This window comes from Pantoea sp. nfd-35, from assembly GCF_056892255.1.
Genome location: NZ_CP122405.1, coordinates 1 through 55,932 on the forward strand (window position 1 = coordinate 1; position 55,932 = coordinate 55,932).

The 55,932-nt window shown below is 52.4% G+C and carries 60 protein-coding genes, 4 pseudogenes and 1 riboswitch (1 of these 65 only partly in view); of the genes and pseudogenes, 48 read left to right on the forward strand and 16 right to left on the reverse strand.

Annotated elements, in window-relative coordinates; all coding sequences use genetic code 11:
• Both P9J57_RS21850 and P9J57_RS21855 read left to right on the forward strand, forming a co-directional pair.
• Entirely contained in the window at positions 1-864 is an 864-nt protein-coding gene (locus tag P9J57_RS21850; protein WP_483279579.1) for a restriction endonuclease, read from the forward strand.
• Positions 865-1,049: 185 nt separating this feature from the next.
• On the forward strand, positions 1,050-2,429 hold the full coding sequence (locus tag P9J57_RS21855) for a hypothetical protein (protein WP_483279580.1): 1,380 nt from the start codon (positions 1,050-1,052) through the stop codon (positions 2,427-2,429).
• 130 nt (positions 2,430-2,559) lie between these two features.
• On the opposite strand, the gene P9J57_RS21860 is transcribed toward P9J57_RS21855, so the two are convergent.
• The gene (locus P9J57_RS21860; protein ID WP_483279581.1) at positions 2,560-2,877 is read right to left on the reverse strand and encodes a hypothetical protein; all 318 of its coding nucleotides are present in this window, start codon (positions 2,875-2,877) and stop codon (positions 2,560-2,562) included.
• A gap of 968 nt (positions 2,878-3,845) precedes the next feature.
• Here P9J57_RS21860 and P9J57_RS21865 point away from each other — a divergent pair.
• The 6 genes from P9J57_RS21865 (at position 3,846) to P9J57_RS21890 (ending at position 9,351) form a co-directional block, all read left to right on the forward strand.
• On the forward strand, positions 3,846-4,598 hold the full coding sequence (locus P9J57_RS21865; protein WP_483279582.1) for a tyrosine-type recombinase/integrase: 753 nt from the start codon (positions 3,846-3,848) through the stop codon (positions 4,596-4,598).
• Positions 4,599-4,615: 17 nt separating this feature from the next.
• Complete coding sequence (locus P9J57_RS21870; RefSeq protein ID WP_483279583.1) at positions 4,616-5,659, forward strand: hsdR; 1,044 nt, start codon at positions 4,616-4,618, stop codon at positions 5,657-5,659.
• An 81-nt stretch (positions 5,660-5,740) separates the two neighbouring features.
• On the forward strand, positions 5,741-6,994 hold the full coding sequence (locus tag P9J57_RS21875) for a HEPN/Toprim-associated domain-containing protein (RefSeq protein WP_483279584.1): 1,254 nt from the start codon (positions 5,741-5,743) through the stop codon (positions 6,992-6,994).
• 424 nt (positions 6,995-7,418) lie between these two features.
• Positions 7,419-8,336, forward strand: coding sequence for a hypothetical protein (locus tag P9J57_RS21880; protein ID WP_483279585.1), 918 nt, complete (start codon positions 7,419-7,421; stop codon positions 8,334-8,336).
• 155 nt (positions 8,337-8,491) lie between these two features.
• Positions 8,492-9,118 carry a ParA family partition ATPase gene (gene parA / locus P9J57_RS21885; protein ID WP_483279594.1) on the forward strand — a complete coding sequence of 209 codons (627 nt, stop codon included), beginning with the start codon at positions 8,492-8,494 and terminating at the stop codon, positions 9,116-9,118.
• Complete coding sequence (locus P9J57_RS21890) at positions 9,115-9,351, forward strand: plasmid partition protein ParG (protein WP_029571223.1); 237 nt, start codon at positions 9,115-9,117, stop codon at positions 9,349-9,351. The genes parA and P9J57_RS21890 overlap by 4 nt, the downstream gene beginning before the upstream one ends.
• Positions 9,352-9,523: 172 nt before the next feature.
• Here P9J57_RS21890 and P9J57_RS21895 read toward each other — a convergent pair whose 3' ends face one another.
• Positions 9,524-10,597: a hypothetical protein gene (locus tag P9J57_RS21895; protein WP_164483446.1), complete on the reverse strand. Its 1,074-nt coding sequence runs from the start codon at positions 10,595-10,597 to the stop codon at positions 9,524-9,526.
• Positions 10,598-10,985: 388 nt separating this feature from the next.
• Positions 10,986-12,041: pseudogene (gene umuC / locus P9J57_RS21900) on the reverse strand (translesion error-prone DNA polymerase V subunit UmuC); the annotation flags it as partial.
• 234 nt (positions 12,042-12,275) lie between these two features.
• On the opposite strand from umuC, the gene P9J57_RS21905 reads away from it, so the two are divergent.
• The 8 genes from P9J57_RS21905 to crcB all read left to right on the forward strand — a co-directional run bounded on the left by P9J57_RS21905 (position 12,276) and on the right by crcB (position 19,143).
• Positions 12,276-13,274, forward strand: coding sequence for a YncE family protein (locus P9J57_RS21905; protein WP_014606787.1), 999 nt, complete (start codon positions 12,276-12,278; stop codon positions 13,272-13,274).
• A gap of 151 nt (positions 13,275-13,425) precedes the next feature.
• Complete coding sequence (locus P9J57_RS21910; RefSeq protein WP_014606788.1) at positions 13,426-14,586, forward strand: TDT family transporter; 1,161 nt, start codon at positions 13,426-13,428, stop codon at positions 14,584-14,586.
• Positions 14,583-15,182 (forward strand): uracil-DNA glycosylase family protein, encoded by a 600-nt coding sequence (locus P9J57_RS21915; protein ID WP_014606789.1) that lies wholly within the window; start codon positions 14,583-14,585, stop codon positions 15,180-15,182. The genes P9J57_RS21910 and P9J57_RS21915 overlap by 4 nt, the downstream gene beginning before the upstream one ends.
• 49 nt (positions 15,183-15,231) lie before the next feature.
• Positions 15,232-15,301: riboswitch (Fluoride riboswitch) on the forward strand.
• A gap of 78 nt (positions 15,302-15,379) precedes the next feature.
• Positions 15,380-16,288, forward strand: coding sequence for a DHHA2 domain-containing protein (locus tag P9J57_RS21920; RefSeq protein WP_028722240.1), 909 nt, complete (start codon positions 15,380-15,382; stop codon positions 16,286-16,288).
• Positions 16,285-16,710: a universal stress protein gene (locus P9J57_RS21925; protein ID WP_014606791.1), complete on the forward strand. Its 426-nt coding sequence runs from the start codon at positions 16,285-16,287 to the stop codon at positions 16,708-16,710. The genes P9J57_RS21920 and P9J57_RS21925 overlap by 4 nt, the downstream gene beginning before the upstream one ends.
• Before the next feature lie 15 nt (positions 16,711-16,725).
• Positions 16,726-18,015 (forward strand): phosphopyruvate hydratase, encoded by a 1,290-nt coding sequence (eno, locus tag P9J57_RS21930; protein ID WP_014606792.1) that lies wholly within the window; start codon positions 16,726-16,728, stop codon positions 18,013-18,015.
• A 43-nt stretch (positions 18,016-18,058) separates the two neighbouring features.
• Positions 18,059-18,766, forward strand: a complete 708-nt coding sequence (locus tag P9J57_RS21935; protein ID WP_028722238.1) for a 2,3-bisphosphoglycerate-dependent phosphoglycerate mutase — start codon at positions 18,059-18,061, stop codon at positions 18,764-18,766.
• Between the two features lie 2 nt (positions 18,767-18,768).
• Positions 18,769-19,143, forward strand: coding sequence for a fluoride efflux transporter CrcB (crcB, locus tag P9J57_RS21940; protein ID WP_010260804.1), 375 nt, complete (start codon positions 18,769-18,771; stop codon positions 19,141-19,143).
• Positions 19,144-19,309: 166 nt separating this feature from the next.
• On the opposite strand, the gene P9J57_RS21945 is transcribed toward crcB, so the two are convergent.
• The 6 genes and pseudogenes from P9J57_RS21945 to P9J57_RS21970 all read right to left on the reverse strand — a co-directional run bounded on the left by P9J57_RS21945 (position 19,310) and on the right by P9J57_RS21970 (position 25,610).
• Positions 19,310-19,711 carry a VOC family protein gene (locus tag P9J57_RS21945; RefSeq protein WP_014606795.1) on the reverse strand — a complete coding sequence of 134 codons (402 nt, stop codon included), beginning with the start codon at positions 19,709-19,711 and terminating at the stop codon, positions 19,310-19,312.
• Positions 19,712-19,836: 125 nt separating this feature from the next.
• The gene (locus tag P9J57_RS21950; RefSeq protein WP_014606796.1) at positions 19,837-21,954 is read right to left on the reverse strand and encodes a tyrosine-type recombinase/integrase; all 2,118 of its coding nucleotides are present in this window, start codon (positions 21,952-21,954) and stop codon (positions 19,837-19,839) included.
• Position 21,955: 1 nt separating this feature from the next.
• Positions 21,956-22,939, reverse strand: a complete 984-nt coding sequence (locus P9J57_RS21955; RefSeq protein ID WP_014594566.1) for a tyrosine-type recombinase/integrase — start codon at positions 22,937-22,939, stop codon at positions 21,956-21,958.
• 73 nt (positions 22,940-23,012) lie between these two features.
• A pseudogene (locus P9J57_RS21960) lies at positions 23,013-23,240 on the reverse strand (Y-family DNA polymerase); the annotation flags it as partial.
• Between the two features lie 8 nt (positions 23,241-23,248).
• Positions 23,249-23,698 (reverse strand): translesion error-prone DNA polymerase V autoproteolytic subunit, encoded by a 450-nt coding sequence (gene umuD / locus P9J57_RS21965; protein ID WP_483279595.1) that lies wholly within the window; start codon positions 23,696-23,698, stop codon positions 23,249-23,251.
• A gap of 337 nt (positions 23,699-24,035) precedes the next feature.
• Entirely contained in the window at positions 24,036-25,610 is a 1,575-nt protein-coding gene (locus tag P9J57_RS21970; RefSeq protein WP_483279586.1) for a hypothetical protein, read from the reverse strand.
• A 197-nt stretch (positions 25,611-25,807) separates the two neighbouring features.
• Here P9J57_RS21970 and P9J57_RS21975 point away from each other — a divergent pair, with 197 nt between their 5' ends.
• Both P9J57_RS21975 and P9J57_RS21980 read left to right on the forward strand, forming a co-directional pair.
• Positions 25,808-26,161, forward strand: a complete 354-nt coding sequence (locus P9J57_RS21975) for a hypothetical protein (RefSeq protein WP_483279587.1) — start codon at positions 25,808-25,810, stop codon at positions 26,159-26,161.
• 18 nt (positions 26,162-26,179) lie between these two features.
• Positions 26,180-26,443 (forward strand): molecular chaperone DnaJ, encoded by a 264-nt coding sequence (locus P9J57_RS21980; protein WP_483279588.1) that lies wholly within the window; start codon positions 26,180-26,182, stop codon positions 26,441-26,443.
• 418 nt (positions 26,444-26,861) lie between these two features.
• On the opposite strand, the gene P9J57_RS21985 is transcribed toward P9J57_RS21980, so the two are convergent.
• Together P9J57_RS21985 and P9J57_RS21990 are read right to left on the reverse strand one after the other, a co-directional pair.
• Positions 26,862-27,101 carry an IS66 family transposase gene (locus tag P9J57_RS21985; RefSeq protein WP_483279589.1) on the reverse strand — a complete coding sequence of 80 codons (240 nt, stop codon included), beginning with the start codon at positions 27,099-27,101 and terminating at the stop codon, positions 26,862-26,864.
• 289 nt (positions 27,102-27,390) lie between these two features.
• Positions 27,391-28,308, reverse strand: coding sequence for a hypothetical protein (locus tag P9J57_RS21990; RefSeq protein WP_483279590.1), 918 nt, complete (start codon positions 28,306-28,308; stop codon positions 27,391-27,393).
• Positions 28,309-28,746: 438 nt separating this feature from the next.
• Between P9J57_RS21990 and P9J57_RS21995 the strand changes: the two genes are divergently transcribed.
• From P9J57_RS21995 to P9J57_RS22015, 5 genes are all read left to right on the forward strand, one after another.
• A complete protein-coding gene (locus P9J57_RS21995) occupies positions 28,747-29,391 on the forward strand; it encodes a DNA methyltransferase (protein WP_483279591.1) in 645 nt (214 codons plus the stop codon).
• Positions 29,392-29,425: 34 nt separating this feature from the next.
• Positions 29,426-29,656, forward strand: coding sequence for a hypothetical protein (locus P9J57_RS22000; protein WP_308538930.1), 231 nt, complete (start codon positions 29,426-29,428; stop codon positions 29,654-29,656).
• A gap of 460 nt (positions 29,657-30,116) precedes the next feature.
• Entirely contained in the window at positions 30,117-30,563 is a 447-nt protein-coding gene (locus P9J57_RS22005) for an antirestriction protein (RefSeq protein ID WP_483279592.1), read from the forward strand.
• 44 nt (positions 30,564-30,607) lie between these two features.
• Positions 30,608-31,030 (forward strand): DUF1380 family protein, encoded by a 423-nt coding sequence (locus P9J57_RS22010; RefSeq protein WP_483279593.1) that lies wholly within the window; start codon positions 30,608-30,610, stop codon positions 31,028-31,030.
• Between the two features lie 54 nt (positions 31,031-31,084).
• Positions 31,085-31,480: a DUF1380 family protein gene (locus tag P9J57_RS22015; RefSeq protein WP_128392512.1), complete on the forward strand. Its 396-nt coding sequence runs from the start codon at positions 31,085-31,087 to the stop codon at positions 31,478-31,480.
• Between the two features lie 140 nt (positions 31,481-31,620).
• Here P9J57_RS22015 and P9J57_RS22020 read toward each other — a convergent pair whose 3' ends face one another.
• Positions 31,621-31,956 (reverse strand): nuclear transport factor 2 family protein, encoded by a 336-nt coding sequence (locus tag P9J57_RS22020; protein WP_128392511.1) that lies wholly within the window; start codon positions 31,954-31,956, stop codon positions 31,621-31,623.
• A 643-nt stretch (positions 31,957-32,599) separates the two neighbouring features.
• On the opposite strand from P9J57_RS22020, the gene P9J57_RS22025 reads away from it, so the two are divergent.
• The 10 genes from P9J57_RS22025 (at position 32,600) to P9J57_RS22070 (ending at position 40,026) form a co-directional block, all read left to right on the forward strand.
• A complete protein-coding gene (locus tag P9J57_RS22025) occupies positions 32,600-34,588 on the forward strand; it encodes a ParB/RepB/Spo0J family partition protein (protein ID WP_483279557.1) in 1,989 nt (662 codons plus the stop codon).
• A 744-nt stretch (positions 34,589-35,332) separates the two neighbouring features.
• Positions 35,333-35,596: a DUF905 family protein gene (locus P9J57_RS22030; protein ID WP_240678584.1), complete on the forward strand. Its 264-nt coding sequence runs from the start codon at positions 35,333-35,335 to the stop codon at positions 35,594-35,596.
• 67 nt (positions 35,597-35,663) lie between these two features.
• Positions 35,664-36,263, forward strand: a complete 600-nt coding sequence (locus tag P9J57_RS22035; protein ID WP_240678583.1) for a hypothetical protein — start codon at positions 35,664-35,666, stop codon at positions 36,261-36,263.
• Between the two features lie 53 nt (positions 36,264-36,316).
• Positions 36,317-36,637 carry a hypothetical protein gene (locus tag P9J57_RS22040; RefSeq protein ID WP_128392509.1) on the forward strand — a complete coding sequence of 107 codons (321 nt, stop codon included), beginning with the start codon at positions 36,317-36,319 and terminating at the stop codon, positions 36,635-36,637.
• A gap of 73 nt (positions 36,638-36,710) precedes the next feature.
• Positions 36,711-37,028, forward strand: coding sequence for a hypothetical protein (locus P9J57_RS22045; protein WP_483279558.1), 318 nt, complete (start codon positions 36,711-36,713; stop codon positions 37,026-37,028).
• 139 nt (positions 37,029-37,167) lie between these two features.
• Positions 37,168-37,440 carry an AbrB/MazE/SpoVT family DNA-binding domain-containing protein gene (locus P9J57_RS22050; protein WP_483279559.1) on the forward strand — a complete coding sequence of 91 codons (273 nt, stop codon included), beginning with the start codon at positions 37,168-37,170 and terminating at the stop codon, positions 37,438-37,440.
• Positions 37,440-37,805, forward strand: coding sequence for a type II toxin-antitoxin system PemK/MazF family toxin (locus tag P9J57_RS22055; RefSeq protein ID WP_164483429.1), 366 nt, complete (start codon positions 37,440-37,442; stop codon positions 37,803-37,805). Before P9J57_RS22050 ends, P9J57_RS22055 begins: the two co-directional genes overlap by 1 nt.
• Positions 37,806-38,527: 722 nt before the next feature.
• Positions 38,528-38,791 (forward strand): hypothetical protein, encoded by a 264-nt coding sequence (locus tag P9J57_RS22060; RefSeq protein WP_483279560.1) that lies wholly within the window; start codon positions 38,528-38,530, stop codon positions 38,789-38,791.
• Positions 38,792-38,888: 97 nt separating this feature from the next.
• Complete coding sequence (locus tag P9J57_RS22065) at positions 38,889-39,137, forward strand: hypothetical protein (RefSeq protein WP_210512628.1); 249 nt, start codon at positions 38,889-38,891, stop codon at positions 39,135-39,137.
• Positions 39,138-39,204: 67 nt separating this feature from the next.
• Complete coding sequence (locus P9J57_RS22070; RefSeq protein WP_483279561.1) at positions 39,205-40,026, forward strand: DUF932 domain-containing protein; 822 nt, start codon at positions 39,205-39,207, stop codon at positions 40,024-40,026.
• A 55-nt stretch (positions 40,027-40,081) separates the two neighbouring features.
• Here the strand turns inward: P9J57_RS22070 and P9J57_RS22075 are convergent, their stop codons facing one another.
• On the reverse strand, positions 40,082-40,588 hold the full coding sequence (locus tag P9J57_RS22075; protein ID WP_483279562.1) for a hypothetical protein: 507 nt from the start codon (positions 40,586-40,588) through the stop codon (positions 40,082-40,084).
• A 55-nt stretch (positions 40,589-40,643) separates the two neighbouring features.
• On the opposite strand from P9J57_RS22075, the gene mobA reads away from it, so the two are divergent.
• From mobA to P9J57_RS22135, 12 genes and pseudogenes are all read left to right on the forward strand, one after another.
• On the forward strand, positions 40,644-40,985 hold the full coding sequence (gene mobA, locus P9J57_RS22080) for a plasmid mobilization protein MobA (protein WP_324022269.1): 342 nt from the start codon (positions 40,644-40,646) through the stop codon (positions 40,983-40,985).
• On the forward strand, positions 40,985-42,946 hold the full coding sequence (gene traI, locus P9J57_RS22085) for a TraI/MobA(P) family conjugative relaxase (RefSeq protein ID WP_483279563.1): 1,962 nt from the start codon (positions 40,985-40,987) through the stop codon (positions 42,944-42,946). Before mobA ends, traI begins: the two co-directional genes overlap by 1 nt.
• Positions 42,947-43,061: 115 nt before the next feature.
• Complete coding sequence (locus P9J57_RS22090) at positions 43,062-43,340, forward strand: helix-turn-helix domain-containing protein (protein ID WP_029571092.1); 279 nt, start codon at positions 43,062-43,064, stop codon at positions 43,338-43,340.
• Positions 43,341-43,536: 196 nt separating this feature from the next.
• The gene (locus P9J57_RS22095) at positions 43,537-43,737 is read left to right on the forward strand and encodes a TraY domain-containing protein (RefSeq protein WP_164483422.1); all 201 of its coding nucleotides are present in this window, start codon (positions 43,537-43,539) and stop codon (positions 43,735-43,737) included.
• A gap of 148 nt (positions 43,738-43,885) precedes the next feature.
• A pseudogene (locus P9J57_RS22100) lies at positions 43,886-45,040 on the forward strand (TraM recognition domain-containing protein); the annotation flags it as partial.
• 277 nt (positions 45,041-45,317) lie between these two features.
• Positions 45,318-46,256 (forward strand): STM4504/CBY_0614 family protein, encoded by a 939-nt coding sequence (locus P9J57_RS22105; RefSeq protein ID WP_483279564.1) that lies wholly within the window; start codon positions 45,318-45,320, stop codon positions 46,254-46,256.
• A gap of 363 nt (positions 46,257-46,619) precedes the next feature.
• Positions 46,620-47,153, forward strand: coding sequence for a phospholipase D family nuclease (locus tag P9J57_RS22110; RefSeq protein WP_483279565.1), 534 nt, complete (start codon positions 46,620-46,622; stop codon positions 47,151-47,153).
• Positions 47,154-47,294: 141 nt separating this feature from the next.
• Positions 47,295-47,540, forward strand: a complete 246-nt coding sequence (gene repA, locus P9J57_RS22115) for a replication regulatory protein RepA (RefSeq protein WP_029571138.1) — start codon at positions 47,295-47,297, stop codon at positions 47,538-47,540.
• A 238-nt stretch (positions 47,541-47,778) separates the two neighbouring features.
• Positions 47,779-47,850, forward strand: coding sequence for a RepA leader peptide Tap (tap, locus tag P9J57_RS22120; RefSeq protein ID WP_072005116.1), 72 nt, complete (start codon positions 47,779-47,781; stop codon positions 47,848-47,850).
• Complete coding sequence (repA, locus tag P9J57_RS22125; RefSeq protein WP_483279566.1) at positions 47,843-48,709, forward strand: plasmid replication initiator RepA; 867 nt, start codon at positions 47,843-47,845, stop codon at positions 48,707-48,709. Before tap ends, repA (P9J57_RS22125) begins: the two co-directional genes overlap by 8 nt.
• Before the next feature lie 1,183 nt (positions 48,710-49,892).
• Positions 49,893-50,909, forward strand: coding sequence for an FRG domain-containing protein (locus tag P9J57_RS22130; RefSeq protein ID WP_483279567.1), 1,017 nt, complete (start codon positions 49,893-49,895; stop codon positions 50,907-50,909).
• Between the two features lie 68 nt (positions 50,910-50,977).
• A complete protein-coding gene (locus tag P9J57_RS22135; protein ID WP_483279568.1) occupies positions 50,978-51,697 on the forward strand; it encodes a DUF4145 domain-containing protein in 720 nt (239 codons plus the stop codon).
• 493 nt (positions 51,698-52,190) lie between these two features.
• On the opposite strand, the gene P9J57_RS22140 is transcribed toward P9J57_RS22135, so the two are convergent.
• The 3 genes and pseudogenes from P9J57_RS22140 to P9J57_RS22150 form a co-directional block, all read right to left on the reverse strand.
• Positions 52,191-53,519 (reverse strand): cytosine permease, encoded by a 1,329-nt coding sequence (locus P9J57_RS22140; protein ID WP_483279569.1) that lies wholly within the window; start codon positions 53,517-53,519, stop codon positions 52,191-52,193.
• Positions 53,520-53,530: 11 nt separating this feature from the next.
• Positions 53,531-54,331: a helix-turn-helix transcriptional regulator gene (locus P9J57_RS22145; RefSeq protein WP_483279570.1), complete on the reverse strand. Its 801-nt coding sequence runs from the start codon at positions 54,329-54,331 to the stop codon at positions 53,531-53,533.
• Positions 54,243-54,655, reverse strand: a pseudogene (locus P9J57_RS22150) (GNAT family N-acetyltransferase). Before P9J57_RS22150 ends, P9J57_RS22145 begins: the two are co-directional and overlap by 89 nt.
• 558 nt (positions 54,656-55,213) lie before the next feature.
• Between P9J57_RS22150 and P9J57_RS22155 the strand changes: the two are divergent.
• The 3 genes from P9J57_RS22155 to P9J57_RS22165 all read left to right on the forward strand — a co-directional run.
• Positions 55,214-55,495, forward strand: coding sequence for a helix-turn-helix transcriptional regulator (locus tag P9J57_RS22155; RefSeq protein ID WP_483279571.1), 282 nt, complete (start codon positions 55,214-55,216; stop codon positions 55,493-55,495).
• A gap of 86 nt (positions 55,496-55,581) precedes the next feature.
• On the forward strand, positions 55,582-55,824 hold the full coding sequence (locus tag P9J57_RS22160) for a DNA polymerase III subunit theta (protein ID WP_483279572.1): 243 nt from the start codon (positions 55,582-55,584) through the stop codon (positions 55,822-55,824).
• A 58-nt stretch (positions 55,825-55,882) separates the two neighbouring features.
• On the forward strand, positions 55,883-55,932 hold the 5' end (the start) of the coding sequence (locus P9J57_RS22165; protein ID WP_483279573.1) for a DUF4225 domain-containing protein. 766 nt of this gene lie beyond the right edge of the window; 50 of the gene's 816 nt are visible here — the first part of the coding sequence; its start codon is at positions 55,883-55,885; the stop codon falls past the right edge of the window.

The following is a 55,932-nucleotide window of genomic DNA, read 5'->3' on the forward strand; positions in this document are numbered from 1 at the left end:
ATGAAAATCAAATATCAGGACAGCGTCCTTTTCTCCCGGATTTTTGAAAGCAGCCCCGGGTATATTCTGGATTTCACGAACAAGACGTTCACCATTTTTTTTGATGAGGAACTGAACATAGACATTGATGACGTGGTGTATCTTGCCGACGATGAGTCGAATTCAAAGGCCAAACGTCTCTGGCGCCTTATATCAAAGTCTGACCGCGAAACGGTGCTGCGTGTGACCGACAGGCTCTGGAGCTATAAAATGCAAACCGCTCCGGCGGAAGCCGAACGTCTGAGTGCTGACTATCACCAGCTTATTGAAAGGCTTAATTCGGTTTCTGGTCCCGATCAGAGCGGCAGCAAACCCGTGCCTGCTTATACCGGTGTCAGTTATGCCGGACTCACGGAAGAAATGAACACTATTAAAGCCCTGCCTCCGCATCAAAGGGGGTACCGTTTTGAGACGTGGCTCAAACAGCTCTTTGCCGCTTTCAGGCTTGAGCCACGTGCAGGCTTCCGGAATACCGGCGAGCAAATTGATGGCAGCTTTAAAATGGAGGGGGAATACTACCTGCTGGAGGCCAAGTGGCACAAAGGTGCAACACCGGCACCCGACCTTCATGTCTTCGACGGTAAACTCAGGCAGAAGGCCAGCTGGACGCGGGGAGTATTCATCAGCTGGAACGGTTTTACTCCGGACTGTTTTGAGGCATTTGGCCGCGGAAGCAGTGTGGTTTGTGTCAGCGGTGCAGATATCTATCACAGCCTGGGCGATCGTATTCCTTTTCCTGTATTGCTGGACGCTAAAATCAGACAGGCCTCCGAATCAGGAAAACCATATGTTCCATACAATGAGTTGCCTGAATTTTCCAAGTAAATAAGCAGAGAACGTCAGAAGCCCAGTGCAGTCAGAGAATTAAAATCATTCATGCCAGAGGAATAACACTTCTCTTTGAAAAGTTCATTCTGACAGGATTGGATAAATAAAAGCGATTCATTAAGTCAAAAACAGCGAAAGAATTTTAAGTTAAACCACAGCTTACTTTTTAAAAGGAAATTATTTTGGATCAACACGATGAAGTTAATAAAAAAATTAAAAGAATAGTGATTTTTTTAGTCATTCTTGCTTTATTGTTATCTGTAATTTGGGGAGTATTTAAACTTTTCAAAGTGGTTTTCGATAACTGGTCATCCCTGTCAACGTTAATCACTACGCTGGCGACGACAGGGGGAGCCATTGCTACCTGGATGGCCGCTAAAAGGGCGGCCGAGAGTGCACAAATTGCACGTGAATCTATGGAAGCAACAATGCATCTGGGGAGTCAGACGCTTGAAGAAACCCAGGCCACAAACAGGCGAACAGCTTTTGAAAGCCGGTACAACATGCTCCTTGCACAGCATGACAATTACCATCGCCAGTTGTGTGATTACCTGGACGAAAAAAATGAAGGCGTTGAAGCGTTCTTCAGTAAACACATCTACGATACTAATTTAGATAAATGTTTTTCGTTCCTGACAGGGCACCAGATAATCAGTCGCTACATGAGAGTGCTTTATCATCTGCTGAAATATGTAAGAGAGAACGGTGACTTTAGTGGTCAGGATAACGTCAGTTTTCAGAAAAATTATACCTCACCGCTCAGGTCGACTATCCGGAACGACGTTCTGCTTTTAATAGCCGTAAATGCACTGAATGTCAGAGATGAAAGAGCGAAGAACTCTTCTTACCCTTACTATCAGTTGCTGCTGCACGATTTCGATTTTTTTGAGCATGCCATATTCATGTTCCCGCAGACACCGAATGATTTGTTCGTTCAGAATGACTGGCCGGGTAAAGTTCAGGACCTAGTAATAAATGACCAGTCGCAGTTCAGTGAAAACCTCACCCAAAGCGTTAAAGAAAAATCACGTAGCTTTGAGGTTCCGGAAGTCAGACTGTTTTCTCCGTTGATAATGGTTATGACTGTTTTTGAAAACCCAATGAAACATGATGCGCTTAAAGCACTGGACTCGCTTCCCATGAGTTTTTGCATGAAAGAATCGCTGCACTCCACAATCGATGACGTTTTAAATAAGCACACAGAAGCAGGTGAGTTATGGGATGAACTCCCGACGAGTAAATATACCTTAGAAAATAATAAAATTCCTCGGAAAATAACTGACGAAATGATTAATTCTTTAGAGAAGCATGCATTTTCTGACCTGTGTAATTATGATGTTTTTACATACGAACTTTATGTCTCAGGAGTATACCAAAAACATACTGGTAAGAATTTACGCTATTATTTCAGAAATTTCAGGCGTGGAGAAAACCTTATTCACATGGTAGATGAGTATGGTGGTAAAGATGGTTATATGTACCAGCTAATGAAAGTTAATGAAGAAAAGGTATTAAATCTTTATGATGAGATAGCTCATTACAATGTTAGAAAGACACGATAGATTGTCAGCATACAGTGAAGAGTCCCTGCTCATACGACAACCTCCATACGTGGATGGTTGTTTTTTGAACAGTGGTCTGTTAATATAAACAGTATCAGGGTCTCTCACACCCTGATACTGTAATAACTACTTAGTTCAAAAGCTTACGTAAACTCCTGCGAATGACTGCCGGCGCTGCGCAAACCACTGTGAAGCATGCGATTGCTGAAACAGTGGGTGCGTAGTCCGGTGAAACATGGAATACTTCCAAGGCTTGCGTAAGCATTGCCTTTACTCCATTCAAGTGCGGATCCGCATAGAGAGATACGACGACACCCAACACTATTTCAATCCAAGTGTCTTTGTTGCCGTTGTTGCCGTTATTCTCAGGCGGGCGGTGCGCGGGTTCGGTCTGAACTTGATTGTTGATAGTACAGTCGTTGTAGATATTTAGCGTAAGTAGGCCCATAGGTTTCTCCTGTATAATGGGTTGATAAAAAATGCACATCTTGTTTTCTAAACATGGTTTTCATTTGAAAATCCTTGTTGATTAATAAAAAAATCTCTTTGTATTCCAGATAGTATCTATTACATAGTTCACCTCAGTCTCTTGTTGTGTTCGCTTGCTATGGGCGCAGTTATCCGTGGGCGTTGCCCCCTGATAATGCTAAGATTTTATTTTGTTCAGAGCAAAAAAAAAGCCCTGACATTCGTCAGAGCCTGGCATGAACACACCAATCGGAATCTCTGACTTTGTTATTGTCTTTATTCTCAGAGGACCCGACTAATGTCCCGGAAGCAGATTTGCTTCCTTTTTTGAATATGACTCATCATACCGAAAAGCACAGTCTATGTCAAGATGCAAACTTTATTTTTTCGTTATTTTCGCGGATTTATCTTGCAATTAAAATATTACTGAAAAATGGCCGTGGATTAACGTTTATGGGAAGTATATACCGGCCAATAAAGTTTTTTGCTTTGTACCTGGCCGGTATCTTTCAAAAGTACTGATACCCTATTCTTTATTTTAACTTCCCCGAAATCACATCTGAAAGTTTTTTGCAGCCTTTCCTCCTTCGCTGGCCCTTTCCGTTTTCCGCCATAACCGGAAAAAGGCGTCAGGAGGACCGTTTTCCGCCCGGACCACAATATACGGTGTCCGATCACCCTCTCATCACCCTTATCCAGGCGAAAATGACGCTTTCGTCAGGCGCACCCGCCCTGCCCTCACTGCTGTTTTCTTCCGAAATATGGTATATATCCACAAACCGGAAAATGACGCCGATCCGCTCAGCGGATTTTTTGGGTGGTCTGCGATCGCCAGACAGGCGAAAATGGATCTGTCACGAACAGACGTCGCTGTGCGAAATCTGAGAAATCTGCAGGGGTAAATCCCGCCAGATTTCACACAGCGTTGTCACCGAAGAATGAGGGTTTATGTCGCTACCGTCCGTTAATGGTCCGATCGCGCTGCCGGCTGCACAGCCCGACTACGGCCGTGCGCTGGCGCTGCGGTCCATGGCCGCGGCCTACGCCGAGCTGCCCCGCTATCTGCTGGCGCCCGAAGTCACCGGCCTGCTGCACCACCTGCCTGACTGGTCGCAGCACGCGCTGGTTAACACTTTATGGTGTACCGGCAGCCGGCTCAATGAAGCGCTGGCGCTGCGCCGGCGTGATTTTCGCCTGAATGACACCATTCCGCACGTCATCATCCGCACGGCCAAGCAGCGCCGTGCCGGCAGCGGACGCCCCCGGCGGGGCACCAGCCCTAACCGCGTGGTGCCCCTTTCCGATCCGGCTTACGTGGACGAAATGAGAAGGTTGTTTGCGAGCGTCAGGGAGGAATTTGAAACGGATGGCGTAACGGGCGAACGTCGCGCGCTGCCGGTGTGGACCGTCTCCGATCGCACGGTGCGTAACTGGATAAACCGGGCCACAGATGCGGCCGCACGTTCCGGCGTGCGTTTCAGCATTGAGATTTCGCCGCACACGTTCCGGCACAGCTTCGCCATGCACATGCTCTACCACCACGTGCCGCCAAAGGTGCTGCAGTCCCTGCTCGGCCACGAGAAGTTTGAGTCAACGGAAGTTTACACGAAGGTGTTTGCCCTGGATGTGGCGGCCAGTCATCAGGTGCATTTCTCGATGGATACAGCTGATGCGCTGCAGCTGCTGCGCGCGAACATATAAAGGAAGATTCTGAACGTATGCGTAAAAGAAACGATTCCCCGCTGGGGGCTGACACCGCCGCCCTGCTGGGCAACGGGCTGAATTTCCTGAACCGGGCGCGTGAGGAGCTTGAAGCAGGACAGGTTATGTTCTCCATCGTCAGTTTCTGGACGGCGGTAGAAATTCTGTTGAAGGTTCCGCTGGTTCATGAGCACTGGACCCTCGTGTGTAGCGGGAAAAAGCCGGAGCGCCGCAAGTACCAGGAGGGGGATTTTCAGTCGGTCTCCTACGACGATGCCTGTGCCCGTCTTGACGACGTACTGGAAATGCCGCTGAGTAAGACCACTGTGGCCATCTTTGAAAAGGTGCGCCGCCACCGCAACCGCGTGGTGCATTTCTACCACAACGCGGCATCCGATGATGATCTCCGGCAGATTCAGACCGAACAGGCGGAAGCCTGGTTTGCGCTGAACCGTCTGTTGCGCGACGACTGGGCACCCATGTTTGGGAATTGGACGAGCTTCCGGCTTGCTATGAGTGAAACGGCAATGCTGCGGGGCAACTCGTTTTACGCTGACGCCAGATTCAGGCATCCGCCCGTACAGGATTCACTTAAGAAGTTCAGGGAGACCGGCATCACTCTCAGCCAGTGTGGGATCTGCCAGCAGCAGTCACTGGCGCATACAACTCCCGTAACAGGCATGCGCTTTATCCGGTACGACTGCATGGTCTGCCACGCGAAAGAACCCGTCGCTGAAATTTGTTGCCCGGACTGCGACGAATTACACCTGATGAAAGCAGACGACAGCGACTTCGTGTGCTCTAAATGCGGCCTCACAAAGGACCGTTATGACGTACTCCGTTCCCCTCCAGAAACCGGTTCGCGCTATGCCGGTCCGTCGGGATGCGTAGATTGCAGCAGCTGGGACTCGGTGTGTGAGTACGGGGATAAATTTTTGTGTACCTCCTGCCTTGAGGTGTATGACGAGCTTGAAACCTGCGGACGGTGCAATACCATCAGCTCGTGGGTGCCTGACAACAGCAAGGAGGAAGGATGCTCCTTCTGTGAAGGTTGGCGGTAAGTCGGGGCAAGATTTTAAAAAGACTACCTGGGCAAGCCCTGTTTTAACCTGATCAGAAAAGGAAGCTCTATGTCTACATGTGTGGGTGTCGAAATCGACGGGCTGAGCGTAGAAGAGTATCAGAACCACCACAGCATCTGGTTTTTTAAACCAGGTGACAGAGTCAGAGAGAATCTTGAAGGGCATGAAAACGGCAGGCTGCCAGATGATGCATTCATCGGCTTTCGTGCATCAGCTGCTTCCATTCGGCGGCGCATGATGCTGGCTGGTTACGATCTCCAGTCCTGCGAACGGCACTTCAATGAAAACCTGCGCAGTGTGATTGAAGCAACCGAGTGGGTTTTGCAAAATGACGACGACCGTCGTCATGCTGACTCTGAGGGGGAATCGGTCAAAGGTGATGCTTATCGCCTGTTTCTTGATGCGATCAGGAAGACTTCTCTTCAGCAATGGCTTACGGCTTTACCGGAAGCGATAACGCTGAATAAGACCGTTTGCCAGACTGGCGTTTTTTCCGGGTTGCCGGTATGGCGGGAACTCAGCGAAAATCCGCTGGTCAATGCGATGCTGAGTGATATCCCCCTCTATACAGAATACTCGCATACTGACCTCTTCAACTTTCCCTGTAGTGATAGTCATTTCTTTCAGCTGGCCTTACTGACGTGCTGTCACGATGATGCTGTCTGCGAACTCAACATTGCGCCTCTTATCCAGAGTGGCTATGAGGACGACTTCCGTGACCTGGATGAAAAACAGCGTCAGGAAACGTATCCGCACAGCTTCAGCCGGCAGTCCCTTGAGGAAATCGTCTTCCTGTCTGCATCTCAGGCGGATAACCCCTCCCTGCAGCGTATGTGTTATGCGAGCATCATCACCTCAATGGAAGCCTACCTGGGAGATATCCTTCGCAGGGAAATTTTCGCTCGACCGGCTGTTAAGGAAAGGTTTGTGGCCAGTTATAAGCCATTCAAAGAAAAAAAATTTAACCTCACAGAACTTTATACAAAGCTTTCAGGTATCGATGCGGAAATCAAAGAAGTCCTGGATGGTCTGTCACTGCACAAAATAGACATGGCCAGGAACATATTTGCCAGTACATTGCTCACTGAGTTTCCTTCCAGTCAGCTTCCCTTTATCCGTGCTGCCGTAAAACTGCGGCATCACATCGTCCACCGTAACGGAAGAGACGAAGACGGTACTCTTTTATCTTTTGACCGTGGGACGGTCAGTCGACTCGCTCAGGAAGTTCTGGCGTTCACCCGTGCGGTTGATGCGCAGATTCTGGACGGGTTAGTCATCGACGATGAGTTAACTGGCAACGACTTAAATCAGTAAATGCAGATTTGCGATAAATCGCAAATACGATTTTGTGGAAAAGTGTTTACACGACGCTGCGGTTTAAACCGCTGTGATGAAGAAGCCACCGGATCGATGCAAAGAAATAGTCCTTAGTCAGAGTGAATGAGATTATCGCAGCGTTCGCTTAAAAATGAATGCCACCGCCCATAAACGCTTGGTTTGACATAAAGCATCAGTTGATGTTTTACGATTAAGCGTAAATAAGATTATGCGGTAATACTGAAAAACGATTTTGCGACAGAGGCATTGCATGACAACACACCTCCCTGACGTTCCTGACAATAATGATGCGTCAGAGTTGATGGAAAATGGTCTCACTTTCCTTAACAAAGCCATCTCAGAGTTTGATAACGACCCGAAATAGTCACTGGTCAGCTTCTGGAGTGGTGTCGAAATCCTGATGAAGGTTCCACTGGTCAATCATGACTGGCGGCTGATTGTTGCCAGATCTAAAGGCCAGCCAGAAATCACAAGAGATGATTTCGTGTCCGGGAATTTTCGTTCCGTCAGCTTCGCCAAGACCTGCAAGCTCCTGGAGTCAGAACTGGGCATATCCATTGATGACAAAGCACTGGCTTTCTTTGAAACGGTACAGAAACATCGCAACCGTAAGTTTCATTATTACCTTGGCGCTGTAACTGATGCTGAACTCGACGCTCTACGCAACGAACAGGCGGATGCGTGGTTTGCGCTTTCCAGACTCATTACCAGGGAATGGCGTAAGGTATTTCATCAAGACCAGTGGACAGGCGTGCATAAAATCCATACATCCCTGCTCAACAGCAGTAAATATTACGCCGCTGCAAAATTCCGTTCTCTCAGCGAAGTGCTTGGAGCCTCACCACACGATTACCGTATCTGTAAGATCTGTTCCCAGGCGTCGTTCCTCGCTGTTAAAGACGATAACGCGCTGGTTTTTACAGAGGACTGCAAAGTCTGCGGTCACTTTGAGCGCTACATTCTTGTCTGCTGCCCTGAATGTCATCATGAAAGCAAACTTGAGGAAGGTGACGAGCCTTTCCTGTGCAAAAACTGCGATCATTCACAGGACCGGTTTTCCGCTCTCGATCAGGATGATTCTCTTCCTGAAGATTACCTCCACTCTGCGACGCCGGCGGGTTGCTGTGAATGCGAGGGGTACGACACGGTTTGCCACTATGAGAAAGGGTACCTGTGCACACAGTGTCTGACCTATTTTGACTCGCTTGGATGCTGCGAATACTGTTCTTACCCGAGTTCTTATGTGCCTGCTCACAGCAGTATGGTTGGCTGTGGTTTCTGCGATGGCCATCCGGAAACCTGGGACCTGCGGGATTAGCCACAAGTACGATTTTACAGTTATGCGAAAATGCGATTTTAATGAATTACGATTATGCGTTTTTGCGACTTTACATCTTTGCGATTTTACGGCATGATTTCTTTAAAATCGTATTTGCGATTTTAAGTTTAACTGTAACCCGAACGGAGTCAGATATGATTATTTCTGTCCTGAATCAGAAAGGTGGTGTGGGTAAAACGACCCTCAGCGTCAATATTGCCGGCCAGCTTGCTGCCGAAGGCGCCCGTGTGCTGCTGCTTGACGCCGACCCTCAGGGGAGTTCCCTTGACTGGGCGGCCGCAAGAGAAGAGGAATCACACTTTGCGGTGCTGGGCCTTCCCCGTGCCACGCTGCATAAAGATATCGGCAAGTTCACCGCTGATTACGACCACATCATCATCGACGGTCCTCCCCGGGTAACAGACCTGGCCCGTTCAGCAATCATGGCTGCAGATCTCGTTCTCATCCCCGTGCAGCCAAGTCCTTATGACGTCTGGGCTGCTGAAGAAGTGGTAAACCTCATTCGGGAAGCTAAAATCTATAAAGAAAAACTGAAATCTGTATTTGTGGTTAATCGTAAAATTACAAATACGGCGATTGGGCGGGATGTGGTTGATGCCCTCGCCACCTACGAGACTCAGGTGCTGAACAGCACCGTCTGCCAGCGTGTTGTCTTTGCTGAAGCTGCGGGGCAGGGGAAAGCCGTTCATGAGCTGGGCGAGTCAGCTGCTTCAGCTGAGATAAAGGCCGTTGTTAAAGAAATTCTGGAGATGGATGTATGACCGGTAAAAAAGTCAATTTCGCACGTCGTGCAGAAAGAGCGCCTGCCGCAGATGCATGGGTCGAAAGCAGGGAAGTGCCTGCCCAGGATGCTGAACAGGAAAAAATGAAGCGTCTCACAATCGATGTCACAGAGAGTCTTCACAAGGCGATAAAATCAGCCTGTGCAAACCGCGGAACGAAAATCGCCGATGAAGTCAGGGAACTGCTGCGCGAAAAATATCAGCCAGAATAACCACAGCCAGAGTAAAACCGTAAATACGATTTTCTGTAAATGTGTTTATGCGATTATAAGATTTTAAAGAAAGTCGTTTAAGATGTTGTGGCTGTTACGGTTGGCGGTATGCACAGTACTGACCTGGTGCGCAGGTTGACACAAAGGCCGGCAGCCGGCCTTTGTCATTATGTTAAGCCGCCTGAGCAGGCGTAGCTCCAGAAATCGCCGCTGCATACTGTTGAGAGGCAGCTTTGATCCCGTTGAAGTAGGCTTTGTAGTTGGCTCGGATATCACCGTTAAGTTTGTCGCACATTGAGTCACACTGTTTAACGACGTCAACAATGTTCAGAACCTGGAAGACAATGTCCACGACGGACATGACGACGGCAACCACAGTGATAAATTTACCTACGGCACTCATGGCCTCGAACGTCGTAACTTCAACTTCTTCAACCGGAATGCCGGCATCCCTGGCCGCCTGCTGAATGACATTATTAGCGACGTTGAGGTTGTATATCATCATTGCGATAGAGAAATTCTGTACCAGTGTCACGGCAAGAGGTTCAGAGGATGTGAATGCAGCCAGTGACTTCATGCACTCCTGGATGTCCGCATCTGTTTTGCTACTGAAGTTGAGCTTGTCGAGGGCATCGTAAACAGCGCTGATTTCCTGGCTGTTAAAAGCCTGTCTTGCTGATGCAGCATACTGCCTGAATGTGGCCGCATCCAGCTTACCGCTTTTCTTCTGCACTTCTGCCATAAACTGCATTAACAGCGAACGGCATTCCTGTGTATTAAAGCCTTTATAGGCTTTAGAGACGATGAGGGAGTTGTTCGCCTTGTATGCAGAAATATAGTCGCTGACGGCCGGAGTGATCTGGGATGCAATGTCAGTATCAACAGTCTGCAGTTTGGCGTTTAAGTCCCCCGATTTACTCGAAATGACCCCGCGGTCAATCAGTTCAGCAGCTTCTAAAGCAGCAAACGCCGCCATACCGAAACCGAATGTCCAGATTGAAGCCACAGCAGCTGCGTCAGCACTTATCTGCAAGGCGTCAGCTGCGATAGTGAGATCTCTTACCTGACATGCCAGCTCTACCAGTGAGTCAAACTCCTTATCGACTACCGAGTCAGAATTAAAATCACCAAGGCTGATAAAGAGGGATTGTTCTCTGATAAGAGGATCGATGTTGGCGTCAGACTCTGACTCCCATGTACCCATGAATGCTAAGTAGTTGAATAAATCCGTGCTGCCCATGCTCATAGTCTTTCCTGTATGAAGTTAGAGGATATTGAAATCGGCAGACACGAAAATTCAGCCGACAGTTTATTAAAAAGAGGGGTGTTTCATTAATTTATAAAAGCAATTTAAAATTAAAAGTTTAAATAAATTAAACTTTTAAAAATAACGCTTTAATTAAAATCTAACAAAAACAGTAAGTTGTTTTTTTAACAATATTTATTGGGATTTATTGCAAATGAATATTCACCTTTTGTTAAGCGTTGTCAATGGTGTCTTATAAATATTTCTTTTGTTTTGGCGCGCTCTCATCTGTGGTTTTCAGGTGCACAAAGAGAGGCATAAATAAATAAGAGGGGGCGAACTGATTTAACATTCTTCGGAATGTAATTTTAATCGACACAGATCGCGTTTATTTGACTTTAGCTGAGGGAATGTCGCTCCATCGCGTGGTCCAAGCCGGAGACAACATTTCCCGTTTCATCCGCCATTCCGTATCGATGCCCTGACCCGCAAACCACACCCGTCCCAGACCTGACTGGTTAATGCCGTCCAGCACCTTCATCAGCTGCGCGCTGTTTGCCCGCGGCCGGTTGTCGTCAAACAGATTAAGCTGACTGACGCCGTGAGGGGTAAAGTCATCGAGCATGACGCCGGCCTTCATGTACCGGTGGCCATCCTCCCAGATGCGGTCCAGCGCGCGCATGGCCACGCCGATGATATCGCGCGTATCCTGCGTGGGCAGGGTGAGTTTTTCACCGGCCGTATTGCCATAAAACGTCTCGCCGACGGCGTGCGGTGAGGTCCGGACAAACACGCTGATGTGCCTGCAGTACTGTCGTTCGCCCCGCAGCTTTTCAGCGGCGCGCGTGGCGTACTGGCAGAGTGCCTGCTGCATGGCCACTTTTGTGGTGATGCGGGATCCAAAACTGCGGCTGCAGACAATCTGCTGCTTTGCCGGCGGCATCTCCTCGAGCGGAATGCAGGCCTCGCCGTTCAGCTCGCGCACCGTTCTTTCCAGCACTACCGAAAAGTTCTTCCGGATGAAAGCGGGGTGCGTACGCGCCAGCTCGAGCGCGTTAGTGATGCCGAGCAGGTTCAGTTTCTTGCCGATACGCCTGCCAACCCCCCAGATTTCCTCGACGGGCTGGCGCATCAGCAGCGCCTCGGTCCGCTTCGGGTTTCCGGGCGTCAGCGCCAGCACGCCCTTAAACTGGGGCCACTCTTTCGAGGCCCACTGGGCTGATTTGGCCAGCGTTTTGGTCGGGCCGATGCCTGCGCCAATCGTCAGCCCGGTTCTGGCCAGAACGTGGGCACGCAGCCGGTGGCCGAAGTGCTCGAAGTCCTCACAGCTATCAATGCCTGTCAAATCGAGAAACATTTCATCAATGGAATACTGTTCGACTTTGGGCGTCATATCTTCCAGAGCAGACATGACGCGCTGGCTGAGGCTGTGATTTATGTGGAATGCAATTTAAACAAAAAAAATCAGTTACCATTCCTCTGAAGTTTATTTTCTGAACAGGAATTATTCAGCCTTGAACTACCTCAGTATGCTTACTGACAGGGGGGAAGGTTGAGGGTGGTAAGACATAGTCGGAAAATCGATTTCCCCGCCAGGATTTAATCTGCCACACTTACTCTGAAGCCCTCAATCGGGCAATGAGTCTTATCCCTTACCCACCCCAATGCAGGAAAAATGATGATAAAAAAATACAGGATCCCGGGACTGACCGCGGTGGCGTTTCTTCTTATCAGCACCCTCGCCGGTGCCGCAGAGGAACGCTGGACGTTTGACGGCGATATCCACAACAATTCCCTTGCTGTCAGTCCCGATGAGAAAACGGCGGTGGCGTCCTACAGTGAGCGCTCTGAGGTGGTGGTCTACGACCTGGCTGCCGGGAAAGTCAGAAAGGTGCTGAAGGGATACGTCACGCCCCGCAATGCGCTTTTCTCCCCCGACGGGAAGGCCGTATATCTTTCAGACAGCAGCCTCGGCGTGGTCAGAAAAATCAGCACCGGGACGCTTGATGTGGAGACCTCGCTGCCGCTGGGGCCCGGGGCATTCGGCACAGCTATCAGCCGTGACGGTCAGCGCCTGTATGTGAATAACGAGGCCGCCAGCACGCTCTCGGTGTATGACCTGACGCACAACCGGCCCGTTGCGGTCGTGACGGGTTTTGCCCAGCCCCGTCAGGGCATAAAAATCAGCCCGGACGGCAAAACCGTCTACGTCACTAACTTTAAGGGCGATAAAATTACCCTGGTTGACGCCGTAACGGGCGAGATTCGCGGCGAGATAACAGGCTTCAGCAAGCTGCGCGCCATTTCAGTCAGCGCCGACGGCCGCACACTGTACGCGGCTAACAGCGGCAGCAACACCATCGCCGTGGTTGACACGCAGAAGCTCGCCATTACGGCAACCATTCCCGTGGGGCAGGATCCTTACGGTGCCGCCCTGACGCCGGATAACCGCTATGTTTACAGCGGCAACCTGGGCGACAACAGCCTCTCCGTTATTGATACCGCCGCCGGTAAGGTGGTCTCCACCGTTACCGGACTGGATGCGCCCCGTCAGGCCATCGTTTTCAGCAAAGACGGTGCCCGCGCGTGGGTGCTGAATAAAGACCTCAGCATTGCGGTCGTTGACCTGAAACAGAACCGCGTCACGGCCACGATTAAAAGCCCGCCGCAGGCCTGATTCAGTCCTTCCCTCACTCCGGCGGTGTGACGGTCCTTCCCGGAGTGGGAGAGTCTAACCACTTTTACTGGTTTATTTTAACTGAATAACCTGTTTTAAAGATTTAACCCGACGTGCCTATACTCTTTCTGTCTACTCAGGAGATTACGGCATGAACGATAAAATATTTACCCTGCATAACGGAGCGCGCCCGCTGAGCGCGCTGAGCAGCCCGAAAGAGGCCATACGTCAGTTCACGCCTAACTGGTTCGCCGCGACCATGGGGACCGGTATCCTGTCTCTGTCTCTGGCGCAGTTCCCCTGGCCGGTTCCGGGATTACGCCTCGTCGCCGAGGGACTCTGGATGTTTAACATCTTCCTGTTCAGCGTCTTTGCCGTGATGTATCTGGCCCGCTGGGTGATGTACTTCGGTGAGGCAAAGCGCATCTTTGGCCATTCAACGGTGTCCATGTTCTTCGGCACCATCCCGATGGGCATGGCCACCATCATCAACGGGCTGCTGGCGTTTGGCCTCCCCCGGTGGGGGGCTGACGTCATTCCCGTAGCGCACGCCCTGTGGTGGCTGGACGTGGCGATGTCGCTGCTGTGTGGCGTGTGTATTCCCTACATGATGTTTACCCGGCAGCAGCACAGCATTGACCAGATGACCGCCGTCTGGTTACTGCCGGTCGTGGCCGCCGAGGTTGCGGCAGTCAGTGGCGGCCTGCTGGCACCGCACATTGCCGACCCCCACGCGCAGCTCGGCATCATTATTACCAGCTACGTGCTGTGGGCGTACTCGGTGCCGGTGGCGCTGAGCATCCTCGCCATCCTGCTGCTGCGTATGGCGCTGCACAAGCTACCACACGAAAGCATGGCGGCCTCAAGCTGGCTGGCACTGGGGCCGATTGGTACCGGCTCGCTGGGGATGCTGGTCATCGGCGGAGATGCGCCCGGGGTGTTTGCCGCGGCGGGCATGCCGGAAATCGGTCATATCGCGCAGGGCGTGGGGTTCGTTGCCGGCATTCTCTTCTGGGGCTGCGGCCTGTGGTGGATGCTGCTGGCCACGCTGATAACCGTGCGATACTTCCGTGAAGGCATTCCGTTCAATCTGGGATGGTGGGGCTTTACCTTCCCGCTGGGCGTGTACACGGTCGCCACGCTGAAGCTGTCCACCCTCGTTGACCTGGCGTTCTTTAAAGGCTTCGGTGCGCTTCTTGTCGTCATGCTGGCCGCCATGTGGCTGCTGGTCGCGGTGAAGACGGTGCGCGGGGCATGGAGCGGGAAACTGTTTGTTTCCCCCTGTCTGGCAGGCCTGGACCGGAAGCCGTGAGTGAAACCTGCACGTCGCTGCTGGACCCGTTTTTACGCGAGGAACGCCTCGCGGCAGTCACCGCGCCGCACGTGGCCGCGCTGAATCGCTGGGTCAGCGGGCTGCGTCAGCACGGCGTGGAGCTGCCGTGGTTTGATCCGGCCGACGGCGGGACCGGGGCCGGACTGCTCGTCCTGCTGCAGTCGCCGGCGCGCAGCAGCCCGTCACCCCGGTTTGTGTCGCGGGATAACCCGGGGCCGGCCCAGCAGAACCTGGGGCGGTTTCTGGCGGAAGCCGGTATTGCGCGCCGGGACAGCGTGCTGTGGAATACGGTGCCCTGGGTCAGCGACGGGCCGCAGAAACGGCCCTCAGCGGCGGACATCCGCAGCGGCTGCGCCTGGCTTGAGGACGTGCTGGCGTATCTGCCCGCGCTGCGCGTGGTGGTGCTGGCCGGTGCCGTAGCGGCTCAGGCCCGCGGGACGGTCAGTCATCAGTGCCCCGGCGTCACGGTGCTGAAGATGCCTCACCCCAGTCCGCTTTCACTTTGCACAAGCCCGGCGGTGCCGGAAAACATCCGCCGGGTGCTCCGCGAAGCACGCGCTGCGCTGGCGGGCTGAGGGTGCCAGCAGAATAATACTGACAGGCTTTCCGTCTGGCTCTATACTCAGAGTACAGGGTGATGGCGTTCCACCTTTCCCAACCGCTCCGTTCCGGAGCTGATGACGCCTGATGTGACTCTTGATTTTCAGGAGGTGCGTCAGGCCGTCCTTACTTTCCTCCCGGCCTGCGTACTTCCCTTTACGGGGAGAGACCCTTGATACACGTTTTTGGCCACATCAATCCTGACAGCGACGCCATCTGCACGGCGGTCGTCACCGCTCACTGGCTGACCGGGCGCGGCATGGACGCCCGCGCATGGCGTCTCGGCGAGGCTAACCGGGAAACCCGCTTTATCTTTGACACCGCCGGTCTTACGCTGCCGCCGCTGCTCGCTATTCCGCTGCAGGATGAACGGGTGTGGCTGGTCGATTTCACCGAGCCGGCGCAGGGGCCTGACGACCTGCTCCGGAGCAACGTCGTGGGCATCACTGACCACCACCGGCTGGGCGGGCTGATAACGCAACTGCCGCCGGAGGTGCATATCCGCCCGGTTGGCAGCAGCGCCACGCTGCTCTGGCTGCTGATGGACGCTGAAGCGCGCCGCACGCAGCCCCCGACGCTCGCCGTGCTTCTGCTGGGCGCACTCCTGAGTGACACCGTGAATCTTCGCTCGCCGACCACCACCGAAGACGATATCCGTTCGGCGACCGAACTGGGCGTGCTGTCCGGCGTAAACCGCAGAGCCTTCGCCCGTGACCTCCTCACCGCCAAAACGGACGTCAGCGGCCTCAGCGCCCAGCAGCTGCTGGGCAGGGACCTCAAGGCCTTCGTCATTGCCGGCACCGACGTGCGCATTGCCCAGATTGAGGTCAGCTCACCGACACAGGTTGCCCCCGTGATGGACGACCTGCTCGCTGCCCTGGCGTATCTGGCGGACCAGTCGGGTGCCGGGCTGACGGTGCTGATGTTGACCGACATTCGCGCCGGGTTTTCAACGCTTTACTTCGCCGGGCGGGAGAGCGTTAACGCGGCCTCCTGCTCCGTACCGGGCATGCTCAGCCGCAAAAAACAGCTTCTGCCGTGGCTTGAGTCCCGCCTTAACCAGAACGGGAGTTCATTATGACCTGCTACACCCACGCACTGATACTTGTGAACGACAAAGACGACGGCACCCTCCTGCTGAAACGGGCGGTCGCGCTGGCGCAGCCGCTCGGCATGAAAATCACCCTGGCCCACATCAGCGACGACTACCGGGAAATGAACTACGTGTCCGACAGCCTGATGGACGACGTCGTGTCGGAAGAGGTGCTGAAAGCCAAAGCGTTTATGAGCGAGCTGGCGGCCTCCGTGCCTGAGGCGGTAGACACGCGGGAGCTGGTGACCATGCGCCGCTTTGAGGACGTGGAGAAGTGCATCAATGAGCTGGGCGTGGACCTCGTGCTTGCCGGGCACCGCAACCGCTTTATGGGAATGCTGACGTCCCGCTCGGCGGAATACATCAACCACCTCACGGTGGATGTGCTTATTACTCACCTGAATGACTAAACCGGGAGAAACGCTATGCACTTTACACTGGATAACGTGACCGCCCGGGAAATTCTTGACTCTCGCGGCAACCCCACCGTTGAAGTTGAGGCCCGGACCCCGGACGGGATGATGGCACGCGCCTCGGTGCCTTCCGGGGCCAGCACCGGGTCGCGCGAGGCCGCAGAGCGCCGCGACGGTGACGCACAACGTTTTGGCGGCAAAGGCGTGCTGGATGCCGTCAGGGCGGTTAATACGGAAATCTGCGAAGCCGTGCGCGGCCTGGACGTGCGCGAGCAGCGGCAGCTGGACAACATCATGCTGATGCTGGACGGCACGGAGAACAAGAGTCGCCTGGGTGCCAATGCCATTCTGGGCGTATCGCTGGCGGTGGCCCGGCTGGCGGCACAGGCCTCGCACGAGCCGCTGTGGCGCTACCTGGGGGGCCTGCAGGCGAATCTGCTGCCCGTGCCGTGCATGAACATCATCAACGGCGGCGTGCACGCCCGCGGTCAGGGCGCGGACTTCCAGGAGTTCATGATAGCGCCACACGGGGCACCCACGCTGCGCGAGGCCGTGCGTCAGGGCAGCGAGGTCTACCAGGCGCTGCGCCAGATCCTGCTGGACAAAAAACTCTCAGCGGCAGTGGGCGACGAAGGCGGTTTTGCGCCCGCCGTGTCGTCGAACCGTGACCCGCTGGCGTTTATCGTACAGGCGATTGAGAAGGCGGGATACAGGCCCGGAGAGGACATCAGCATCTGCATGGACCCTGCCTCAAGTGAGTTTTTCGCTGACGGTCAGTATCATCTGCGCACCGAGGGCAGCGCGCTGAGCGCGGCGGAAATGACGGCATACTACGGCGAGCTGATGGACCAGTTTCCGGTCATCCTGCTGGAAGACGGCCTGGCCGAGGACGACTGGGCGGGCTGGAAGCATCTGCACCAGCAGCTTGCGGGCAGGGCCGAGCTGGTTGGTGACGACCTGTTTGTAACCAACGTGAAGTACATCCAGCGCGGCATTGACGAAAACCTCGCCAGCGCCGCGCTGATCAAGCTCAATCAGATAGGCTCGCTCAGCGAAACGCTGGACGCCGTGGCTCTCTGCCAGCGGCACGGCTGGGGTGCGTTCATGTCTCACCGCAGCGGGGAAACCACGGACACGTTCCTTGCCGATCTGACGGTGGCCCTGCGCGCGGGACACCTGAAAACCGGCGCGCCGTGCCGCGGCGAACGCGTGGAAAAGTACAACCAGCTGATGCGCATTGAGCAGGCGCTGGGTGAGGACGCGCACTACGCGGGGCTTCATGCGTTTGTGCGCCGCACGTAACACATCCGCCGGACGGTCCCCGTCCGGCAAAGAAGGAATGCCTGTGGCCCCTGCAACGCTGATCCTCCTGCGGCACGGCGAAAGCCAGTGGAACCGGGAAAACCGTTTTACCGGCTGGACGGACGTGCCGCTGACGGTCAGGGGGCGGCAGGAGGCCGACCGGGCCGGTGACGCGCTGCGGGCAGCGGGCCTTATGCCCGACCGTGTCTTCACCTCGGTGATGACACGCTGCGTTCACACGGTCTGGCGGGTGCTGGACCGTCTTGACCGAAGCTGGACGCCCGTGGAAAAGAGCTGGCGACTGAACGAGCGCCACTACGGTGCGCTGCAGGGGCTGAACAAGGACGACGCTGCCCGGATGATGGGGGAAGAGACCGTCCGGCTATGGCGCAAAAGCTTCAGCGGCATTCCGCCCGCAGACGCGGAGGCTCCGGCGCAGCTGCGTCGGGATCTGCGCTACCGCCGCGTTGCGCTGGCCGACCTGCCTGCAACGGAAAGCCTGGAAATGACGCTGCGTCGCGTCATGCCATACTGGCACCACGTTGTGGTGCCACAGCTGCGCTGCGGAAGTACCGTTCTGATTGTGGCGCACGGCAACACGCTGCGCGCCCTGACCGCCTTTCTGAACGGCATGCCCCACGACAGCGTGGCACAGCTGCACATCCCGACCGGCGTGCCGGTTGTATATGAAATGGATACGGCCGCACAGGTCGTGTGCCGTTATGTTCTGAATATTAAAAAAAAGGAGTGAACGTGAATCAGCTTTTTGCCGTCATCACCGGCGGTGCTTTAGGGTGTGTTATCCGCTGGCAACTGGGCGCGCGCCTGAACGCGCTTTTTCCGGACCTGCCGCCGGGGACGCTGCTGGTCAACCTGCTGGGTGGATTTATCATCGGGGCGGCGCTGGCGTATTTTCTGCGCCATCCCGGCCTCGATCCGGCCTGGCGGCTGCTCATTACCACCGGGCTGTGTGGCGGAATGACGACCTTCTCCACATTCTCAGCTGAGGTTTTTGCCCTGCTGCAGTCAGGCAGCTATGCCTGGGCAGCCGCCTCGGTGCTGATACACGTGCTGGGTTCGCTGGCCATGACGGCGGCCGGATTTTATATCATGACGCTGTGTGGTTAACCCGGACCGTACGGCCTCTATCCAGGGGAGACCTCAGTGCAGCGACCGCTGCACTGAGGTCAGACAGTTCAGTATATTGTTCAGAAGCGCTCTCTGCGGGCCTGATCCGACAGGGTTTACGCCTGTAAGGCTTCCCCTAAATCCGGGACACTGTCGTGACAGAGTTTCAGGTCTGCCTGTTCTGGTAAAGGTCCCAGCGATTGCCATAGATGTCCTCAAACACGACAACCATTCCGTATTCTTCCTCGCGCGGCTCCTGACAGAAGTGGACGCCTTTTGCCTTCATAGCATTGTAGTCGCGCCAGAAGTCATCGGTCTGCAGGAACAGAAAAACCCGTCCGCCGCACTGGTTGCCGATAAAGCCTTCCTGCCGGTCGTTCGACGCGCGGGCAAGAAGAATAGCACAGTCGCTGTCAGGGTCCGGCGTCACCACGACCCAGCGCTTACCCGGCTGCGGCGTGTCCTCAATCAGGGTAAAGCCCAGCTTATCGGTGTAATACTCAATTGCACGATCGTAGTCATCGACCACGACAGCCACATACCCCATACACCGCTTCTGTTTTCTCATCTGCTGTTCCATCAGTTACGTCATAACGCCCGCTATAATCAGATTCATATCAAATACGACGTTCGGTCGTCTGTACTGACTCTGAACTGACACCCTCAGACCGGACATTGAAAGCATTTGAGCACTCAGGATTTTGGGCCCAATTTTGTAAGAGCCTGCTCAACCTTTTCAGCATCCTGCTCCAGTACGGCTTTCTCATCGGGAGTGAGCGGGACCTCTTCGAGGTAACGCCGGATGGATGCTTTACTCTCCAGAATAAGCCCGCGCGCGCTGTCCTTCAGCAGGTTAAAATCGCAGCCGATGCAGGCCATCCGGTGCGGGCAGCTGCTCCAGAACGGATTTGTGCAGTATGAATCACCTAAATCATAATACGTTGCAGGTCCGGTCAGGCTGGCGGCGTCAGGGTCGCGATCAATCAGTACGCTGATCATGTGCGCGACTCTGTCTGCTTTTACAAACGAGGCGGCCAGCTGTGTCGGGCGGATACGGAGATAATGCATGGTGGACTGGGGCGTTGAGTGACCAGCCCACTGCATCAGTTCATACAGTGACATGCCCTGCGGTACGCTGGCCAGTGCGGTCACGGCTGAGGCGCGTCCCCGATGGCTGGTTATCACTCCGCCGCTGTCTTCAGAAGGAACGCCCGCTCTTGCGCAGAGCATCGGTATCACCGTGCGGTTGAGGATAGCGCTGCCGGCAGGCTTCCCCCGGTACTGAAACAGCAGCCGGACCTTCTCACCGGTCCGCTCATCAGCCAGCATGGCCTGTTCTGCCGGGCGTTCGGCCAGCCAGATGTCGACATATTTTTTTACCACTGTCGCCACGGGTTTAACAAAGGCTTTTGATGTTTTTCCGGCGGGGACATGCAGGTAACAAAGGGTTCCGGCCGGGATGACGCTGCCGTCATCTTTCGTTATTTCATCTGCCTGCGGCGCGATGCAACCGGTAGTCAGGCGGAGCAGCTCATTTTTCCTCAGCCCCGCATGGGTCCAGATGACGGCCATCGCCTGCAGCATGGCCAGCGGATAATGTATTTCAGTAAGCAGGTCTTCCTGACGCAGATTGAGGCTGGCCCAGATGAGCTTGAGCCAGACCGGATCGTCGATAACACGGGGATTGACGTCGCGCCGAAACAGGGTGGTATCCGGTGTGGAAAGATGACGGGCAGGGCTGAAGCGCAGGCGACCCCAGCCCCAGTTTTCGTAGTCGACCATAAAACGGCGCAGTGAGTAGATAAAATGCGCCCTTGAATGCGGCATCATAGGCTCACCGGATCGCACCGATTTTCGGGTGCCCCTTTCCGTGCCCAACTGTAGCTCATCCACGTTCATCCGGCCGACCGCAGCGATAAAGCTGGCGCAGATTTCCATGCTCCAGTCTGACGGTTCACGCACCTCCGGATGCGCCTTTGCCAGCCAGAGGCCGCAGCGCAGTATAAAACTGTACTGGCCTTCACGGGTGCGAGGCCTCAGCACAGACGTTTCCCGCCAGCGCCGGCACCACCTGACCCAGGCCGGATCGATCCCGTCTACGGGTTTTTCATACCATCGGGTATAATTACGCATCCTCATCGGGGCGCTGAAGATGCCCAGCGCAGCAAGGCCGTGTGAAATCCGGCCAATGTACCGGGATGTCCCGCTATCTGTGTTGTTCTGGGCTTCCCACAGCAGTTCAGGCGTAAAGGTTTCAAGACGGGGATCTCTGTTCATGACCATCAGCGTGGCCAGTATGCCCGACAGATGCGTGACCTGACTACCCGCAGCATAGCCCAGCGATTTCAGGGTTTCAGTCAGGCGGTGAAGCTCCCGGAAGTAAATAGCCTGACCAAAAATGGCACAGGTATACAGGGCAGGTTTTCTGATGTCTGGCAGGCTGAGGGGATCATACCGTCCGGCGAAATGCCATGCAAAGGCGGCCATCAGCGGCCGTCCTTTTCCGTCCGTCCGGCTGAATGTCTGCCAGCGTTCCTGCGGCCATCGCCAGTACGGTATACCCGAAAGGTGCATCTCACGCAGGAGGTCCAGTATTATCAGGTCAGCAACCTCGCGGCTGCATCCGCTTTCTGCTGCGATGTCTTTCAGCGGCCTGATAAACTCAGGAGCAGGTTTCATCCGCAGCAGCCTGCCCCGGCTGTGAGAGGTGGCCAGTGCGGCCTTTTCAGGCTCAGTCAGTAAAGCATCAAGCCTGTAAGCGGAGAGGTCGAAGGGAAGCCACACATTCTCAGGCTGTTCAGACGCTGCCATATTATTCCTCCGTGCCGAAAATGAGGTTCGCCATCCTGATATCTGCCGTTTCAATTGCTCCTGCCATCCGGGCGGCAAGATCCCTGCCGGAAAGGTGAATATAAATCTGAGTGGTGCGCGGATCACGGTGACCTGCGTAGGTGGCAAGTTCGTGCAGTTTCCAGCCCGCACGGGCCAGATGCGTCAACCGCAGGTGGCGGAAAGTATGGGTTGAAATGTCGGGCAGCCCTGACTCAAGCGCCCATTTCCGTACCGTTTTGCTCCAGCTCCAGTAAGAGAGCGGTGCCCCCTGATTACGATCGGACTCAGAGCGGAACAGGGCTCCTTTTACCATCCCCGACAGCTTCATCTGTAAAAGATGAGCCGCCAGCACCGGCGTCAGGGCGGGACTGTAACAGACGATCCGTTCATGACGGTTCTTGGTGGTTTCAGCCCGGACGCGGATGAGGCGGTGGGCAAAGTCAAGGTCATCAGTACTCAGCGCGGTGACTTCCGATCGTCGCAGCGCACCGCAGTAGGTTAACGCCAGCATCAGCCGGTCACGAAGCGGAGAATCCGCGGCATGAGCCTGAAAAAGCTGCCACTGTGCATCGTCAGGAATACGCGGCAGCTTTACGATACGGGGAACCAGCCCCCGTGCGGAACACAGCATGCCCGGCGTGCCGGAACGGGGCAGCGGATTTACCTTACACAGGTCAAGATACATCAGGAAGTCGTACCAGAGACGGACAGCCGACAGGCGCAGCTGGAGCGTGGCGCTTGCGGCCGGGAAAGGCATACCGGGTAACTGAGGACGGATGTAGGCAGCCATGTCATCAAACCTGACCTTTTCAGGTTCAATCCTGTTCCGGCTGCAGAACGCAAAATAATGACAGAGGGCTGCGCGGTAGGCGGTCAGGGTGGCGGGTGCCCGCCCCAGGTCGGACAGCAGCTTCAGCCAGCGTTCCGCCAGTAAAATGGCACTGTTGTTTAGTGGAGTCGTCATTGCGTTTACCTCTGAGGTCAGCGTTGCTGTTCAAAGTCTATACGATCAATGTTGCATTCCACTTAACTTACTACAGCGCATAATTTGAGCTGAACACATGGACTTTTTCCGGATAATCCTGCGTTTTAATCTGGAACCAGGGAACACCCATTTTGATGCCGAGGGCTTTGGCTGCTTTGCTTCTTGCGATTACGCAGCCATCGTTGTTCGAAAGAACGACGACCGGTTTCCCCCGCAAATCGGGCCTGAACAAGGCTTCACAGGACGCATAGAAGCTGTTGACGTCAGCCAGACCAAACATCGGCATGGTTACCTCCGGCGCGCCTCGGTATTGTGGAAAAACCAGGTGACCACGCCCAGCAGATGCAACTCCTCTGGGTAGATAACCGGATAGGCCGGGTTCATTGGCCGCAGCGCAATCTGTGGATGCAGCTGAAGGCGCTTGACCGTGAACTCCCCACCGACCTCCGCGATGACGATGTCACCGTGCGTGGCTTCCTTTGCGCGGTCGACGACCATCACGTCCCCGTCATAAAGGCCCAGATCTTCCATGCTGCTGCCGCTTGCACGTACAAAAAACGTTGCGGCGCGGTGGGTGATGCAGAGCTCATTCAGGTCCAGCTCTGCTTCGACATAATCGGTGGCAGGGGAGGGGAAACCGGCGGCGCAGCGCTCAACAAAGAGCGGGATGCGCATCACGGGACGGATGTCGGCAGGCCTGAATACCGTCAGTCCGCCCCGGGAGGATGTTGCTTTCATGGCGCCGTTCTCCGGACTGAATAGCCCGAAGCTGGTGCGGCAGTGAATGATTCTGACATGATAAATCCCCCAAATAATGCTGTATATAAAAACAGTATTATTGAGCCAGAGTCGCATGGCAAGGGGAACCGGACACCAGGTAATTAAGGGGACGCTTATCTTACTGAGCAGGCTAATAATTTTTTTGTCAGGCAGTTTCAGTCGGGGGAGCGCGTAAACAGGTTTTGCTTGCATAAGTTAAATTACGCTTCCTCCTCCCGGTCATTCGTTCCCCGCTCAGTTGCGGAACGCTTCAGCCATGTCTGCCGCAAGCTTATATTCAGAGGCTGGACTGATATTATGCGTCATCCAATTCTTCAGGGATTGGATCATCTGCTGCATTTAATGAGGATAAGCCTTGAGGTATCCATAATGGTGGTGGGAACCCTAGATGAATTGGGAAAACGGATGACATTGCTTTACCTATCTGCTTGCGTACTAGTTCCTCTATATCAGCATAATATTCATTGAAATCTCTGATGGGTCGTTTGAAGCGCATGCTTATGCTTGCTGGTTTATCATTAGTCCAATTTTCCATGAGTGGATTGGGAAGAAGGGAAGTAGTTTTGTTAGCAATGCTGCTCAAACTTTCAACCTTCAACAGATTTTGTGAAACGTTCTGAAAGTCATAGGGCGCTCCGCCATTATGCAATGAATACTTGATTACATACGTTGTCAGCAGTTGCGCTTGACTGGGCTTGAGAGCTCTCTGGAAACGGACGTTGATTTCTTTAGTTGCTGAGTAAATCGGTAAATGGGCATATTTGAAATCATGAAAAAGAATCGCTGCGATACGTGATGGAATCATCTCTGATTTGACTAGACCTAGCACGTTGCAATCCCGCTGCCACTGGACAAGCGAAGATCTTTTAGGCTTCTTTATTTGGCTCTCGCGAAGAACATAGCGTTTTGAAACAGCATTTTGCATAGCAGAGATAAGCAACTTACTCAGTTCATCGTACTGCCCCATCATGATGAAGCGACTCATCATCGTAAAGTTGAGGTTAAGCGAATACTTATCGGCCTGCAGGTCATACGCCTCTGATACCCATTCAGGTATTTTTTTTGAATCATTTGTAAAATAATCATAACTTATGGTGTTAGCGTTGCCGCTGTTCTGGATACGCAAGAATTCACCAAATATGTTTTGCATCTCTTTCGCAAGAAATTGGTCGAGTAAGTGAGGTAAATCACTCATCGGTCTGCTGCTGTTTTTTTGTAGCTTAAGCAGTGAGGCAAGAGAGATTTCCTCATTTTGTAGCTTAATCAGTGAGGCAAGTGAGGTTTCCTTATTCTGTTGATTTTCTTCCGATAAGGTTCGCCTTAACCGGCGAAGCATTAGTTCACTATCTAAATGTTTTGTAAGCTCTTTTTCGACTAATCTGTCACAAAGTTCATCAGAAGCGGGTATCGAGAGAAGCTTTTGACAAATGCTGATGAAACGGGTCAATGCTATGTAAAGTGTATGGTGTGGATAAAGAAGAGGGGGGAATATCCCCGGAAATGCGACTCGCCCCCCTTCTAACTTATTGATTAATAGACTGTAATTATGATTTGTTATTTCTTTTTTTTCTAACTTTTCTTTAAGTACATCTATGATGCTTAAAAAACTTTTTCCTGAATCAAGTAACGTGAAAAGTTCTGACTGTACATCATTAAATTCGGAACTTTGCAGAGCCGCAACGAACCCCATCCTGCCGTGAAAGTTATTATCTGATTCATACTGTTTTCTTGCATAGATAGCTATGAGTAGCAACTGTTCCCAGGCCATCAGTTTTGTTTGTTTGATACGGGCTATGAGGTCGTCTCGTTTGATTCCCAACGCTTCAATGTAAAGGCTTTCAATCTCACTTTTTGATTTCATCTTGCTCATAAAAATCCACAGTAGGCTTTAAAGGATACGCTAATTGTACATACTGTTTCTTTGTGTATCCAATGGATTCGCATAAATATTTTTTATGTGGATTTTGTGCATCTTGACCTGTCATCTTCTTCGGGGGTAACGTAACTGCGGCAGGGTATTCAACCGCCTTATCCATCCTTGACTAAATTTTTTATTGTGAGGTCTGAATGAACGATTCGAATAAACCAAGGGCCGGAAATGCAGCGCTCTTGCATTATCTCAGCCAAATAGATGCTATGAGCAAGGAACATCCTGACGATGTGGTTAACCATGTTGTTGCCTTGGCATTCAACACACGCAGTCCCGGGGCTAATTTTAACGCAGGAGAGATTGCAGCGAGCCGTAAATTTGCATTCTTTGGACGTCTCAGTGGTATTGATATTCCCGGTACTGAGCAGTACTTAATGGATCAAGCTATGGACGTTGTTAATACGGTTATGGATGACACCTTCGTAACATCCTGCCAGCAGGTCAACGATTACGTTAATAATGACGTGAACTTCTTATTAGAAAAATATTGATTTTTTAGGAGAGACAACATGAACGAAGTTATTTGTCCAACCTGCCGGGGTGATGGTGAGCTGGAATATAGTTGCCAGAATTGCGCAGGAACAGGCCGCGATCCTACAGATGAAAATCCTTTTGGCCAGTGCCATACCTGTTATGGTGAAGGCTCCGCACTGCAAACGTGTTATACCTGCTATGGCTCAGGGATCTATGAGGTTGAAGCACAGGCGGAAGAAAAAAACATCATTATTGATGATGATGATGATGATGATGATGAGGATGAGGATGAGGAGTAGGTATCAACACTGCAAGGAAGCGGGAACCAGTGTCGTGCAAAATCGGGCAGGCCAATAGTGTCTTATTTAGGGGGAGGATCCCCCCTTCGCTTATTAACCCATACCACAGTTGGCTGCAATGATGTCCATTGACAAAGCCTTGGCGATTAATAATTTTTAGGAAATTCAAGCCCCCCTTAAATACAAGCCTTCATTTAATTTTAATTCAATTATCGCTTCAATATCCGCTTCTGACTGTGAGCTCAATCGATTGAAGCAACAAATTTATTGAACAGCTCTACGGGGGGATTCGTAGTCTAGCGTTTTTTCGGCTTTTCATTTAGCTGATTGGCAACACTGTTTAGCAGTCAGGTGCCGATAAGGTAATAAAGCACCTCGGCCGCTTACCGCCGCACTCCTAACCGTTAAACAACCTATTTTACCGACACGGGGCAACACAACGCAGAGTGTTCTCCGCAATGTGATTGTCAATATCCATCCAGCTGTTGCTGCAGTTTAGGTTCATCGCCTCATGCTGCTTAAGCAGGTACGCGAACGTCTTCGCCGCATCTGAGTGGCTCGAAAGCACCGTCATCTGCATCTGTAGCCGCATGCTGAGTGCAGTGATGATCCGGTGTTTGCTGATGCAAGGCGTGTTTCTGTTCGCGAAAGTGTCCATGGCAGGAAACGCGGGCAAAAATGGAAGACGCTCTGGATGTGACGCTTACTATGTTTTTTTCTTCATGGAGATTCTGCTTTGTGGCATCTCTTTCAGAAGCCGACGAGTATGTCGCTCCGGTCCGCTTTCTTTGCCGCTTCCCGTCTGCTGGCCGGAAACCGGCAGATGTAAAGTGCCGTGCCCTCACTGTAGAAGGCCGCTTCGCCTAACATGCCTTGAGTGGTTAGACTACCTGCGCTGAAACCGTGAAGAGTTAATGCTTTTCTTGCAATTCACAGTTTATTTGTAGTTATCCTGTTTTATTTATATAGGCCCTGCTTAATTCAATGATATCTTTTATTTTTACATTGATATACCGGAGAAGAAAAACCATTTCTTGATATTCTAAGTTTTTATGATCAGTTGTGATGCTCGTTGGAACGGCATGCAATAGTTTACTGGTGAAGGTGTAGATGAAATTGTATTCATCTTCAAGCTGAGCTTCTTTTGCTTTTTGATCCCATTTCCAGTGTATGTTGTTACTCACCATCTTCTTCACGTCTTCGGGAAGGTTTTCTTCGAATTTTTCTTTTTCATTTGCTATCTCAATAAGGGCGCTTTCTGTCTTTTCTAACTGGTTTTTTTTAACTAAAACTGACTGAAAACCATATCCATTAAACTTGGCTTCCTCAGAAAAAATTGAAAAACTCCTATCAGCTTTCTCGTCGATAATTTTTTTTACATATTCAAAAATTGTTTCTGCAGCATTGGTGGCCTCCTCTGTATCCCCCATCATTTTTAACTCACCCAGTCTTTTATTTGTGAGGTCTCTTTCCTCTTTATACATTTTTTCCAGAAAAACTACTTCTCTGTTCATTTGTTCTTGGAACCGAGTCCAGTATTCTCGCTGCCCCTTGAGGAGTTGAGAATAGTATACTATTCCGTAACGAGAATCTTTTGTGAGCAGTTTCAGCCATACACTCATCTCGAATATGTAGCGCGTTACCGAAATTAAACTAAGGCTTTCAATGTAGTTAAAGTTGTTTTCCGTAAATAGTCGAAGCTTTACGAGACTGTCTCCAAAAACCGAATTACACCAGTCTTCAGCAATTTTTGGATTGAAATTGTCTTTCTTTTCTTGCGTTCTGAACAGTTGAGCCGTTGCATCAAGAACGCTCCGGTGATCTCTTATATTTTTCACTAAATCCGCTATTTCCTGTTCGTACATTTCACACCTTCAAATTTCTGATTATGTTCAGATAAATCCTAACACAGCTTATGTGGTAGGCAATTATAAGTGTGTCGCCCGGTCAATCGGCCTGACGGTGATGTCTGGTGTTGCTTTTTTCATGGATATTCTGCTGAGCGGCATATCCTTCAGAAGCCAACGAGTATGTCGCTTCGCTCCGCTTTTTTTGCCGCTTCCCGTCCGCTGGGCGGAAACCGGCAGATGCAAAGTGCCGTGCCCTCACTGTAGCCGGGCCGCTTCGCCTGCAAGGGAAGCTTCGCCGCCATCCTCACCCGTTCCCCGCCGTGCGCGGGACATTCAGTCCGCTCCGGCGGCGCGTGCGGCTTCCGGTGTCGCCCCTGCCTGCTCCGCTTTTCGCCCGTCTTTGTGGTGGTCACGGCACCACAGGGGTGCCCCCTGAAACTGAGGAGCATAACTATGTCCCGATTCATGCGTGGCGACAGCGTACAGATCATGTCCGGCTTTCCGGATAACAGCATTGATTTCATTCTCACCGATCCGCCGTATCTCGTCGGCTTCAAGGACCGGTCCGGCCGTTCGATCGCCAACGACGTTAACGATGAGTGGGTGCTGCCGGCGAGCCAGCAGATGTTCCGCGTACTCAAAAATAACAGCCTGGCAGTGAGTTTTTACGGCTGGAACCGCGTGGACGTCTTCATGCAGGCCTGGAAGGCGGCGGGCTTCCGCGTTGTCGGGCACCTCGTTTTCACCAAAACCTACGCCTCGAAATCGGCGTTTGTCGGGTATCAGCACGAGAGCGCCTATCTGCTGGCCAAAGGACGCCCGCCGCTGCCGGCTAAGCCATTACCGGACGTGATGCCCTGGCAGTACACGGGCAACCGTCACCACCCGACGGAAAAGCCGGTAAGCGTGCTACAGCCGCTCATCGAAACCTTCACGAAGCCCGGCGACCTGGTCCTGGACCCCTTTGCCGGCTCAGGCTCGACCTGCGTTGCCGCGGATCAGAGCGGGCGTCGCTGGATTGGTATCGAACTGCTGGAGCAGTACCACACCGCCGGCCTGCGGCGGCTTGGCGAACTGCGCGCCGCCCGGGCCGCCTGATTTTTCACCTTAACCAGACCAGAAGGAAAGCACCATGACAGACCAGACCCTGAATACAGAACTCACTCAGCTCACCGACGACGTGAACGACCTGGAGGAATCGCTTTACGAGTTTCATTTGCGGCTGCGGGACATGGTAAAGCGAAACCTTTACCGCGGCGCCTCGCCGGCGCAGAAAATGGCGGGGGTACTGATTGAGGATATCGATTTACAGCTCCTTGACCTTTACCGGCGTGCCGCCCTGATGCGCAAACACCTGAATTAAGATGCCGGAGCGGTCATTTTTTGACCGCTCCTTTTCAGTTCGCTGGTACTGCCGCCGCTTTGCTTTTATCCACAGGGTTCCGGCCGGTTTATTCACCGGTCTGTGGACAACAGGCAATAAGGATGTTGCTGCGCGCCGCTTTATTCCGCCTTGCGGCGGGACAGGGCAGAAAACCCGGTCCGTGCGGTCTGCGGCCGGTGCCGTGCCTTCACTTTAGCCCGACCGCTGCGTGATCAAGAGATCGCTTCGCTCGCCTCCTCCCCCGTTCGCACTCCCTCCGCCGCGCTTACTCCCGTCGCGCTTCCGCTCAATATTCGCGTCAGCGCCGTGCGTAATCACGTCTCCGCTCGCTTGCGCTGCGGCCTCGTCGTCGCTCCTGATCACTCCGCTTTTCGTCGGGCTGTCATTCAGGCACGGCACAGGCCGGAACGGTAATCCCCTTTGACTGCGGAGATGTCTGATGAACACACAACCCCATGTTTACCCGCCAGCGTCTGTCCTGGCAGATGCTGAAAGGCTGCATTTTCTTCCTACGCTGTTTGGCCACGACTTCATGCGGGCCGAAAACAACGTGTACCTCTATGCCGACCGTTATCTGGCCAACTATGACGGTGCGGTGTGGGACTTCGTAAGGGTGCCAGGCGTACCCCACGGCGGCGGCTACATGAAGCCTGCCGCAGAAGAACGCTGGCAGTTTTCCAGCCCCCACGTCTGGACTGATCTTGAAATCAGTTCGGACGCGGCGGGGATCATCATCACGGCACTGGTACTCAATCACCGCAGCTGGCTCTACGACCTCCACGACGAGGAGGAACTGTATGCGCACTTCTGTCGGCGTTACCGCCAGCTGACAGCGTTTGCTCAAATCCATCCCGAAGCTGCCGCGATTTTCTGCGCCCTGGACTGATAACCCACGGGGCGGCAGGGCCGCCCCCTACAGAGGAAAACACCATGTATGGAACCGTTAACGAGCTTTGTGCCCGTCTCAGATCCTGCTTTAAGCCCGACGATCTCATGACGCTGATTATCTGGACGAAAAATGACGTGCTCGCCGTGCTCGATGATTCACGGATCACCGACGAAACCGCCGACGAAATTTTAAGACGCATTGAATGGCAGGACGGGCAGCACGACAGCGGTGTGGGACTGGATGCCCTACAGGGCATAGCGCAGAGCCTGCTCGATGAGGCCGATCAGGCCCGCGAAGCGACGGTGCCCGCCGCCGCACTCGAGATTGCGCTCAGGGTGGCGTGGAGTTTTATGCGCCTTGAGGATGCTCAGAGCGGTGAGGGGGCGGCCGCGCGGCTTTATCCAGACGAAACAAAGGCGCTTTTACGTGTCAGCGCCGCGCTGAGAGCGCAGACAGACGAATAACCATCCAGTGACAGCGCGGGGGCGGCGCAGCCGCCCCCGATAAGGAGCCAAAAAATGTACGGAACCGTCAGCCAGCTTTGCCACCGCCTGAAAACCCAATTTCAGGGCGAGGAAAAAATCACGCTGATTATCTGGCGTAAAGAGGACGTGCTGAAGGTACTCAGCGAGGAGCACATCACGGAGGAAACCGCCGCCGAAATTGTGTGCGACATCGCAACATGGGACAGGGATGCACAGCACGAAGCCGGCGTGGGCGCTGAAACCCTTAGTTTTATCGCCAGTGGCCTCCGGTACGCCGCCGCACGGCGTAACCGGCCGGTGTCCGTTTCTGCCAGCGACCTGGAAATACTGGCTGAAGCCGCGGGCCGGTTGCTTGAAACCGGCGGAGATGATGATCCGCGCGCCATTGAAGAAGCGCTCAGTCGTGCCTGGCAGGCCATTAATCCGTAAAGGCGGGGAGCAGGGCAGGGAAGCCCGTCGCCCTTTCCGGCCCGGGCGAAAAACCGGCCGCCTGCGGCGGCAGAACAGCAGAGGACGCGCCTGGCGGCGCGCTTCCTGCCGTTCTGCTGATTACGGCAGCGTGCACGGGTTCAGGGGAAATAGAACCAGGCCGTGGAGATGAGATCGTTATTAATTTCAAAAACGGCAATGCTTTCAAGCGGAGAGGGTGACAGGCCGTGAATGAATTCATGATCGAACACTTTATTCCCCAGCACCGTTCTGGAAATCAGTTCCGCTCTGAGTGCGGGATTGTTGAAACGGTTGTTAATGTAGAAATCACGCAGCGCCGGTTTTCCCTGTGTTGAGGGCGTTTCAGCAGGCATACGGTAGCCCTTAAAATCATCTGCAAAGCAGGCCATGAAAGCGTCGATATCATGCGCATTGTACGCCTCAAACTGAGCAGCAACGGGACGGGTGACTGACATGCCGGACCTCTCCTTTGTGAATTAATATGCTTTTTATTAGCATTAATATTCACTAACGAAGGCGGTTTAACAACACTTTTTTCAGTCTGCCGCAGTTTCACAGCAAAAGGTCTTTTACCCCGGGCGTCCGGGCGGCTGTCATGCTTCGCACAGAGCCGGCAGGCCGTCTCTGCCCGGAACCGGCCCCGTTCCGGTTCCGGTCCAGCGGGTTTCCATCCTGACGCAACGGCTGCAACCGGCTGTCGCCGGTGCTTTCACCGCCCCGGCAAAATACCGCCAGGGCTCTTATGCGCAGTGCCCTGCCGCTGCGTTTCTCCGCGCGGCCGGCACTGCGGTGCTGTCCGCCTCATTCCCTCTTTCATCATGCCGGTTTACGCCCACACCGGGGCTGATACAGCCACGGTCCGCCTTGCCGTCCAGGATGGAATAAACAGCGTGGACATTTTTTCATGAAGCCGGAAAAAATGTCCCGCTGTCCTGGTCGGTCTGCGTTGGACCGCGCCAGTTAACGCCCCTGCGGCGTGGGATCTCAACCGGGTGATGAAACACCACAGGAAACCACAGCCGTTCAGCTCACAGGTCAACACCGCGGCGGAGAAACTCACCGGGTGATGATTTTTAAAAGCCTAAAAGGGGATATGCCATGTCAGTACACGAAACTATGCCGGAAACCACCACGAAACCCGCTGTAAAAAAGGGCGGTAAAAAAGCCACAGCCCCCCGCGCCAGCGTGGAGGCGGTACTGGAGAATGCCGTCACCGTCATGCACACACAGGACCAGCTTATCCTGTCGCCGCATCAGGCCCGTAATATGGCGCATACAGACAGCGAAATCCGTGAGCTTGCTGACTCCATTGCCCGTGTCGGACTGCTCCAGAATCTTGCAGGCCATACGATGCCTGACGGCAAAACCGGTATCTGTGCAGGCGGTGGTCGCATGAAAGCGGTGATGTTACTGACAGCCGAAGGGCGCTGGCCAGCCGACCGGCCTCTGCCCGTCCTGATGGTGCCGGAGGACATGGCGCGTGTGGTATCTATGACCGAGAACGGCAAACGCCGCGATATGCACGTTTCCGAACAGATTGTTAACTTCCGCGCGCTTACGGAGGAAGGCCGCAGCGAAGGGCAGGTGGCCGACCTTCTGGGGTTCAGCGTGGCCCATGTCAGACGCTGCCTCAAACTTGCCGACCTCTCTCCCGCGCTGATGTGTCTGCTGCGAGAGGATCGCATTACGGTCGCCCACTGTCAGGCGCTCACGCTTGCCGGAACGCCTGAGCGGCAGGATCAGATTTGGGAAGCGGCGGTCGCAAAGGTGTACGGCGGCAACCTGCCGTCTCCTGACATGCTGAAGCGCCTCGCCACGGATACCGACATCCGTACAACCAGTGCGCTGTTTAATTTTGTGGGGCGGGAGGCTTACGAGACGGCAGGCGGGGCCGTGCAGGAGGATTTATTCAGCGATGATGAGGGCGGCTGGGCCGATGCGCTGCTCACTGAAAAGCTGGCGCTTGAAAAGCTGAGGGCCGTAGCGGAAGACGTGCGCGGACGTGAAGGATGGGGGTTTGCCGAAGCGCGGCTGTCTCAGGTAAAGACCTGGGCTGATCGTGACACATGGTGTTTTCTGCCGGAGCCGCAGCCGCAGTTTTCCGCAGAAGAAGCAGAGCGCGTGGCGCAGCTTGAGTTTGTCATTGAAAATGACGAATTTGATACTGATGAGGATGAACAGGCGGCGTATGAGGAACTCGCGGCTCTGACTGCAACCGCAATCACGCGCGGCTGGCTTACAGAGGATAAGGCCCGTAGCTGGATCGTTGTCTCTCTGGATGACGGTGAGGTAGTCATCCAGCGGGGTCTGGCCCTCGTTGCTGACCAGCAGACAGAAACTGAGGAAGACGGAACCGACGACAGCACGGCAGACAGTGGTCAGGTTTCGCCGCCTGAAAAAGGCGTTGAGGCGTATTCTGCGGCACTGATCAGGTCAATGTCCTGTGAGCGCACTCTTGCCGTCCAGGCAGCGCTGTTTCAGCAGCCTGACACTGCCCTCACGCTGCTCACCTGGACGCTGTGCCGACAGGTCTTCGGGGGAAGTGGGCTGGGCCATTCCCCCGTCAGTATTACGCTGAATACCCGAACCGGAGCCATGTCCGCTCAGGCCCATACCGGAACAGACGGGCGGGGATACCGCGAAATGCAACACGAAGAAGGGGCGTTACGTGAACTGCTGCCGGAGGGATGGAAACTCGATTTTACCCTGCTCGCTGCGCTGCCCCACGATACGCTGAAACGCCTGCTGGCGTTCTGCGTGGCATCGTCACTCGACGGTGAACAGGTTCGCGTAAATGGTCATACACCCGACAGTGCGCTTGATGCCACCGAGGCGGCGCTGTTCTTCCACCTTCGCGACTGGTGGCAACCGGATGCGGCGTTCTTCGGACGCATGAGCAAGGCGCAGACTGCCGATGCTCTGGAGGCCACAGGGCGCGGCGATCTGGCCAGAGGGGCAGAAAAGATGAAAAAAGGAGACGCTGCTGAACTGGCGGCGCAGACCTTAGCGGATTCCCGCTGGCTGCCTGAATGGCTCAGTGCCCCGCTGCCGGATACCGACAGCGAAAGCGGCACTAAACACGACTGACAGCAGGGTGCAGGGCAGGGAAGCCCGTGCACCTTCTGGCTCCGGCGGGAAACCCTGCCGCCTGCGGCGGCGGTGCGGGAAGCCCCGCGCCTGACGGCGCGGCCACCACACCCTTTTCTGATAACGGTATTCATCATAATGCCGTTCACCACCATTTTTTCAGGCTGGTTAAGGTGAACAGGTGGCCTGAATTGCCCTTTTCTCCCGTAACACTCAGGTCAAATGCTTTTACCCCGGGCGTCCGGGCGGCTGTCATGCTTCGCACAGAGCCGGCAGGCCGTCTCTGCCCGGGACCGGCCCCGTTCCGGTTCCGGTCCAGCGGGTTTCCATCCTGACGCAACGGCTGCAACCGGCTGTCGCCGGTGCTTTAACCGCCCCGGCAAAAAGCCGCCGTGGCTCTGTGGCCAGCCCGCGGTTGCGGGCTGCAAATTCCCCTTCTGACGTCTTTCCCGCTGTTCCGGTCATGCCTTGCGCGGAGGGCTTGTCGTAGCACCGCCGGTTCGTGCAGAAAGGGGTGAAATGTACGCCGCCAAAAACTTTTCGCCAGGGGCCGCAAAAACTTTTCGTCGTCGCCCCTTTATGCCCTCTCTTCGTCGTCGCAACTCTGCCCTTCGCCGCGAAAGGCCAGACCGGAAAAGAAAAAATCCGCGTCAGAGGAAGCCTTTTTTCGGCCCGCATCCGGTCGGCTGGTCTGCCAGCGCTTCAGGTGCCGGAATTTTCAGGCAAATAAAAGGAGTCCTGCCCGTGAACACGACGATCCCCCCTTACCGCGGCACAGCCGATCAGAAACCTTCTGTGGGGCTGCCGTCCGGCCCGTTTGGCCGTCAGACCGCCAGCGCTCTGGTGAGCGAATACCGTAACGTTTTCATCGAGAACGACGCGGGTACGCACTTTCAGTTAGTTATCCGCGATGCGCAGGGCGGGCTGATCTGGCGGGCGTGGAATTTTGAAGCTGAGGCCGGATACGGCCTTACGACCTACATCAGGGAATACGGCGTCAGACGCTGAAAAACAAGCCTGGCTGAGCGGTTATTCAGCCAGGCCCGACCCGAATCATTATTCAGGAGATCACACCATGTCAGAGAGCCAGCACAGCGTAAAACTGCTGCCCGTCCTTACCGCTTCCGCGTTACGTTCGCCGGTATCGCAGGCTGATATTGCACGGGTTATGGGGGCGTACTGCTTTATCCAGCTCGATAACGGCGATGAGGCATTTTATCACCACGGGCATTTTGTTACCTGTTCCGATGCAGGCAGTAACGAACCCTCCGTTATCGATACTGCCCGCCAGTCTGCCCGCGCCGGAGGTATGCCGCTCCGGATGTTTGAACTTCCGCTGCCCGTCCAGGGGGATGAGGAATGGTGCTGGAATGACGTTGCGGAGGCGCTTGCCCGCAGTGCCATGACAGAAAACGTCAGAGCGTCAGTGACCGTCACCGGCTGTATGACAAAGCTGGGCGGCAGGGGCATCCATTTCTGCTCGCATCCCCTGCTGAGCGGCGTTAACAGCAACCTGTGGTTTCCTGTTGGTGAGAATGAAGACTGGTTTTCGGCGGTTGAGCGGGTTCTTGTCATGAATGGCCTGGCTGAAAACCTGACGGCGCTTGATCCGCTGCGTGACTGCAAAGAATACACCGACTGGAAAGCTACTTATAACCGCAAAGTCATTATCTGATAAAACGGGGCCGGACACGTCCGGCCCGTTCTGACACGAATGAGGTACGTTACATGCATAGTTTTTCATTACCTGAATGCCACACGCTCAGAGCGGCTGAAACCCTCAACGTTGCCGATTTATCCTGCCTGGCGGAACAGGTGACGGATCGCCTGCCGTTTGATGCTGATAATGCCAGCCGTGCAGGCGCAGCCGCTGCCGCTCTGACCGCCTTCGCCCGCTATACCGGACTGAATACCGACGGCGAATCTGCCGAAACCGTTATTGTCGATTTCCTCACTGACCTGATGCATTTATGCAGTGAAACCGGCATGCCGCTCTGCGAAATGCTGCTGACGGCCAGCCGTCACTGGCAGGATGAACAGGACGCGTAGCGCACCAGCCTGCGCGGGCCAAGTAACCGCGTGACAGGCACAGCTTTAAACTTGCTTTCGGAGAAAGGCGATCATGATCACGTCACTGAGCTACACAGAACAAAGATTCAAAGAAATTAAGGCATGTCTCAGTTTCCTGCGCGAACTTGTGAGCCAGCCGGATGAGGAAAATCGTGAGGAACTGATGCAGGGTACGCTGTGGCGCTTAGCCGGTGAGATCACAGGAACCGTGACTGACTGGACACTGGCCCGGCCCAGGCTGCCCCTTTCTTCCGTCCAGGCGTGGGCCGAGGCCATCAGGCTGGTACGAACCCAGCCTGATGGCCTCGGTGATTATCTCTGCCGGTCGGCAAAAAAGGAACTCAAAATGATGCTTCAGTCTGATGATTAGAAGGAAAATGAGCGCAACGCCTGAATGATTATGCGCAATCTCTGACCGGAAAACAGGAGATTAAAACGACATTAAAGTGTGACTTTGTTTCACTTTGTGCTAGTATAAGTGTGACAAAGTTACACACACCGGAGGGCGTATGACAATAACAAAACTGAGGCAGCAGGGCGGGGCGGTTGTGCTGACCATTCCAAGCGACATTGCAGCCAGAGCAGGCTGGAGCGTTGGCACACTGCTGGACGTTACCGCAGACGGGGATGCCGTGAGTATTCGCCCGTCAGGTCGCGTTGCCCGTGGTCGTAAGACGGTGGCGCAGCTACTGGCAGGGATTGACCAGGATGAAATCCGCCAGTTCAACGACGAAATCAGCGACGGCGCGAATGACAGACCTCAGGGAAGGGAGTTTATCTGATGGTATCGCGCAGAATCCCGCAGAAAGGTGAAATCTGGCACGTTAACGGCGATCCGGTTGAGGGAAAGGAGTTTAAAGGGCCGCACTATTACCTTGTGATTTCTCCCAGGGAGCTTGTTGCGGCGCTGGGAACGGCGGTATGTGTACCGATAACGAGTGGCGGTGGGGCCGCGCGTTCGCAGTCCGTGACGGTCTGGTTAGACGGAGACAGCACCGAATCGGGTAAGGTGACGGGCGTTGCACTTTGCTATCAGTTACGTTCGCTCGACCTGGCTGCCCGTAAGGCCACTTACAGCACAAAGGTGGCTCCCCACATCATGGACGAGATCCTGTCGATGGTCGTGGATTTAATCGACCCGCGCTGAAAGGCGCGGTTTCACTTTCTGCATTCTGCGCGGCGCAGCTCCGCAACAAAAAACGCAAGAGCCGGACAGCGCCGGTGCTGCCGCACCGGCCTTATCCGTTTTTGTGCACATCAAAGCAATCCGTTTCCTGGTATCCGTGTTCCTTCTGACTTTCCTTTTCTGTTTCTTTTTCAAAAGCCACTTCACGGGCAGGGCCATGGCCCCCTTTCGGCTCCTGCCCTGGCGGGCAGTCGTCAGCCTCACTCCGCTAAGGCGGCAGAGCCGCCAAGCTCCGCCGAACCCGCGGGCGGGTTCGTGTAGAGTCTGATGGCGAAGGTCAACGTCAACGGCTGCTGACGGCTGGCGCCGTCGCTTTAACCGCCCCGGCAAAAAGCCGCCGTGGCTCTGTGGCCAGCCCGCGGTTGCGTGCTGCAAATTCCCCTTCTGACGTCTTTCCCGCTGTTCCGGTCATGCCTTGCGCGGAGGGCTTGTCGTAGCACCGCCGGTTCGTGCAGAAAGGGGTGAAATGTACGCCGCCAAAAACTTTTCGCCAGGGGCCGCAAAAACTTTTTGTCGTCGCCCCTTTATGCCCTCTCTTCGTCGTCGCAACTCTGCCCTTCGCCGCGAAAGGCCAGACCGGAAAAGAAAAAATCCGCGTCAGAGGAAGTCTTTTTAGGCATCCGCATCCCTCCGGTCACACCGCAGCGCGCTGCATAAACCGGATCTCACAGCATGAGGATTTCATGATGAAAAACGTATCAACCTCCAGCATCCAGGACACGCAGGATTTGTCCCTCGATGCCTTTATGGACCTGTGTGACTACGTATGGACGCACGGCGAATTCCTGGGGCCGTCTGGCCTGTCGCGTGATGATTTTAACGGGCTGGAGGTGATTGATGAGCCGACAGAAGAACCGGACGCGCGGAAAGTTTACATGCGCGACGGCTGGCCGGTTGCCGTTTACGAGTTTGATATCGGTTACACCGTGATCCGCCGCCCGTACTGACGGGCAGAAAGGAAAAAGGGCGGAAATTCCGCCCGTTTACCCCGGACGACACGACCAAATGACCGTCCGGAACGTCAACAGCAATAAGGATTAAATCATGAAAACTGCTGACCGCAGCATCATCACACCCTCTGCCGGGTATGTAAAGCCCGGGGGTAAATCATCTCATACCCGCCATCGTCACACCGATCCGGATTTGTGTGAGATTCCGGATGAAATTCGGGCACGTGTCCGTCACGTGGCGCACTGCGTCCGCAAGCGCAGAGCCGTTCGTGTCCCAGCCATGAGCAGCAGTGAATGGGGCCAGTTTCTCCGTTCGCTGGAGATCCATCGTGCTGTTGCCTGACTGATTGCCTGCCGCCCCGAGACAGGGCGGCATTACCCGATAATCTCAAATCCATAGTGTGACAATTATGGCCCGTTTATTTAATGGTTTTCGTTCTGCAAACAGCATTCGTCGCGACCGCCCACTTACTGATGAAGAACTGCGTCAGATTGTCCCCAGCGTGTTTTCTGAAGATAAACATGATTCACGCAGTGACCGCTACACCTATATCCCTACAAGCCATATTCTGACGCGCCTGCGTAAAGAAGGTTTTGAACCGTTCTATGCCTGCCAGCAGCGCGTGCGCGATCAGGGGCGCGTCGGTCATGCAAAACACCTGCTGCGCCTGCGTCGTCGTGATCAGATTATTGCCTCAGAAGTCTCGGAAATTATTTTGCTAAACAGCCATGACGGCAGCAGCAGCTACCAAATGATCCCCGGACAGTTTCGCAGCATCTGTTCCAACGGCATGGTGTGCGGAGAAGTGTATGGCGAAATCCGTGTGCCGCATAAAGGCGACATTATCAGTCAGGTGGTTGAGGGGGCTTATGACATTCTTAAACGCTTTGAGGCGATTGAACATTCACGCGATGAAATGAAGCTTATCCAGCTTGATCATCGTGAACAGGTTGCCTTTGCTGAAACGGCGCTGGTGTTTCGCTATGATGGCCAGCATATTCCGGTCACTGCTGATTCAGTTCTGCAGGCGCGCCGAAAGGCAGACAATCCGAATGACCTCTGGACTGTTTATCAGCGTACTCAGGAGAACATCATTCGTGGTGGATTACGTGGCCGGACCGTGAAGGGATCAGTGACAAAAACCCGAGCGATAAACGGCATTGACGGCGACATAAAAAACAACCGTTTTCTCTGGTCCCTTGCCGAAAAAATGAAAGAACTTAAATCCTGATTTGTGGAACGGGGGCACTGAAAACCCCCGTTTTTTTTCGGCCTTTATCACTTCGCTACCGCGTCACGCCCTCATTACCCGCACCCGTTACCGTACTTTTTACCTTTCTGTCACGTGCCTGTTTTTTTCCTTTCCCGTTGTCTTTCAGAACATCGGAAATCGCCCTTTCACTGAAACCAAACTGCATTTCATCCAGTGCCGATTTTATGTCTTTTGCGTTGTAGCCTTTTTCTTTTGCCAGCATCAGAATGGTGCCACGGAGACTTTCCAGCACTTCATTTCTGGTAATACGTTTTGGTGACAAATCTGGCAGATTTTCCAGCCTGGATTTTGCCTCATCAATCTGCTCTTGTGTGAAAAACTGCTGTGTAGCCATAACACCCTCCAGTGGAAATATCAAAAAAGATGATTCTGCCCCGTAATAATGGAAATTTCCAGCTCCCACCTCCCATGACGCCAATTTACTTCTGGCGATTAAAGTGCCAAAATACAGTAATGAAATCCAAAGACGGGACAGGAAATGTTTTGTGACCACCGCCAGCACGCTGGCAGTGATTCCCAAAACGACCTGCTCAGGGCTCCGCCCCGAGACCCGGGTTAAGTGCCAAGGTTGAGTTATGTCGAAAAGTGAAAAGCGTCAGAGGGAAAAGTTGGTTAAATGCCGTTGCACAGATGCTGAATACGAGGCCATCAACAAGAAGGCCATTGCAGCAGGACTGACGACATCTGAATACCTACGTCGATCAGCGCTCAACCGCCGCATTACCGTTCGAACCGACATTCGTATGATGAACGAACTGCTACGCCTCGGCGGTCTGCAGAAGCATCTTTACACCCAAATGCAAACGAACATGACGACCGAGCTGAGCCTTCAGTTTTCTGAAGTGCTGACCAGTATCAGGGATGCCATTAACGCGCTGGATATGACTCCTGTCCCTGTCGAGGAAATGAAAGACTGATGAACGTTATCATCCCGCCGAAGCGCCGCGACAAGAAGACCAGCTTTAAGAAGCTGGTTGACTACGTGAGCACGCGTGAGGAAAAAAAACCAACGGAAGCCGCAACACGTGAAGTGGTTCATGACGCCAGAACTGAGTACGTTTCCACGCCAGGTTTCGGTCAGCTGGTCGACTATGTCGGTCGCAAAAGTGCTGCTGCGGCTCCACAGATTATCAGCATTTCACCAGAGGGCACTCAGCGCGTACTCTCTGGTGAAGTGCTGTGTGAAACAAACTGCTTCTCGCTAGACACTGCCGCGTCAGAGATGAATCTGACAGCATCACAGAACCGTCACTGCAAAGACGCTGTATATCACCTTATTCTTTCCTGGCAGGACGATGAAGACCCATCGCCTGACGCGGTGTTCAGTTCCGTCCGCTATTGCCTTAAGCAGCTTGGCATGGAGGAGCATCAGTATGTTGCTGCTATTCATCGCGACACTGATAACCTTCACTGCCATGTTTCAGCAAACCGCGTACACCCCAACACGTTTACTGCGCAGAACATGTGGAACGATGCCGACACGCTGCAAAAGTGCTGCCGCGTGCTTGAGCGTGAGTTTGGTTTCAAAGTGGATAACGGCAGCTGGCATATGGATGAGGCTGGTGAGCTTCACCGTACCCGTCGCGAGATGCCTTCTGCTCCGCGTGGCGCTGCAAAACGCGAAATCTTTTCAGACAAAGAAAGCCTGCACGGCTATGCCGTACGCGAAACCCGTCAGCCTTTGTCTGACGCAGTTGCGCAGGACGCACTGAGCTGGGACCGTCTGCACAATATTCTCTATTCCAGAGGGCTGGGCCTGCGGGAGCAGAACGGCGGACTTGCTGTTTATGATCTGCTTCATCCTGAAAGCGTTAGCGTGAAGGCATCCGATGTGCATCCGGATATCAGCCTGACGGCGATGGTCAGAAAGTACGGGGACTTTCAACCTGCGCCGCCAGTCAGCAATCCAGAACGTCCCGAGGACGGTATTCTTCATATGCAAACCTGCTACATGCCACAGCTTCATGTGCGCGATCAGGAAGCTCGTCGCGAACGACGTGAAGCCCGTGCTGTCGCTCGTGACATCCTCCGCGCACGCTATGATGCCTACCGCAGCGGATGGGAGAAGCCGGACCTGCGAGCGGGCGAACGTTTCCGTCAGATTGCGGCGCACTGCGTGGCAGTTAAAGCCAGCGTACGAAATACCGTCAGGGATCCGCTGATGCGTAAACTGATGTACCGTGTTGCTGAGTTCGAAAAGATGAAGGCGATGGCTGAACTTCGCCTGCAGCTGCGTGAGGAGCGTCAGGCACTCAGCGAAACCGGGGCGAACAGACCGCTGAGCTGGAAGTCATGGGTTGAGCGCGAAGCGACAAAAGGAGATGCGGCGGCGCTCAGTCAGATGCGCGGCTGGGCCTATCGCGAGAAACGTGCTGCCCGTAAGCAGGGAAGTGCGTGGCCAGAACCGAATGCCGTTATTCATTTCGGCCCGGGTGACAATGTGCCTTCGTTTAAGTCCAGCGAACATGAAACGCGAGTACTGCGAGACGGCACAGTCAGCTATCTGCGCGACGGCAAGCCAGCCGTAACCGACTTTGGTGACAGGGTCGAGATTTATCCTGCGCCTGACAGCAAGTCTGATCGCTTTAACAATGATCTTGCTGCTGAGCTAACAGCCTGGCGTAGCGGAGAGAGCACTGCGCTGACGGGTGAACAGAAAGCTGTGAACCGCGTGTTGTATTCCGGCGTAGTGAGAAACATCACTAAACGTGACGGCCGAGAATTCAAAGTCAGTGATCCTAAGCTGATGGCCAGCGTGAATGCCACGGAAGACAGCCTGCGAAATCAGAATGTGCAGCCGGAACTCAAACAGGCCGAGCCGCAATTTAACTACGATGAAAACGTACGCATTTCAAAAAGAGATTTACAGCGTCCATAAGGGGGGCGAGCAGAGAAAATTAAATAATTGATAAACCAAATTATTTAGCGCTGATTGCACAGGGTTGAAGGCCTGTACAACCAGCTAACCACAGTAACCTGGATAGGAGGTCATCATGGCTGCGGTCGATCCTAGTCATTTTTCGCATCTGAGCAAGTTTTTTCCTGAATTGACTGAGATACAGGCAATTCACAGTTGCATGCTCGTTTTCGGTTGTATCTCAGTAGAGGATATCGCTGAGCTTCGTAGTGTAAGCACAGATACCGTGAATGAGTCATTAAAATCGGCTCAGAAACGACTGGGCGTCAGTTCAATGAAACTTTTAAGGGCCACGGTCATCTGCCGTGTACTCATGAGCATTTCGATGTTTATGAATAGTGTTAATTTTGGTTAAGTTTAAAATGTGTCATTTTTTTAATTAATTTTTCAAAAAAATACCCGCTCCCAAGGCGGGTATTTTGTTTTATTGTCCATAAATACAATGAGTTGGTTTTCACCCCCCTGTAAATAGGGGGGTTTACACAATTAGGACCAATCTTATTTAATGGCCGCAGCTTACAAAAACCATACAAAAACTTACAGGAACATTGATGGCTTCTCAGTCGACTCATAAGAATAAAACAGTGCTTCTCCGTCTTACTGCTGAGATGACTGACCTGTTAAGTGAGGCAGCCATACGCTCCGGCAGAAGTAATACCAGTGAAGCTATGGTCCGTCTTGAAGACAGTTTGAAATATTTTCCAGATCTCGCCGCACCAGGGCGTCGATTTAAAGCAGAAGGTAATTGTTAAAATAGCCCAGCTTAGCCGGCATTAATAATGCCGGTCCTTTTTTCAGAATTTATATGCGCACCCGCGCAGAGCTTTGTTTTGTCAAAATCCAGCCTCCGCTCTTTAACAATGTGTCCGAAACCCTGATCTCAAGGTCCTCTCTTGCCGGTATCTGATGCAGCAGTACACGCGCATGCTGAGCCTGTTTAACGACACCTATGGACACGTGTTTGCGCGCGACGCGGGCGACATTGATCTCCGTGATGTTGTTCACAATGACCGCATTCTGGTTGTGCTGGTGCCGGCTCTGGAGCTGTCCGTCCCGGAGAGCAGCACGCTGGGCCGGCTTTATCAGTCGCAGCTGGCCATGATACTAAGCCAGGACTTGGGGGAAAAGCTGGAAGGGCGGCCAGAGGATAACATGAAGGTGCGGAAGTTTAAGGACCGCTTTCCGCTGCTCTGGATTATTGACGAAGTGGGCGCCGGATACAGCGAAAAACTGGGCGAATTGGCCACGCAGATTCGCTCGCTGGGCTACTGCCTGCTGCTTGCAGGGCAGGAGGTGCAACGCCTGAAGTCGGCAGCAGGCGACGCTGTGTGGACGCTGATTGCCAACATGGGTGTGCGCATCACCGGCAAAATTATGGATCCGAAGGACACGCTGGAAATTCTGCAACTGATGGCTGGCACAGAGTACCGCGCGCATATTAGCGCAATGATGCAACAGGGCAGTGTTCTCGGCAGTGGCCTGAGAGATGACCCCCGCCTGCAGGTCAGCGAAAAGAAAAAGGTCGACGTGGATGAAGTGCAGGCGCTGCAGGAGGGTGAGAACGTCACTCTGTTTAAGGGACAGGTCATCCGCGGCAGCTCACTCTACATCGCTGACGCAGACAAGTTTACGAAGGAGCCGGTGCGTATCAACCGGTTTCTGGAGGTCAGCCCGCCTTCTGAGGCCGGGTTGCTGGCGACCATGCCTTACCGACAGCGACGCAGCTACGTGCGGGCAGACCGGGTGCAGCGCATTCTGCAGGTGCTGGACGCGCCACTGGGAGCGCAGGATACCAGCCGGCTGGTGCTGACCGACCCGGCGCTGGCTGCGGTCTGTGAGTTCAGCCTTGAATGCGAGTACTGCTGGAAGCGCTCGCCGTCTGCAGCGGTGCGTTCTTCAGTTCTCTGGCATATGGTACAGGGAAGCCTGCCTGCGAGGGGCAGGGGCTACAAGGTCCGCCTGCGTGAACCCCGCCTGATGGGCGTTGGCCGCGAGGCGATTGAAAAAGCCATGCAGAACTACGTACCACCTGCGCCGTTCGTCCTCCCGTCATAATTAATACAACCCACTAACGCCTCTTCTCTCCAGTCTGTTGCCTTCTATGATCGTTCTTTTAGGGTATTTCAGAGTCAAGCGCCACAGTAAGGTGGTATTTATGTTTTTTTAGATTGTTGTCTCATATCGCACTTGCTTTTTCTCGAGATGTTATAATGTGAGTTTAGGTCTGCCAAAAGAATGTGTGAAACCACTCAATCACATTAGACTCGTGCAGGTAAGCAATAAAAGTTATAACTTGAAATTTTAGGGCTGAAAACAGAAGGAGAGGTTTTGAATGGCTATTAGGAATCTTTATTCTAAAAGACAAAAGAAATTGCGTGGCGAAACAAGTGATGTTTACACATATGATGTAATCCACAGGCCGCTAAAAGTTCAGATTTTACGGATAATTAAAGACTCTATAGGAACGCCGTCGCAAGGTGGTTATATGTCCTATAGAACTGCAGCAGATAAAGTTTATGAGTATATTCATAACACCCTATCAAAAGAGTATGGTTTTTTTTCATTGGGTGACAATTACAGTAATGATTTAAAACCCCTCTCGGATTTTTTTCTGAATGAAAACGATGCAGAAAAATGTTTGGATTTTGTTGAGTTAAGCTTTCAGATGTTAGAAAACTATGTTGCTGGTCATCTGCATATGTTCCGTGAAATCACGTGTCAGAAACCTGATGAAGCTATAGCTGAGTTGAATGAGAGGTTTAGAGAGCATGGCGTTGGATATCAGTTTGAATCAGGTGAGATAATCCGAATTGATTCTCAGATAATTCATTCTGAAGTCGTGAAGCCAGCCCTGATTATATTAGGTGGTGAACCTTTGTTTAATGGAGCTAATGAAGAATTTCTTGCTGCTCATGAACATTATAGGCATAAGCGATATAAAGAGTGTTTGAATGATTGTCTCAAATCATTTGAAAGTTTAATGAAGGCTATTCATGTTAAAAGAAAATGGCCTTATAATCCGCATGATACAGCGTCGAAATTGATTACTAGCTGCTTAAGCCATGATTTAATTCCGAGCTATTTACAAAGCCAATTTACCAGTCTTAAAACTATGCTGGAGTCAGGAGTGCCTACAATAAGGAATAAAAATTCAGGTCATGGACAGGGAGTCGACGTCTTAAGTGTTCATGAAGATATGGCAAGCTATATGCTACATCTAACCGCAACTAATCTTTTATTTCTTGCAAGATGTGAAAAAACAACTGGATGAATAACTGAAACCTAAGTCGGCGAGAAAGCGCATCTTAGCCGACTCCTTAAAGTCTATTAGTAATCACTAATAACCGCTGTAATGATTTATAAGCGTGTTGACTTGTCCCAAGATAATCTCACCAAAAAGGTTACTATTTAACTTAATTTAGGTGTCACGTAATCCCCTCTTCCTCACGTGAACGCAATCCGAAGAACGCTGCTTAAGCCCTCTATCTTGACCCAGAACGGACCAGAAACAAGTCGCTTATTTTTTTCGACAGATACCCGAAGCCGGTATCATCACGAAATCGGGGCGAAACCGCCATTTACCATAGCTATCTTAAATTTCATGTAATCGAAAAACTCACTCAGGAAAAACGAAATGAAAAAAACGATCTTTGCTGTCGTGTTATCGGCCGTGCTGTCCCTCTCTGCCAGTGCGTCATATGCAGCTCCGTCCCTCGATGTCGGTTTCTCTCCGGAAGGCAGCGCACTAAAAGTGGTGCTGAAGACGCTCGACGAGGCCCACGACACTATCCGTCTGATGGGCTACAGCTTTACTTCGCCTGAGGTGGTGAAATCGCTGGTTGCGGCCAAAAAACGAGGTGTGGACGTCAGGGTAGTGGTTGATGACAAAGGAAACCGGAGTAAAGCCAGCCAGGCCGCAATGAACGTGGTAGTTAATGCCGGTATTCCGCTGCGCACCAACGGGCAGTACAAAATTATGCATGACAAGGTCATCATCACCGATGGCCAAAACGTCGAAACAGGCTCATTTAACTATACGCGCAGCGCCGCAGAATCGAACTCAGAGAATGCGCTGTTGATACGTGGCGTGCCGGCACTGGCGCAGACCTATCAGGCACACTGGCAGTCGCGCTGGGACGGTGGTACTGACTGGCATTCAGGCTACTGAGACAAGCCAACCTCTTCTTTTTCCTGCAATAGCGAACTGTGCGCCAACACTATACCCCCCCTGTAGAGGGGGGTCGCTGTAAAGAATGATCTGTAGTATGCTCTGCGGCATGATCCAAACCTGTGTCACGAGGGGGCCGGAATGCCGCAAGCTGCTAATACAGAATCGTCGTCACCGAAACGCCCATACCGTAAAGGTAATCCACTGAGTGTTGCAGAACGTCAGCAGTCTTCACTGGCCCGCAAAAAACAAACTCATCAGGAAGTAAGAGTGTTTTTACCCTCACACCTGAAAGACGAGTTGCGGACGATATGCGAAGCAGAAGGCGTGACGCAGACTGAATTGATCGAGAGACTGGTCAAAAAAGAAGTAGAAAGAAGCAGATAACGGAAAAGTAGCGACATCACTTTGTTGCCTGTACTAAAGCAGAGTGATAGATTACGGATCGTTTAAGAATTCTGGTTGGCCACGCCGCAAGGTGGCAAGAGACTGGTACTGAAGCACGACTGAAGGCCAGAAAAAAGAAAACCCCGATAATCTTCCTGAGTTTGGCGACACGGAGAAGACTAACGGGGCTCACTGAATCTGCATAGAAGCTGTTGCTCTATGCGGGGAGTATAGATTCATGCCCAGAAAACTGCAATACCTTCTGTGCTTACTCCTTCTGTGCAACATAAGCGCAGGAAGGCGTGGCTGAACAGGTCCTTGAAAACACATCAATTTACCGGCAGGTAAAAAATCCGAATCCGAAATTTATTCCGGCGAAAGGAAAAAAAACTCTGCCGTTCTGCGAAAAAATCCGCGAGAAAGCCGTGGGTTTCACCCAGCGTGTCGAATACCAGATGCTGGTTGCCATGTTAATCGCCCGGGGCGAACGTAAGCGCCGTCCACCTCTCTTACGTGTCAGGGGGCTGGAAGCTGCGCTTCAGGCACTGTGCTGGTATTACAATCCGCTGGCCAACCGTGTCGGCGCCTCGCTCACCACCATGTGCCGGCTTTGCGGTCTGGCCACTGAGTGTAAAAGGCTCTCTATCACCCGCTTCACTGGTGCCGTGCAGTTTATGGAGCAGATGGGGCTCCTCACCTACAACACCGAATACGACAAAGAAATAGGGTGCAACATCCCGACCGATATCACGTTTACCCCGCTGATGTGGGAGGTTCTGGATGTCTCTGAAGAAGCCGTTGCGGCCGCTCGCCGCAGCCGCGTCGAGTGGGAAAACCGGAAGCGTGAGAGGAAGGGGCTGCCGCGCGCCGATGCCGGCGAGCTCATCAGTGCAGCATGGTCATTCGTACGTGAAAAATTCCGCGAGACTGTGAGAGCTCACCGCGAGCACGGTCTCAAACGTCACCGCGCACTCAGAGATGCGCCACGCAGCCGTAAGGACATCGATCAGCTGGTCCGCCAGCAACTCCAGAAAGAAATCCGCGACGGGCGCTTTGTCGGTGGCCTGGACGCGGCGCGCAGAGAGATTGATCGCAGGGTGACGGAACGCATGAAATACTCGCGTGGCCACTACACTCGCCTTGGCGATGACCTGCTGGTGAAAACCTGATTTAACGCTGAGCTGCGTGCTTAGAAACTGGTGCTGACGTGCCGGTTTCCTGCTGCCTGAAATCTGGCCGGTCCGGACATCCTTCCCGGTCTTCACCCTCCTTCCTGTCATCCGGTTCGCGCCGGAGGATTCTGCACGTCTGAAGCCCCCCAAATCGTACAAAACGCAGTCAGTACCCGCCCGCACCGGTCGGGCAAGAACGTGGTCGGCGTCACAGATGTTATCGTTCTGGCCAGCCTCACGGCCGTGACGAAGCGAATTCTGTACTTATCCACATTAACCACAAGAGGGTATTTTCCGTAACCCTTAACCGAGATGCCACTTAACTTGTGTCCGAGCTTTTTACAAACCGCGATGATCCTTTTAAAAACCCGATCTTTTATCTTTTAAAAACCAGTAATACTTACCTTTAAATAAATAACCTGTTCATCAGCTGCCCTGTGGACAGCTTCAGAGAGCGAACGCCCTTGCAGCGGACTTACGTCCGCGCCGGTTCGCCATGGCCGCTTCGCGACCAGAGATAGCTCCCGCCTCTGGCGGGCAAAGAAAAGTAGTTACAACAAACTCCTGACCACTGTTATGAGTAAAAAGCGCTGTGCCTGATAGCCCATCGCCCCTCTCCACCCATGAAAAGCCGCCCCCGCCCCGGCCCAGAGGGCCGGAACTGGAGTGGCTTCAAATGGATGATGTAACTACTAGCTATTCCGCCGCTGTGAATGATGTCGCTGCAGGGTGCCGTGAACACGCCCGTAAGCGGCCCTGCCGGCCCGCTAACGCGGAGATACGCCCCGACTGCGGCTGGCGCCTTGTCGTGACCACTCCGACGGCGTACAGTGGCTTTCATGCGGCGGTGAGCGGATATTGCTTTGCAGGGAAGGGTTGGGTATAGGCAGAACCTATCAAACCGTAACCGGCTTCGCCGGGCTACCGGCGCCATGCGGCCACTTCACCCTGGCTGATATCAGCTGGCGCCTTCATGCACTGACGTGCATATTCGAGCTGACATGATAAATCGGTGATAATTTTTTTATTATGATCCAATATCGAAAATTTTATGAATCACTTATGTAAGAAGTTTTTTGCATACAAATCTTGTTCTATTCATATTTTTTTGATGGAATTTAATGAGTAATAACAGTTATAATATTACACTAATTTATATATTCTTAAAAAATGGATATTTATGGGCTCTCTCACAGTCATTGAATGTAAAAAAGCAAAAGATTTTTTAAACGAAATAACGCCATGGAACTCAAGGTTTGATTTGTCGCAATTTGTTTTTAGGGGCCACTCAAATGAAACGTATAAATTATTGCCTAATGCATTCAGGGACAAAGAGCATCTGAATTTAAACTCAATAGCCAGACTTCAATTAAATAAAAAATTTAAGTTTCAAAAAATTATAGAACATATAAATTTTGGCGATTTAGCAATTCAGCACGCCTCATTGGAATTTCATGTGCTAAGACGTTTTTACAGAAAAGCTAATGCAAATGGGTTATATGTTCCTCGATCAAAATTCATGAGCCATTCAATGGAGAGGAGTTATGTTAGTTTTGAAGCACTTATGAGGCTTTATACTTATAATAACTGGCTTGAAAGAGACTTACTGGAAATTGCCTCTATTGCGCAACACTATGGTCTCCCTACACGGTTAATTGACTGGAGCTATAACCCTTATACTGCAGCTTTTTTTGCATCAAATGGTAGACCTTCCAGAAGCAAAGGAAAAATTTGCTTATGGATGATGAATACTAATGTGCTTGCAGAAGTTTTTGACGCGACCAATTCTGATGTTAAGATTTATAATCCTCATTATCAATGGAACGATAATGCCAGATCTCAGTTTGGTCTGTTTACTCATAAGGTAACAACTTTTGATAAAGACTTCTTTTCCTTGAGAAAGGAATTTTTTTATGAATTTGATGAAACAGGAAAAGTACCAGACGATGAAAAGTTTGACAAAATGTTCACCGATTTCGAAACTTTTGATGATTCTGTTGACCGACTCGTTAACGATTACAACAAAAAAAGGAAAGAACCTATCAAAGACGATGTCCTTATTAAAATTACCTTACCAGATTCAGAAGTTAACGAGCTTAATACACAACTTAGAAAAATAAATATATCTGAAGGTTCAATTTACCCTGGATATTCTGGAGTAGTCAGTGATCTGATGAACGCCAACAGCTTGAGATAAAATATTTTTGTCATTAACAAGCAGATGCAAATCTATCTTTCTCTTATTCAAAGGAATTCAACAAAGTCATGAATCATTCCCTTTCCGCTTGGTTTACGGAAGATCATTGTCCCAACTGGACCTGTCCGTCATGTAAATCAACATCATTGGCTATTTTACCAGGATCTTTTAAACATCTGGCGATACCAGAATCAGTCGCGCGCTGGCAGACTGTTGAGGGAGAATGGGATGATATTGAGCTGGTATTTTGCTGTATGCTCCAGTGTGAACGTTCAGCATGTACTGCTGTAGTTGCCGTGAGTGGTAAGGGGGAGGTTATACCAAATGATGGTAGTGATGAGAGTGACACCGAGCCCTACACAGAGTATTTTCAGGCAAAGCTATTTACACCTATATTGCCAGCTTTTAACATCCCTGCCGCGTGCCCAGCCAGAGTCGCTGCACCTTTGATTCAGTCCTTCTCCCTGTTTCTGAATGCTCCCGCAGCAGCTGCAAATACAATACGCATTTCACTTGAGGAACTGATGAATGCGCTTGAGGTGCCATGTGAGCGCTCCCTTCATCACCGTATCTCGAAAATGCCTGACAGATACGGTGAACATAAAGAAGCTTTGATGGCCATCAAGTTACTTGGAAATGCTGGGAGTCATGTGTTAGATAGCGTCAGTACTTCAGACATTGAGCAGGCATATACCGTTATTGAGTTTGTTTTGCGTAAACTTTACGAGGGTTCGACTGAGTCTGTAAGGCAGTTGACTGAACGCATTGCAGCTCGTTTTGCACCCTGAGCTCCGGTTTTTTCAACTACAAAAATGATGATGCCTTGATCAATGCGATAAAGACTATTGAGCAACTGTGTTATCAAAGCGATGTACATGCCAATGCACTGGATCTGAGTACTAACCATGAGGGCGTGATTGTTTTTACCGGAAAATGGCGTTAAACAGTTTCTGCCTGGTAATGCTATTGGTGCATTTGGCTACCATATGCAACCGCAAAGCTTCCCAAAACAGGATGCGTTGGCCATTAAGAAAAAGTTAATTATAAATAATCAATGGGGGCTCAAATACAGCTTACATATGACGTGTGCTATATAATGGCCAGCGTAAGCATAGCGACCGGTTGATCACGATTCAGCCCAACGGTTTAGCCGTTTCATTTATGGAAGTGGATGATGGCAAAATTTTAGTCGTGACAACCAGACTTGGTTAATGCATCCAGAACCCGGCTTAAGGCCACAGAAGCAATGAGCCGGGTCACCTAAAAAACAGACTTATTTTTTTAGTGAATATTCCCGCTGTCAGTGCCCGGATATTCCTGTCGATGCTGAGAAGTCATCAGTCCTTTTATAAAGCCCAGTAAAAGGTACATCAGGCAGCCTGCAATGATTGAATTCAGCGCCGGCACGCCGTACGTCACGTAATACCCTGCTACCGCGCCCACCAGGCTGGCGATGATGGCATTCCAGCCGAAGTTCTTCGTCTGCGCTTCGTCGGGTAACGCGTTCCTGCCCCGGCTCTCGTCCAGTACCTTCCTGTCGCTTTTCAGGATGAAATAATCAACCATCATGACGCCGATGACCGGCGGGAACAGGACACCCAGGAGGTTCAGGAAGTCGACAAACCGGTCAAGAATGCCCATTACCGACATCGTGGTACCGGCGATGCCGATGAAAAGCGTGATCACCACGTACGGGATTTTCTTACCCGTAAACGCTTCGATCGCGTTGGCCACGCCAAGTGAGGACGAATACAGGTTGATGTCGTTAATTCTCATCGTCGAAAACACCACGACGACCAGCCCAATGCCGCCGGTGACCTGTCCCATGATGGTCACCACGTCCGCGGTATTCAGTATCACGGAAATGATCACAGCCAGCCCGTTGATGACGTATTCTCCCGCAAAGATGGTCAGGACCGTCATGAGCATGACCTGCCGGCCGTTGCTGTAATAGCGTGTCAGGTCTGGCGTTATCAGGCTGGCCACGATACTGCCTCCCACCACAAGCGTAATGGCGTCGCTGATGGAGAGGCCTTTGCCTGCTTCAGACAGTGCCGAAAGCGCACCCATGTCCTGACCTTTCAGCAGAACGGTAGAGATGTACAGAACGCTGATGGCGAATGCCGGGACCGCTATGCGGGCGGCAAAGCGCAGCGCCCTGAAACCGAAAGCCACGATAAGCGTCAGGGTAAGGCCTGAAAGCGCAGCGGCCCAGTGAAATCCGAGTTTCTGGCCGAGGGCGTGATCCAGCGAATCAGCAAAGACGGAATTCTGTATGCCAAACCATCCCAGGAGACTGACGGCGATAAGCAGACTGACCAGCACTGAACCGCCCCGGCCAAAACCGCACCAGCGGGCCAGCAGGCTGCCGGAGATGCCTTCCCGCATGCCGGCGTAACCCAGCCCGAACGTTGCGACAAAGAAAATCAGGCTGCCGGCGGTGATGGCCATGAAGGCGTGTGCATAGCTCATCGAGTGGCCAAGGGTGGCACCCAGCATGAACTGGTCCAGCGCAGTCAGCATCCCCATGTGCACCAGTGCCACGCCCCAGAACGGCAGACGGGCGGCGGCCGGAACCCTTTCAACGGAATAATTTTCGTGCAAGCTCATAATTGCTCCGGTCAGATAAATTTTATGCCTTTATTAATGGCAAATTCAGGAATGTAATTCTGCAGGTTTTTATGTGAGCAGAATTCATAGAGCGCAGATACTGAATTAACCCCTGTCTTTCTGTATATATTCTGCATTTTGTTATTGATGGTCTTCGCGGATAATCCCAGATGGCTGGCGACCTCTTTCTGACTCAGGTTTTTCATCAGATAAAAAATCATATCCATTTCCGAACGTGTGAAGACAGACTGGTCGGACGCTGTATGCAGGACGCCTGGTTTTTTATCACTGATACACACGTAAGGAGAAAGCACCCTTATTTTCCTGGCATTCCAGAGCGTCCCCATACAGACCCCGTTCGCATCCCTGAAGGGTATTTTCTCACTGATATAAGGATGGAGTTCTTTTCGGCCAAACCAGAAATCGGTCTCTATTACGCTGACGCCTTTTCCTTCTGATTCAGCCTGTCTGTCATGCTCAATAAATCCCTCAGCCTGCTCCGCCCACGTCGCGGGAAATTCGCAGTCAAGTTTGCCCTCGAGATCAAAAGCCGCCGGTGTGCACGTATACAACCGGGCAGCTTTGTTCATGAAAAGATGTCTGGACTGGCAGTCTTTGATTCCCCATGGTTCATGCAGGTTTTCGATCATTCTGATCATGATGGAAAGTGTGTTCGTGCAGACTCTTTGATACCGCATACATACCTCTGCTTTCGCAGGTATGCTACGTAAATTCTTTTGCCAGGTAGTGACGCCTGAACTTATGTGCATAGCCTGGGAGTGAGCCGTACTCTTTGTAACCGAGCTTTTCATAGAACGACCTGGCCTGAAAATCGAACGTGTCCACTGTCGCCATGTGGCACTTCCGGTTTCGGCCTCTGCTTCAGCAGCTGACATCAACTCTTTTCCATATCCCTTACCCCTGATACGTTCAGCGATCCATAAATACTGAATTTCAAGAGTTCCCCACCAGGTCTGAGCGATCAGACCTCCAGCGACGTTGCCATCATCGTCTGAGCAGTAAAGCAGAAACGGTTCGATTTCAACGGGATGGAATGTGGCGTTGTGACTCCAGAGTCCATCAGTAATAACGTTTTTTTCCTGGTGGGAAGGATTGGTAATAAGTGTGATATTCAAAGTACGTTCCTTGCGGCTTGCAGATGTATAAAGCAGATTACTCTCTTCGGAATAAGAATGCTTATACACAAGTCATTGCACCTGTCAATGGGGTGAATAACCCCATTTACTCCGTTCCGGTTTGGTGTATCCTGCGTAAATGTAACAACAGACCGGAAGATGCTTAATTCCCTTTTATTTTCGGAGAGGTTATATAAATATAAAACAGACTGCAAGAAATTTAAAAGTGGTATTAATTTTGTATTATTTCAGGTGCATTGTGGGTGTAAATTACTGCATCCAGTGATGTGATTTGTTACAGAATATAAACAACACCAGGGATCCTGTTTATTTTTTTCCCGTTTATGTTCGCGAAGACCGAAAAAAAACCAATGCCCGTATTTGTTTCAAAAAAAATTATAACGATATTCCATAATAAAACTTAGACGCCTAACTATTTGGTGAGTGATTTTGAAACTCACCGTTCTTTTTTTAGTTTCAAATCAGGAAGAGTTAATCAGTTACATGATTTATGAACTCTGGGAAACGTATCGCTGTTAATTTGCCCAGGAGGTCACTATGGCTGCTGACGAATACAAAAATTATGAATCGCTGACGAAGTTTTTCCCTGAGCTGACGGTGCTGCAGGCCACTCAGGTTTGCATGCTTGTCTTCGGCCACATCACGATAAAGGATCTCGCTGATTACCGGGGAGTGTCTGAAGATACGGTCAAAGAAGCCATGAGTTCTGTTCAGAAAAAACTGGGTGTGAACTCCATGAAGATGCTGAGGCCGTTTGTCACCAGCCGAGTCCTGCTGAAGCTTTCCCTGACTGTCCCCGACGAAAAACCGCATGTGTAATCCTACCGGCCGTTCAGGCCATCATCTTAACCTCTCCTGATGCCTCTGCCTGTTTAGGCGGTATACTGTGCTCAGGAGGTGTTACCATGTCACATAATATCGCAGCGAAAGACAGGCTGGAGCGGGATAAAATCAATGTGGACCTGGCCGCGTCAGGTGTCGCTTACAGAGAACGACTCAACCTGCCTGTCATTCCTGCCCAGGTAGAACATCAGCAGCCTGAAGAACTGAGAGACTATTTCAGGGAGCGACTGGCGTATTACCGTAATCTTTCTCTGAAGCTCCCGAGCGGAAACGATCCTGTTTATCACAAAGAGCCAAAAGATTAATCTGTTTATTCAGGATTCCGTTCCTGCCTGTTTTCTTTCAGCCCCGGAGAGATGAAAAATGGATGCAGCCCTTCTTTCGATGATGCGCTCAGGCGGCCGGAATCAGGC

Excerpts from the sequence above, each read along its gene's own strand:
- P9J57_RS22160 (WP_483279572.1), top strand. The coding sequence starts at position 55,582 with ATGTCACATAATATCGCAGCGAAAGACAGGCTGGAGCGGGATAAAATC.
- P9J57_RS22045 (WP_483279558.1), top strand. The coding sequence starts at position 36,711 with ATGATCACGTCACTGAGCTACACAGAACAAAGATTCAAAGAAATTAAG.
- P9J57_RS22130 (WP_483279567.1), top strand. The coding sequence starts at position 49,893 with ATGGGCTCTCTCACAGTCATTGAATGTAAAAAAGCAAAAGATTTTTTA.
- P9J57_RS21890 (WP_029571223.1), top strand. The coding sequence starts at position 9,115 with ATGACCGGTAAAAAAGTCAATTTCGCACGTCGTGCAGAAAGAGCGCCT.
- P9J57_RS21990 (WP_483279590.1), bottom strand. The coding sequence starts at position 28,308 with ATGTACGAACAGGAAATAGCGGATTTAGTGAAAAATATAAGAGATCAC.
- P9J57_RS21870 (WP_483279583.1), top strand. The coding sequence starts at position 4,616 with ATGCGTAAAAGAAACGATTCCCCGCTGGGGGCTGACACCGCCGCCCTG.
- P9J57_RS22055 (WP_164483429.1), top strand. The coding sequence starts at position 37,440 with ATGGTATCGCGCAGAATCCCGCAGAAAGGTGAAATCTGGCACGTTAAC.
- P9J57_RS21895 (WP_164483446.1), bottom strand. The coding sequence starts at position 10,597 with ATGAGCATGGGCAGCACGGATTTATTCAACTACTTAGCATTCATGGGT.
- P9J57_RS21975 (WP_483279587.1), top strand. The coding sequence starts at position 25,808 with ATGAACGATTCGAATAAACCAAGGGCCGGAAATGCAGCGCTCTTGCAT.
- P9J57_RS21985 (WP_483279589.1), bottom strand. The coding sequence starts at position 27,101 with ATGGACACTTTCGCGAACAGAAACACGCCTTGCATCAGCAAACACCGG.
- P9J57_RS21865 (WP_483279582.1), top strand. The coding sequence starts at position 3,846 with ATGTCGCTACCGTCCGTTAATGGTCCGATCGCGCTGCCGGCTGCACAG.
- P9J57_RS22065 (WP_210512628.1), top strand. The coding sequence starts at position 38,889 with ATGAAAACTGCTGACCGCAGCATCATCACACCCTCTGCCGGGTATGTA.
- P9J57_RS21910 (WP_014606788.1), top strand. The coding sequence starts at position 13,426 with ATGAACGATAAAATATTTACCCTGCATAACGGAGCGCGCCCGCTGAGC.
- mobA (WP_324022269.1), top strand. The coding sequence starts at position 40,644 with ATGTCGAAAAGTGAAAAGCGTCAGAGGGAAAAGTTGGTTAAATGCCGT.
- P9J57_RS22110 (WP_483279565.1), top strand. The coding sequence starts at position 46,620 with ATGAAAAAAACGATCTTTGCTGTCGTGTTATCGGCCGTGCTGTCCCTC.
- P9J57_RS22040 (WP_128392509.1), top strand. The coding sequence starts at position 36,317 with ATGCATAGTTTTTCATTACCTGAATGCCACACGCTCAGAGCGGCTGAA.
- P9J57_RS21860 (WP_483279581.1), bottom strand. The coding sequence starts at position 2,877 with ATGGGCCTACTTACGCTAAATATCTACAACGACTGTACTATCAACAAT.
- parA (WP_483279594.1), top strand. The coding sequence starts at position 8,492 with ATGATTATTTCTGTCCTGAATCAGAAAGGTGGTGTGGGTAAAACGACC.
- P9J57_RS22015 (WP_128392512.1), top strand. The coding sequence starts at position 31,085 with ATGTACGGAACCGTCAGCCAGCTTTGCCACCGCCTGAAAACCCAATTT.
- P9J57_RS21980 (WP_483279588.1), top strand. The coding sequence starts at position 26,180 with ATGAACGAAGTTATTTGTCCAACCTGCCGGGGTGATGGTGAGCTGGAA.
- P9J57_RS21950 (WP_014606796.1), bottom strand. The coding sequence starts at position 21,954 with ATGGCAGCGTCTGAACAGCCTGAGAATGTGTGGCTTCCCTTCGACCTC.
- eno (WP_014606792.1), top strand. The coding sequence starts at position 16,726 with ATGCACTTTACACTGGATAACGTGACCGCCCGGGAAATTCTTGACTCT.
- P9J57_RS21905 (WP_014606787.1), top strand. The coding sequence starts at position 12,276 with ATGATAAAAAAATACAGGATCCCGGGACTGACCGCGGTGGCGTTTCTT.
- P9J57_RS22145 (WP_483279570.1), bottom strand. The coding sequence starts at position 54,331 with ATGAAAAGCTCGGTTACAAAGAGTACGGCTCACTCCCAGGCTATGCAC.
- P9J57_RS22090 (WP_029571092.1), top strand. The coding sequence starts at position 43,062 with ATGGCTGCGGTCGATCCTAGTCATTTTTCGCATCTGAGCAAGTTTTTT.
- P9J57_RS22035 (WP_240678583.1), top strand. The coding sequence starts at position 35,664 with ATGTCAGAGAGCCAGCACAGCGTAAAACTGCTGCCCGTCCTTACCGCT.
- P9J57_RS22095 (WP_164483422.1), top strand. The coding sequence starts at position 43,537 with ATGGCTTCTCAGTCGACTCATAAGAATAAAACAGTGCTTCTCCGTCTT.
- P9J57_RS22060 (WP_483279560.1), top strand. The coding sequence starts at position 38,528 with ATGATGAAAAACGTATCAACCTCCAGCATCCAGGACACGCAGGATTTG.
- P9J57_RS22020 (WP_128392511.1), bottom strand. The coding sequence starts at position 31,956 with ATGTCAGTCACCCGTCCCGTTGCTGCTCAGTTTGAGGCGTACAATGCG.
- P9J57_RS22050 (WP_483279559.1), top strand. The coding sequence starts at position 37,168 with ATGACAATAACAAAACTGAGGCAGCAGGGCGGGGCGGTTGTGCTGACC.
- P9J57_RS22025 (WP_483279557.1), top strand. The coding sequence starts at position 32,600 with ATGTCAGTACACGAAACTATGCCGGAAACCACCACGAAACCCGCTGTA.
- P9J57_RS21970 (WP_483279586.1), bottom strand. The coding sequence starts at position 25,610 with ATGAGCAAGATGAAATCAAAAAGTGAGATTGAAAGCCTTTACATTGAA.
- P9J57_RS22155 (WP_483279571.1), top strand. The coding sequence starts at position 55,214 with ATGGCTGCTGACGAATACAAAAATTATGAATCGCTGACGAAGTTTTTC.
- P9J57_RS22140 (WP_483279569.1), bottom strand. The coding sequence starts at position 53,519 with ATGAGCTTGCACGAAAATTATTCCGTTGAAAGGGTTCCGGCCGCCGCC.
- P9J57_RS21955 (WP_014594566.1), bottom strand. The coding sequence starts at position 22,939 with ATGACGACTCCACTAAACAACAGTGCCATTTTACTGGCGGAACGCTGG.
- P9J57_RS22000 (WP_308538930.1), top strand. The coding sequence starts at position 29,426 with ATGACAGACCAGACCCTGAATACAGAACTCACTCAGCTCACCGACGAC.
- P9J57_RS22005 (WP_483279592.1), top strand. The coding sequence starts at position 30,117 with ATGAACACACAACCCCATGTTTACCCGCCAGCGTCTGTCCTGGCAGAT.
- P9J57_RS21945 (WP_014606795.1), bottom strand. The coding sequence starts at position 19,711 with ATGAGAAAACAGAAGCGGTGTATGGGGTATGTGGCTGTCGTGGTCGAT.
- repA (WP_029571138.1), top strand. The coding sequence starts at position 47,295 with ATGCCGCAAGCTGCTAATACAGAATCGTCGTCACCGAAACGCCCATAC.
- P9J57_RS22070 (WP_483279561.1), top strand. The coding sequence starts at position 39,205 with ATGGCCCGTTTATTTAATGGTTTTCGTTCTGCAAACAGCATTCGTCGC.
- P9J57_RS21850 (WP_483279579.1), top strand. The coding sequence starts at position 1 with ATGAAAATCAAATATCAGGACAGCGTCCTTTTCTCCCGGATTTTTGAA.
- P9J57_RS21880 (WP_483279585.1), top strand. The coding sequence starts at position 7,419 with ATGAAGGTTCCACTGGTCAATCATGACTGGCGGCTGATTGTTGCCAGA.
- P9J57_RS22135 (WP_483279568.1), top strand. The coding sequence starts at position 50,978 with ATGAATCATTCCCTTTCCGCTTGGTTTACGGAAGATCATTGTCCCAAC.
- umuD (WP_483279595.1), bottom strand. The coding sequence starts at position 23,698 with ATGAAAGCAACATCCTCCCGGGGCGGACTGACGGTATTCAGGCCTGCC.
- P9J57_RS22010 (WP_483279593.1), top strand. The coding sequence starts at position 30,608 with ATGTATGGAACCGTTAACGAGCTTTGTGCCCGTCTCAGATCCTGCTTT.
- P9J57_RS21995 (WP_483279591.1), top strand. The coding sequence starts at position 28,747 with ATGTCCCGATTCATGCGTGGCGACAGCGTACAGATCATGTCCGGCTTT.
- traI (WP_483279563.1), top strand. The coding sequence starts at position 40,985 with ATGAACGTTATCATCCCGCCGAAGCGCCGCGACAAGAAGACCAGCTTT.
- P9J57_RS21925 (WP_014606791.1), top strand. The coding sequence starts at position 16,285 with ATGACCTGCTACACCCACGCACTGATACTTGTGAACGACAAAGACGAC.
- P9J57_RS22105 (WP_483279564.1), top strand. The coding sequence starts at position 45,318 with ATGGCTATTAGGAATCTTTATTCTAAAAGACAAAAGAAATTGCGTGGC.